This window comes from Ruegeria sp. BG11, from assembly GCF_056538565.1.
The window spans coordinates 115,343-170,579 of sequence record NZ_JBQFTH010000009.1 but is presented as its reverse complement, the minus strand read 5'-3'; the positions used below and the strand labels follow the sequence as shown (position 1 = coordinate 170,579).

Genomic DNA, 55,237 nt, shown 5'->3' with positions numbered 1-55,237 from the left:
GCTTCCGCTCGCAATGATATACTGGTGTCGGCCTGTATCGGCCCGCGCTATGATCCTTACGCCGACATCCCTCCGGTGACGGTCGAAGATGCACGCCAATACCACGCCGCACAAATGCACAGCCTGAAAGACACAAGCGTCGACCTGGTCACCGCTTATACGTTCAACCGTTCAAGTGAGGCTGCGGGATGCATCCTCGCCGCCGGAGACGCAGATCTGCCGATCATCATGTCTCTGGTTGTCGAAACGGACGGGTGTCTGGCGGACGGGACCAAACTTGTGGACGGAATTGATCAGATCGACGAGGCAACCGACTCGGCGGCGCTGTTTTTTATGGTCAACTGCGCTCATCCGACCCATTTCGCCGGAGCGCTTGGCAACCACCCCCGGCTGAGAGGCATGGTGGCGAACGCTTCGAGTTGCTCGCATGCGGAACTTGACGAAGCAGATGAGCTGGACGAAGGCGATCCAATTGAACTTGGTAAGCAGATTGCCGCGATTGCGAGGCAGAATCCGTCGATCCAAGTATTTGGAGGATGCTGCGGTACCGACATGCGCCATCTGAAGTCGATTGTCAGCGAATTGGCGTAGCCAACTTGGTACAATCTGAGCGATAGCACTGATATTTAAGGTGATACCGTGATTTTTTCCACAACTTGTTAGGAGACGGCCCAAAGCGGTCACTCAGCTGAGCACCTGGATACTGCGACCGCAGCCCTCTTTCCTGCCGTTCGCTGCGCGAGCGAAATTTGCAATTAACCAGATTTACGTCGAACAGGATACAATGAATCAACGAATTTTATTTGCTGGAGGCCGTGGACCATATCTTGGCTGAAATCCTGGATGGCAGGAGGTCCCTGAAGGAATGCCCTGGTCGCCACTCCACTTCGTGTATTTCATGAATGGTTTGGATATCCTCAACGGTCAGACGATCAAGCAGATTTACACCGGTAGAAGACTGGATCGCTTTCAGCACCGGTGCTTTGTGCGCAGGCGATTGCGCAACGACGTTGCCCAACTCGTCGTGATGCGCATCCATTGTGGGTTCGTAGAATTCATCTTCGATCATACCGCCAAACAAGCAGCTCGCGCCCTCGTGACGGTATGCACCAACGCCAAACTTTGGATTGAAAGCTTTTTTGTCCTGCGCTTCGAGGCGGGCAATGGCGGTGTCAAACAGGTCTGCAACACTCATGTTGGTTGATCCTCCTTCCATTGGGTAAGTTCGCAAAAACTACGTGTATGATGATATCAAGATCGGCAATGCAAGCCAGCGGGTCGAGGCACAATCTATGGCAAAAAGTTCAGCGCGATGAGTGGCTCAGACAAGCCAGCGGGTTCAACGGGGAAAAAGAACCGCGCGTACCTACTTTGGGGTGGCATTGCGGATTCCTTGTCCGATATTCTCGCCAGCCCGAGCATTGTGCTTCCATTTTTGTATCTGGCGCTTGGGGCTCCCCAATTTCTCGCGGGGCTGCTTCTTCCATGTGTAAAGGGTGCTCGTATTGTTGCTGAAGCCGTGATGTCTCCGTATGTGCGCGTGGGGGAACGCTCCAAAAAGGCGATGATCCTTCCCAACCTTGTCATTGCTTTGGTCCTAGTCGTTTTGGCGTTGTCGGGTGCGGCACTTCCCAATGGGGTCGTCATGGTGCTGTTTGTGCTGGTCGCCTTGGTAGTTGGCTGTTGCTACGGAATCTGGGCCTTGGGCAGTAACCACATCTACGGGTCGGAACTCGAAGACGAAGAACGAGGGCAGATCATCTTCACGCAACTGGCACTAAGTTGCATCATAGCGATAGTCCTCGTTTGGGCCACACGAGCGCTGATGACAGGAGAAACTCCGTTCGAGCGACATCGTGTTTTGCTTTGGTTGGGTGTGCTGGCACTTTTGGTTTCGTGCTTTTGCATGTTTCGACTTGTACTAACGAAATCGCCCGAAGAGGTTAGCAATCCGGAGGCTTCCGAGGAGAAAGAGACCTTTTTCAATCAGGTTTCGCGGGGTTGGTCCCTGGCGCTCCAATTTGCCTGGTTCCGCCGCTTCCTCGTCGCGCGACTTTTCTTTTTGTCAGTCGAACTGGCGACGCCATTCTACACAATTCATGCGGCTACATTTCACCTGTCTACTCCGCACATCCTGAGTATCTTCGTTACGGCAACAAGTGCTGGACGCGCACTTGGCGCGATCTTGTGGCGCCGGGTTGTTCGCAAGTCGATCCGCTACACAATCGCTGGCGCGTCTATGATCGCTTGCCTTTCGGCGCTTATGGCGATTGGATTCGACCTGTTCGGCCTGGCCAGCAACCCCTGGGTTTATGCCACAACGATCTTTTTTCTGTCCTTTGGAATCGGTGGGGAAACTGAAGGACGGTATTTGTATCTGCTTTCGATGTCCTCTGACACTAATCGCCCATATATGGTCGCGCTCGCAGACGCGGTGGCAGGTATAGGCGGGATCATTTTCGCTGCGGTGCTTGGACTGGTGGCGCAAATCCAAAGCGTCCTGTTTCCATTGATCGTTCTGGCCGGGCTTAATGCTATTTCTGTCTATCTTGCCCTGTCGCTGACCGAGAAACCGGAAAAAACGCCCTCAGGGTAATTCGTCCGTGCTGAGAGTTGAAATCTGTCGTCAGCTAAAGACAGGTTATTGCGACTGCAGTGCTTTGTTCGCTGCGGCGATGATGGCATCGGCAAGGGGGCCATAAAGGGTTCCGTGCAATCCACCCGGCACAATAACGAGTTCTGATCGAGGCAGGGCCCTATGCAGACGCCAAGGTGTCCACAAAGGAGCCGAGAGATCGAGCCGGCTGTGGATAAGATATGTCTTTAGATCAGCGAGTTTGGAGACTTGCTCTAATAATGGCGTGTCGAGCCAGGCAAGGTTGCGAAAGTAGTGGGTGACGACCCTTGCGAAACCAAGCCGAAAGCGTTCGTCATCGTAAGATAAATTGGGCTCTACGCGGGGGTCCAAGCTTACTACGGCGGCTTCCCATGTGCACCACGCGAGCGCGGCAGCGGACCTCAAGCTTGCGTCCTCACCCATCAGAAGATCGTTGTAACCGGCTGCAATTTCAATCCCGTCGTGAGCTTCGGGTACTAAAGCATGGAACTGTTCATGTGCCTCGGGCAAAAACCGACGGGCTCCAAAATAGAGAAAGTCGAGGTCTTCGCTGGATGTCATTGCCACCGCCGCAAGGATTAAACCGCTCACCCGGTCCAGATGTTCCAGCGCGTAGGCCACGGCAAGCGTGGTACCCCATGAAGAACCATAAATGTACCAGTTCGCCAGCCCCAAACTTGCGCGTAATCGTTCAAGATCATGGATCAGGTGTTTTGTCGTATTCGCCGTGAGGCCATCCACGCTGTCGCCCGCGTGCGGCTTGGAGCGCCCCGCCCCTCTTTGGTCAATTGTCACAATGTGCCAACGTTCCGGATCGAACAACTGAACCATTTGCGGACGCGTCCCACCGCCGGGCCCTCCGTGCAGCAGCACAATAGCTGGCGCATTTTCGTTACCGAATGTTTGCCAAAACACAGAGTGGCCATCTTCTTCTGGTAAAACACCAGAGAGCAGAGGCAGCGAAGGATGATAGAGAGCCATTACGCTGTCATACACTGCTTTAGGAAGCCTCGATAGCTCGATGCACCCCGTCGCCGTGAAGCTTCTTCTCAGCGCGACAAAGCTTGCCCATTTCTTACGTCTGCCGGCGTTTCTAACTGTATTCGTATTGATCGCGAGATTTGCGTGGTTTGCGATTGGCGTGATTTTACAAGGCGCCGCTTGAAACCTAGGATAGAGAGGACTGGCACCAAAGTATCCATACAGGAGAGTGTTGTTATGAGAATGCTATCGGTAGCTACAGCTTTTGCTTGTATGATGTTTCTTCCTGTGGCGGCGCTTTCGCAAGTAAGTATGAGTGTGTATTCGGATACGCCGTCCACGCATCCGAAATCTAAACTGCTGGCGTCCTTGGTGACCCAGATTCGGGACCGAACCAAGGGGCGGATCAAAGCCGAGTTCTTTAGTGCAGAATCGGGTTTGTTTCCGAATGAAGACACCGCACTGGACGCCTTGGTCAACAATCAAGTTCAGATGGTCTGGCCTCCGGTGGCGCGTCTTGAACGCTTTGCCCCCGAATTCATGCTGCTGACGCTTCCGTATAGCATCGACTTGTTTGCCATTCGCGATGCAAAAGGCCACGCGGCGCTAGTAGACGACCTTTCAAACCGGCTTCACAATGTGGGCCTGGACATTTTGGGTCTAGCCCCGGCCGGATACACTCTGTTTGTGAGTAAGAACCCTCTGACCAGTGTTGACCAGCTGCCGGGAAAGATCGTCCGCGTACCAGGGTCGCCAATGCTGACGGATTACCTGGAAGCGATTGGAGCGAAAGGCGTCAACTTTCCAGCGCCTGAGTTGCCAAAGATCCTAGGAGACAAGAGGGTAGATGTCGTTTTAACGTCTTTCGCCGGATGGAACCTGATTGGCCCAACCGATGGGGAATATGTATTGGTTGATCTTGACATGCGCGTCGGGTTTTACGGTGCCGTATTAAACGATGACTGGCTCGCTTCGCTCGGTGAACGCGACAGACAAATCGTGATTGAAGAAGTGTCAAACACCTTAGCCGCGCGTTGGTTGCAACTTGAAGATGAAAGAGTTGCATTCGAGGAGCAAATGCGCGCGGTCGGCACGACATACACAGAAATCTCAGGGGCAGATGCGGCGGTCCTCAAAACTGCGGCAGACGCTATCAGGAGTGACTACATTGAACAATCGCCGGAGTTCATTCAAAACTATTTGAAGTGAGTGACCCAAGGCGTGTGTCTCTGATCTTATCCTTGCAAGCGTCCAGCTTGTACTTACGCAAACCAAAGGTCTCGATTCCTCAGATCATCGAGTAAAGGCCATGGGTTCTGAGTCTAGCGCGCTGTGTAACTCCGATGACGAGCGATCTTCCGGTGTATCCGTCCTCTTTGCTGATGATCCAGCCCAAACTTCAATTATTTTTGGCGTTCACGAACGACCGGAGTTGATGCAGATATATATATTGGAATACCCGCTCGTATTTGGCTTGCCGAATAGTCAAACGACAAATCGCTTCCGGACCCACCTGCCAATCAAAGTGCCCCATAAAAACCCAGAGTTTTCGGTATCGAGACATGTGTTACTGAATCTAGTTGGTGAGCTTCTTCACAACTTTATCAATCAACTCAGTGTTTTCTTTGACATAGCGCTGGCCAGAGGCCCGAATCTGGTCGATATTTTCTTGTTTAGGATTGAACCCATTGACGCCTGTCACCGCGTCTGGTGACAGGAAATAGCTGTCTATATCAATGGACGACTCAAAATCCGCATGTCTTTGCAATGCGTGCGAACTGACCGTCGCTTCTCCGTTGAAAACCATATGCATCATAGGAAAGAACCACTTAATCAATCCGCCACCTTCGGCGGTCGCGGGTGATACAGGCTGTCGCAGCTTGCTTCCAAGCGCGACAACTACGAATTCCTGATGTTCTGGCAGGTTCGAGCGCGCGTGCAGATACGCGATTTCACCCGGAGCGTTCAAAATCATGGCAGCATCCCCAAGGAATTCCCCAGATGCATGTTCGCCCGAGAACGTAACCGCAGGAAAATAAACCGGAGCACTGGTCACCGCCGTTACAAGTGAATGTAGATAGATGTTGCCTTCTACAGTATCCCAGTTTCGGAACACTCTAAGTCCGTTCTCTTTCTGCGAATAAGACGGGAACATAGCCGGGCGCAGAAGGTCATTGAACCTAGTGTCACCAAATGCTTGTTCATACACTCTAAAGCGGCCCTCATTTGGGATGGCCGGGCCGAACAGACCATGGCCCGTCAGTATTTTATGATAAATAGGGATTCCCAGAATTTCTCTTGCATATTGCTCATAGTCCTCCAGCGCTTTTTCGGCCGTGATCGGTTGTCCGTTCTCCCCGCTGGGGCTGAACAACAGCGCGGCTATGATTGCTCCGGTCGATGATCCGGCTACAAAGTCAAAAAGTTCGTGTACAGGCTTGCCTGATTTCTCCTCAAGCGCCTTCAGAACTTCAAGCTCTGCCAGACCATATAAGGCGCCACCGTTCATCGCCAGTATGCGCACCCGCTTGGGATCGTCGGTACGCCATTCCAGCGGATCATCAAAGTCTTTTGTATCCGGCCAGCCTGGCAGTTCAGACTGGCTGTCGTAAAAGTACCTGCCATAGAAAAACACGCTTGCGGCGTAAATCAGCACAAGAGGGATCATACAGACCAGAACAGTTCCGACTATTTGAATGAGGCGCTTCATACGGTCCCTGTCTCGATTGAGAAGATAGTTCAGTCATAGCTGCCCCTGCCAATTCATCAACCGCGATCGGTGAAACGGTCAGGTAGGTTCACCAAGCGCGCGGTGTTCATTTCGCCATTCTCACTTTGTTCGGGTCGCAAGGCGCCAATGGAGGTCCGGCTGCCTGAATGATTGACTGACGGGCAAACCAATGCAACGCTCGCAACAGTTGTTTTCATACAAAGGTGGATTTGAGTTGATGCGAAGTGTTTGGTTCGTTCTGGCAACAGCTCTTTTGTTTGTTTCGGCGGCCGCTCATGCGCAGACTGATGCGACCCCACCAAGTGTGCTTGTCCTGAAGGCCCAAACCCAAAAATCAGGCTTGACAGATTCCTATGTGGGCCGTGTCGAGGCGATCAGCACGGTGGATATCATGGCGCGTGTCGAAGGCACGTTAGATGCGCGAAAGTTCGTCGAAGGTGGGCTGGTCAAAACAGGCGATATCCTGTTTGAGATCGAACGAGATTCCTACCAGGCGCTGGTCGATCAATCCGCTGCGACGGTCAACGGCGCAAAGTCGACCGCAAAAGGCGCTGAGGTGGACTACGAGCGTCAGCTGGCCCTGCTGCAGCGCGACGATGTTCCGCAATCCACGGTTGACTCGGCACAGGCAACGCTTGGCGCGGATCAGGCTGCGGTCAGTAAGGCCGAAGCGGAACTGGAACAGGCGAAAATCAATCTAAGCTATACAACGATCACCAGCCCAATCGACGGTCGCATATCGAAGTCAAACGTCGACGTTGGCAATCTTGTTAGCTCAAACTCCGGCGTGCTTGCGACCATCACCAGCGTCGATCCGATTTATGTCAGCCTCTACGTCAGCGAGCGTGATCTGATCCAAAAGCGGCAGCAAGGACTGATCGGACAAAATACATCGACGCTGGGTGTTCGGCTGGAACTGAGTAGCGGGGCGACCTATGCGCAAAGCGGGCAGGTTACCTACATCAGCAACGAAATCGAAGCGGCAACCGACACGATTGAAATCCGTGCCACATTCGAAAACTCTGACGGTCTGCTGATCCCCGGACAAGTGGTGACGGTCACCTTCGACGATCCTAATGCCAAAGAAGTGGTTGTGATCCCTCAGACCGCCATCCAATTGGACCAAAAGGGTCACTTCGTGTTTGTTGTGAACAGCGACAACGTCGCAAAACGGCAGGATGTTACCTTGGGGGCACAAACTGGTCTTGACTGGGTGGTCTCTTCGGGCCTGCAGGCCGGGGACTTGGTCATCGTTCAGGGTCTGCAACGGGTCCGGGAGGATGAAAAAGTCACCCCGACCGAGAACCAATCCTAAGCGGTAGTCCTTAATATGCTATCCAAATTCTTCATTGATCGTCCGAACTTTGCCATTGTTCTGGCTGTGATTATGGTTCTGCTGGGTGCCATCGCGACCCGATTGGTACCCATCGCCGAATTCCCGTCAATCGCTCCGCCACAGATCCAGGTCACAGCGAGCTATCCCGGCGCTAATGCTGCTCTGATCCGGGACGCTGTGGCAACACCTATCGAAGAAGAAGTGAACGGAGTTGAGGGCATGATCTACATGTCCTCCTCGTCGTCGAGCGAAGGTACATACAGTCTGACAATCACTTTCGATATTAACACCGACCCGGATATTGCCGCGGTAAATGTGCAAAACCGCGTCGCGCTGGCCACAGCGCTTCTGCCCGAGACGGTGACTCAGCAAGGGATTTCCACCTCGAAGCAGAACAGCAACATGCTGCAGGTGATTAACCTGGTATCGCCCAATAAAACCTACGATCAACTGTTTCTGAGCAACTATTCGGCGGATTTCCTGCAAGACCCTCTCAGCCGCATCGACGGAGTGGGTGCAACAACGCAGTTTGGTCAGTTGAACTATTCCATGCGGATCTGGCTGACCACGGATCAGATGGCGGCCCTTAACATTGATGCCACTGACGTGGAAGCCGCGATACAGGCACAAAATATCGAAGCCGCAGCAGGGCAGATTGGCGCGGCCCCGTTCGACGATGAAACGACTGCGTTTCAGTTCACTTTGGATGCTCAAGGCCTGTTGGACGATCCAAAACAGTTCGAGAACATCATTGTTCAAGCGCAGGATGACGGCTCATTTGTGCGTCTTAAGGACATTGCCCGCATCGAATTAGGCGCTGAGAACTATTCCGCCATCGCCTACTACAACGGTCAGCCTTCCGCGATCCTTGCGATTTTTCAGGAAAGCGGAGCCAACGCAATCGATGTCTCTACAGCCGTACAGACCGAGATCGAAAAACTGGCCCAACAATTCCCCGATGATGTAGAATACATCCTTGCCTATGACGTGACCGACGCGGTGCGTCAGTCGATCGAAGAGATAATCACAACACTGGCCATAACAGCCGCCATCGTTGTTGCCGTGACCTTTGTGTTCCTGCTGAGCATACGCGCCACGATCATCCCAGCGGTTGCCATCCCTGTGTCCCTTCTGGGGACGATTGCTCTCATCTACCTGATTGGGTTTAGCGCCAATATGATCACTCTTTTTGCTTTGGTACTGGCCATCACTCTGGTGATTGATGATGCGATCATCATCATCGAAAACACCGAACGGATCATGGAAGAAGACGGTCTGGAGCCGCGCGAGGCAACGCTCAAGGCCATGTCGCAGGTTACGCGACCGATCATCGCAACAACTTTTGTTCTGGCCGCCGTGTTCATACCGGTCTGCTTCTTTCCGGGCATTACCGGCCGCATCTACCTTCAATTCGCCCTGACAATCACCTTTGCCTTCACCCTTTCTGCAATAAACGCCCTCACGCTAGGCCCGGTACTGTGCGCTCAGTTTCTAAGTCGTAAAACCGGGCATCCCAAAGGGATTGCCCGCATCATACCCAAAGCGATCAACCGATGCCGGGATGTCTATGTGGCACTGGTCAGGCTCACGCTGAGGTTCAAGGCCCTGTGCCTGATCCTATACGCTGGCGTTGTGGCCGGAACCGTGTATCTGTTCCTGCACACACCCACCGGGTTTATCCCGCCCGAAGACAACGGCGTTCTCTTTGCCAGCATTACCCTGCCCGATGGTGCATCGCTTCAGCGCACCGAAGAGGTGTTGCTGGACATCGGCGAACAGGTCAAAGAGCACCCCGGAGTTGCTTCGGTGACGTCGGTTGCAGGGTTCAGCCTGATCGCCGGGGACAAGTCAAATGTAGGTATGTTGGTGATGCTTCTCGATCCATGGGACGAGAGGAAATCCAAGGAAACCCAGTGGTATAACATCATGTTCGCCTTGAACGATATTCTCGCGACAAGACCAGAGGCGACCTCGTTTGTTTTCCCACTACCTGCTATTTCCGGCGTCGGGCAGGCAGGCGGCCTGTCGGCACAACTGCTGGATCTGCAGTCCCATGACGTGCAGGAGTTTGATGCGGTTAAAAACGGCTTGCTTGCCGCATTGATGAAACAGCCTCAAGTGCAGCAGGCCTACAGCTCCATGTCAGCCAATGCACCCCAGTATTTCCTAGATATAGACCGAGACCGGGCCGAAGCGCTGCAAGTGGATGTTAGCAAGATTTTCACCGCTCTGCAGGCAAGTTTTGGGTCACTGTACGTGAACAATTTCGTGCGCGGCGGCCGGGTCTATTGGGTGGTCATGTCAGCAGATGCAAAACACCGGCAATCGTTGGATGAGATTGAAGGAGTGTATGTCAAGAATGCGTCAGGCACCGCGCTGCCGCTGCGGACATTCGTGACCGTCAAGCCGCAACTGGGGGCCGAGATCCTTTATCGCTACAACTTGTTCAATTCAGCGTCGATCAGTACCCAGCTGCAAACGGGGGTCAGCTCTGGCGAAGGCATCGCGCTGGTTGAGCAGGTCGCCGCGAGCACCCTGCCCGAAGGCTACATCCTAGAGTGGACGGACGTATCACTGCAGGAGGTCCAAACCGGTGACCTCGTTCTCATTATCCTGGCGCTTGCGGTGGTTTTTGCCTATTTGTTTATGGTCGCCCAATATGAAAGCTGGATTTTGCCCCTTGCGATCATGGCGTCCACTATCTTTGCGGTTCTGGGCGCGCTCATTCCGCTGCAATTCATCCCCAACATCAACAACAATATCTACGCACAGATTGGGATCGTTCTGTTGATCGGCCTCGCCGCAAAGAAGGCCATCATGGTTGTCGAATTTGCCCATAACATGCGGCGCAATGAAGGCATATCTATTGATGATGCGGCGATCAAGGCCGCCCACATGCGGTTCCGGCCGGTCACGATGACGGGCCTATGCTTTATCATGGGCGTGCTGCCGCTGATGCTGGCCAGCGGTGCGGGCGCGGCGGGCCGGGTGTCTATCGGCTATCCAGTCTTTGCAGGCATGATCATCGACAGCACCCTCGGCCTTCTTATGATACCGGTATTGTACGCAGTGTTCCAAAGTCTGTCAGAGCGTTTGCCGGGCAATCCGCGTACAGCATGTTCAAAGTGAAAGCAATTCGGCTCAGAGGAGCGTAAAGAACGATGGCCTGGAAACAGGGGTGTCCGACAACTGGCCCGAATACTTGGATGGGTGCTGTCAGACTAATTCGAACCAGTCTCAGTTTACTGCGGAAACCGCGAACCTATTCCGAACAAAGCTGACGCCACTCGCTAAGAGCGGCGGTGCGTGTCAGCTTGAAGGTGTCCCGGCTGGTGAGCGATCTTTCCTGGTTGAAGTGGTTGTGGACCGAGGAATGGACGGAGGCGAATTTCTGCAAACTTCGCATGCGCCTGAATCGTTGCATCGCGCGTTCGCGTCGTCGAAACGGCAGGTGCGAGTTCTCGACGCGGTTGTTGAGCCACCTTCCCGTCTTTTGCGTTTGGAGCGCGCCCAGCTCTCTGAGCGCGGCTCTGTATGAGGCGAAGCGATCCGTGACGACGTTTTCCGCTTTACCGTGCCGCTTCATCAATTTCCTGAGGAATTTCAATGCCGCCTGCTTGTTTCGGCGTTTGGTAACGATTGCTTCCAGCACTTCGCCCTCATGATCGACGGCCCGCCAGAGGTAGTGTCTCTTGCCATTCACCTTCACGAAAACCTCGTCCACGTGCCACTTCCATTTGGAGAACGCGCGCAGGTGCTGAACACGCTTTCTTCGGATTTCAGCAGCAAACATAGGGCCAAACCTGTTCCACCAATATCGGACAGTTTCGTGGCTCACGTCGATGCCTCGCTCGTGCAGCAGATCTTCGACATTCCGAAGCGAGAGTGGAAATCGGATGTACAGCATCACCGCAAGGCGGATGATCTCTGGGCTGGTTTTGAAGTACTTGAAAGAGGCAGGTCTGGTCATGGGAAAAAGCTACGCAACCGCCCTGCCCGCCTCAAGCCAAGTTCTTCTGACAAGACCGCGATGGCTGCATGGGCCGTTCCGGCGCAGGCACGACACTCCCAACCAGACGGCATTCTATCCGCCGCTACTCAGGTCAAAGATTGATCCGCAGCCTCAAGCCGAAAACGGTCGTGTCCTGATCGTTGAAGCCCGGGTTGATCATGTGCTGGACGTCCGCCGTCAGGGCGACATTGTCCGACAGGTCCAACCGATAGAAGGCCTCCATTGTGGTCTGGGTGTCGAGCGTTTCATCTACCGGGTCCGCAACGGTCGCGCCAAACCCAAAGAGGTCGTCATAGAGGCCCGGCCGCCATAGAAGTCCAGCGTTGGCTGCGCGTCGGGCGATCGGCGCCTCACCCTCCGACCAGCCGAGGCGTCCGTAGATCATGAATTCCTCGTTGATCGTGTGGTTGGCAGACAGGATCGCCCCGTAGCTCTCCGGCACGCCTGCCTCGGTGCGTTCATCGACGTGAAATACCCCGAGGTGAACGTTGGTTAGAAAGCGCTTCGAGCGTTCGGGCGTCCATCCGATCTCGGCGTATTTGTAGAACTCGGGGCCACCGGGAAACCACTCGACATCGGTCAGCGAGCCGTTTGCATCCGACAGGACACCGAGGGCATAGATCTGGTCGGTCAGGAAACCGCCCCCCGCAATGCCGAAGCCGGGATCGGGGATCGGCAGGACCGGGCTGAACAGGATCGAGAAATTGGAGAAAGTCGTGCGTGGGTTCACGTAGCCGAGGATGTCCGAGTAGTCTCCCGGATCGATCCGGCCGGCCACGAAACCGGCCTTCCCGCCAGCGAGCGTCTGGGACCAGTAGGCGACGGAGAGGGTCGTGTCGGTGTCACTGAATGTCGTTGCGGTGACGCCCGCATAGCCGATTTCCCCGGCAAGCCCGCTTGGCGCGATGTCCGTGCCGAGCAGATGGCGGTTCTCCAATGTGAAGACCAATTGCCCGGGATTTTCGCCGCCGCGATTGAGCAGCGTCCACTGGCCCAGAATGCGCGCCTGGCCCAAGGCGGCCTCGTCGATATCGGTCAGGCTCTCGGTCGCGGACTGGTAATAGGCCTGGTAGTCGAAGGAGAGGTTCAGGCCGGTGCGTTCGGCAAAGCGTTGCCGCGATGCCTCCAAGGGGTCCAATGCCGCATCCAGCCCCGGCCAGCGAGAGTCCTGCAACCGCCGCACTCGGTCTTGTTCCAGTTGGGCCTGCGTGGATGCCGGGCCACCGAGCGAGACCGCTGCGGCGGCCTCCAGGGCGGACGTTGGCCGGCTTTCCTGCGCCAAGGCTCCGGTTGATAACCAGAAGCCAGCGACGATGACCGTACCGAGAAGCCTTGCCTGTCCCATATGAGGTCTCTCTTGTTGCTCTTGATTCTTCTTCGGCCCGCTCATGCAAGTATCGCCAGTACGACATCCCGGCCCGTCCAGAGGACGAAGGCCGAAAGCGTAGCCGTGATCATGGCAGGCACACCGTCTTTCCAAGTGTCCCAGATCAGATGACAACCGATTGCGCCAAGCGACGTGCCCAGAAGGGCAGCGGCCCCGAGCGGCCCGAGCAAGCTGCCTTGAAACCAGATCGCCACCGCCCCGAAAAGCTCGACACCACCGACAAGCGCCATGATCTGACGGTTCAGCCCGTATTTGACGAACATCGCCAGTTGCGTTTCGAAGATGAGCTTCTGCCAGCCAAGGATCTTGATCGAACTGGCGAAGAGAAAGAAGGCGGACAGCAGGCCAATGGCAACTATTTGCATAATACGACTCCGCCGACACACACAGGGCTGAAGTTCATTTGATGTTCCCTTCTGGATCGTCCCGAGTGTGCAGTCCGGTTACTTGAGATCGTCCTGCGCCTTGATCTCCGGCACACGGGCGAGGGCTTCGGCCATGTCGGCGCTGCTCATCAACTCGATCATCTGGTAATCCTCCAGCAACCCGTCACCGAGACGGCTGACATAGAAGGCCTGGATGAAGGTGGGGTCGTCCGGCAGGGCGACGGTGATGTAGTTCTTCCCGTTCCCAAGCCCCCAATAGTAGCTCAAAAGCTCGCCGCCGAGCGCCTCGATCCCACCCTTCACCGAGGCCGCGCGGTCCCCGGGATTGGCGATCTGCATCTCCCAGGCGGCGCTGTTGGATGCGCCGATAAACAGGAAGGTGCGCATGTCTTTTGTGTCCTGCGCCGCTGCAACTGTCGCAGAGACGCAAAGGGCTGTCGAAAGAAGGATCCTGTTCATCTTGCCACCCGGAATTGCTTCGATGTTGTGGTCAGTACAGCATGGCTGCCCTGACCGTTCTTGTGGGTTCAATGCCCCGGAGCTCCGGGAATGGAGTGTTCCAGCTCGGCAGGGCGGAGCGGGAACTCGGAATGCTCATCCTCTGGCGTTTCGATGTCGGCGTGCCAGGTGAATTCCTTGTCCCCGAGGTCCAGATCGATCTCGCCCCCTTCGATGACCGGGTAACGGATCGGCTGCCCGGGCCGCAGGTCGATATTAGCGACACCGTCGTCGATAATGACCTGCCCGCTCACCAGAACGTAGGGGATTCCCTTGGTGAAGGAGCCGTTCATGCCCTTCTTCATCGATGATGTTTCGGTGATCGTGTCGGGGTCGAAGATCGTGATATCCGCGATCATGCCTTCCTGCATCCGGCCGCGTTCCTGCATCGCCTTCAGGCCCACCTTGGAAAAGTACTTCGCGGGAATGTAGGAGGCGTTGTTCACCATCTCCATCAGCGCGATGCCCTGTTCACGGGCCTCGCGGAACACGATGCCATAGGTGCCGGCATTGCGCGGGTGCCCCCCGTACTCCGTGAAATCGGCCTCGATCGGCAGCGGTTCGCCATCGACGGTGAAGCCGACGATGTCGTTGGCGATCGCAATATCCTTCATGTGGATCCAGCGCTCCAGGTCTGCTTCGGGGCGGACTGTGATGAAAATCGGCTTGCTCGGATCCTCCTTCTGCTGCCGGAAGAACTCCTCGTCGGACTCGTAGAGTTCGCCGGTGCTGGTATCGAAGATATCGCGGGTCGGAACGATATTGTTCGCCTCGATCTTGTCCGGCAGCAGTTGCGGTGTCGCGATGTTCGGATTGCCGGTGATGGCCGGGTAGTATTCCGCGAAGATGGTCATTCCGCGCATTTGCAGGCGGCGCGCAAGCTCGTAGATTTCTTCCCACCCCTGGTTCTGGATGTGGGAAAGGATCAGGGCCCCGTCGAGCGCAACGGCGTTTGCGATCACCTCGTTTGCGCCCAGGGAATAGTAGAGCGGCAGGCTCTCGGTCGGACCGAAACGGGTATGGGCGCCAAAGAAGCGGTCATACTTCTTCGCCATTTTCTGAAGCGCGAAAATCTCCTTCGGATAGGTGTTGTATCCCATGTATCCCACCGTCGTGTTGACGGTGATCGCCCCGGCGCGAAGACCCTTTTCATACATGGTCATGACTTCGACGAGCTGATCCGCAGTCGGAATATCCAGCGCCCAGCTGGCATGTCCGTCTTCTTCCTCGGCTGCACCGCGTGACTTGAGGATGTAGGTCGGATCGGATGCCAGCTCGACTGAAACCCCATCCATCACGACACGCCGGATCTCCTCGTGCCCCATCCCGGAACCGAAGTTGAGAAAGGAATTGCCCTCGTACTTGTCGTAGAACAGGTCGGCATCCGCCACGCCGCTCTCGGTATCGAGGATCGTCGTCGTGCCATCATGGGCCATCATCTTCTGATCGAAGCCGCCAAAGGAATGCGAATGGGTGTTGATGAATCCCGGCGCGACTACATGCCCGGAAACGTCGATCTCGCGCTTGCCCGTCAAGGCATCTTCGGTGATCGCGGTGATCCTGTCGCCGGTCACGCAGACATTGCGCACGGCATCAAGATTGGTTTCCGGGTCCATGACGCGGCCGTTGAGAAGCGCGACGTCGCACTCCTGAGCAACCGCCATCGAACTGCAGAGGGCCATGAGAGTGGCAAGAGTGAGGTGTTTCACGGTCAGTCCTTCCGGGATGATTGCGTCGGGCAAAAAAACGCGGGGCGGACGAGGGAGACCGCCCCGCGCTCTCCTCAGTCCAGCGTGTTCTTGTAGATCACGCCGTCCTTCATGATGACCTTCAGGTTGGGATCAGGATCGGCCAGAAGAAGGATGTCTTCGAGCGGGTTGCCATCGACCAGCAGGAGATCCGCGTAAGCGCCTTCCTCGACCACGCCGAGCGGGCCGTCTTGATACGGATTGTTCAAGCCCGTAAGCCGGTTCATGCGGGCGCCGTTCGATGTGGCCATGCGCAGAATGTCGAAGGGTTTGAACTTGGCCTCGTGCAGGTATTTGAACTCGTCGTTCATCTTCTTGTCCTGCTCAAGCGTCTGGTCCCAGTTGTTGATGAGATCGGTGCCCAGAGTGTAGAGGTCGATCATGCCCGGTGTCGTCTGGATCACCTCGATCATGTTGGCGGCGGCGTCACGGACACTCTTCCATTTGGCGAACGAGGCTGGCGTGTAGAAGGCTTCCGCCTGTTCGGTCGTCACCGAGTAGACCGGGGCTACCGCCGTCGCGAACATGATCTGCTTTTCGACCATGATCTCGGCGGCCTCCTTGGTCAGGAACGGGATGTGCTCAACGGTCTTTGCACCGTTGTCGATACAGTTGCGGATCGCCTGCTCGGTGAACACGTGGCAGGTGACGTAGGTGCCCCATTGCTCGGCGGTCTTGACCGCCATCTGGATCTCGTCCGCCTGGTACTGAAGCGAATGCAGCGGGTCGAACTCGGACGTGACCCCACCGCTGACCATGACCTTGATCTGGGTTGCCCCGCGCCGCAGGTTCTCGCGCACCGCCATGCGGATCTGCTCCGGGCCATCCGCGATGAAGCTCATGTCCGTGTCGACCCAATGCGATGGGCCTTGCCCCGACAGGGTTGGATGCCGGTCGTTCAGCTTGCGGAAATCGGCATGGCCCGATGTCTGCGTGATGAAGGCCTCCGAGGAATAGATCCTCGGGCCGGGGAACATACCGGTATCGATGATCCGCGCGATGGACTTTGCCGGTCCGCCGAGGTCACGAACCGTCGTGAACCCGTTCATCAGGATGCGCTCGGACCGGATCGTTGCAACGCCACCAAGATGGAAGGGCGTGATGTTCTGGCGCAACCCGTCACTGAGCGGGTTGAACACCAGCAAATGCACGTGCTGGTCATGCATCCCCGGCATGAGCGTGCGCCCGCCGCCGTCAATCATGGTTGCGTTGGGCGCTTCGATCCCGTCCGTCGAAATTTCCTTGATCAGGTTGCCTTCGACCAGAACGCTGGCGTTTTCGATCCGCGCCTCGTTCACGCCGTCAAAAACATGGACATTGGTGAACAGGGTCTGCGGCAGCGCTTCGTCCTGCGCAGAGGACATGCCGGCAGCGAGCGACACCACGCCCGCCAGTAATGTGGACTTGAAAAGATGCTTCATAAGTTTGCCCTTCCGCAATGTTGACGGCGGAGCCAGCGCCCCGCCGAAAGTTCAGTTCAACGTGTTCTTGTAGAACTTGCCGTCCTTCATGATGACGCGAATGCTCGGCACGTCCTGCCCGCGTGGCTCGGCATCGAACCATGTATCGACAGCGCCGATGGCAGTGATGTCTTCGAGCGGGTTTCCGTCAACGATGAGGATATCGGCATAGGCACCTTCCTCGATCACGCCGAGCTTGCCTTCGGGATAGGGGTTTCCGCGTCCCGTCAGTGCGGCCAGTTCGCCGCCATTCGAGGTCATCATCTGCAAGGCCCAGAGGTTGCCGAACTCACGCGCCATGAAAGCCTTGGTGAAGTCCATCGACTGCCGGTACGGCACACCGGTCAGCAGCACGTAGTCGGAATCGAACACCATCTTCGGCTTGTACTTCCGCACCAGATCAAACAACTGCTCGCTGTTTTTCCGCAACCAGAGGAACTTCGCCGTCGGCGGGAAGGTCGGGTCCTGGTGCATCGGATGCTCAAGCGCCTCGGGCGCCAACGCGGTCAGGTTGGGCGAGAAGAACGCTTCCTTCTCTACCAGCTTCTGCATCGTCGGTTCCGTTATGGTCAGGCCGTGATCCACCACTTTGACCCCGAGATCGAGCGCGCGCGACAGGTCGCTATCCATGAAGACATGCATGGCGACATAGGAATCCATGTCCCCGGCCACCTCGACGGCAGCGGCGATTTCTTCGTCTGTAAAGGCGGACTGGTAGATCGGGTCCTTGATGGAGGTCACACCACCACTGACCATGATCTTGAGGTAGTTGGCCCCAAGCGCAAAGTTCCGCCGCGCGCCGTGGAGCACTTCGGCAGGGCCGTCGACAAGCCGCGTGATCTCCAGCCGTTCAAGATTGCTTTCGTTCTTGCGTTGCCCGGCGATCCCCCAGTCGCCATGACCACCGGTCTGGCTGAGGCAGGCGCCGGACGAGTATATCCGCGGGCCCGGAAGCGAACCCTCGTCGATTACCGCACGAAGTCCACCATGTGCACCGCACATGTCGCGCACGGTTGTGAAGCCCATCGCCAGCATTTCCTGCGCAAAGGCCGCAGAACGTGCGCCGATCTCCTCCCATGTCGTGTCCTGAAGGCCCGGGATCGTGCCATCCTTGTACATATTCACATGCACATGGCTGTCGATCAGTCCCGGCATCAAGGTGCGTCCGCCGCCGTCGATCACATTGACCTCGACCTCTTTGGTCTCGATACCGCGTTCGGTCTGGATGGTGAAAGAATAGCCGTCGATACCGCCAACAGGATCGGGCAGGCGCTTGCTTCCGCCCGTTCGAACTTCGACTTCCCACGTGCCGGATTCGGGAATGTCCTCTGCAATCTTGTGAATCTTGTTCTTGACGACGAGCACGTCGACATCTTTCAAGCCGTCATTCACCCCGTCGAAGACCATCACGTTCTTGAACAGCGTGACCTCCGAGGGAATGTTGGGGATATCCTGCGCAATGGCAGGCGTCGTGAGCGCAATTGCCATTGACATGGCCGGCAGCAACGCCTTCAGGTTGAGTGTTGTCATTCGGTGTCCTCCCAGGGGTCGGTCTTCCTGCGGACCGATCCTCCCACTATGCACATGTGCCCCGAGATTCTTTTGACCCGCTGATCCCGTGGTGCATTTTTCTGACCTGATCCGGTCAATTTCAGCCAATTTCTGCTTGGCCGTCAGGCGCCCGCGCCCGTAGCGTGTCGGAGAGCGAAAGGGTGATGTGGATGCCGCAAGGAGAACAAAAGGACGGTTTGTCCCTCGTACGTGCTACGGTCCTCGGCCCCGTCGTAGCGATGATGCGGCGGCTCGATGCGGATCCGGCCTTTGCGCTCGGGCTGCATGGATTGAGCGAGGAACAGGTCCTGAACCCGGCCGAGTTCATCCCGCATGACACGGTCTATGCGGCGCTGGCCTCCATCGCCGACATCACCCGGCCGGATATCTGCGCCTTGGCGGGACAACAGACAGACCTGTTGAAGTTCCTGCCGCGTGGGGCGCTCCTCGGCCAGTCGGTGACCCTTGGCGATTTCTTCACCCGGTTCACCCAGATCGTCTCGAAGGAAAGCAACGCGGTGTCCTTCCGGCTCCTGATCGAGGAGGAACACGCCTACTTCACCACCAGTCGCAATTTCGAACCCGAGGTGTCGCCGGGCCATTCGGACGCCTTTCTCGTCGGGATCTGGATCTCCCTGCTGCACCGTGTTCTCGATTTCCGATGGGATCCAACCCAGGTTGTTCTGCGCCTCTGCGATCCGACCCTGCTGCCGGAGCAGTTTCATGGCGTGCGGGGCATCAAGTGCAACAACAGGGGATTCTCCATCCGCTTTCCGGCGGCCTGGCTGTCGCTTCCAATCAACCCCGAACTCCTCGTGAACCACGACAATGATATCGAAGAACCGGTTCAGGTCGATGTGCCCCTGGACTACCTCGAAGGCTTCGAAATTCTCGTGCGATCAAGGCTGTCCGATCCGGCGCTGACGGTGAGCGAGGCCGCCCGGATGTGCAGCATCACCACCAAGGTGCTGAACAAGCGCTTGTCCTCCTACGGAACAACGGCGTCCAAGGTGATCAACCGGCTGCGGATGGAAAAGGCCTCCGAACTGCTCACCACATCTGATCATTCGATCAAGGAGATCGCCCAATTGGTCGGCTTGTCCGAAACATCGGCACTCACCCGAGCCTTCACGCGGAACTTCGGCATATCCCCGAAAGATTGGCGCAATAAGGAGGCACAAGAGGCCCAAATTGCCGGAGCGCCTGCAGATTAGCCTGACCCCGCTGCGACTTCTCGACTACCGCAATCTCTTGGAACCTCGGTCGCCAATGGTAATGCCGAAGAGATGCATGAACCGGCGAGCCCTTCGCGGGGAGCAATCGATGGGAAAGGAGACCTCCATGCTATCCGCAGCGAACTCCCGCTTGCCGCCCATCTTGACCGCCTTGGTTTCTGCGAACTCTGACTTCTCGTGCCCGCAGCGAAGGTCCGTAAGGTCGGCATTCTGCCCGTTCGTGACAAAAGCTGCATCGGTCGGGAAGGGCTCAAAGCCGTCATCCGACGGCATTAGCGATTAGACCGGTTTGTGGTTGCGAGCGGTCATTGGGGCCGCTCTCAGGATTGGTCCGACATCGGCCCTCCCAGTACTATTCAACGAGTTTTCAAGCTCAACTCCGAGATCCTACCGTCGCCTGACCCTCTCTCGATTACGCTCCCGACGTTCGATGTTGATCCGGTGGTCGCGGCCCAATGCCCGGTAGAAGCCCGGTCCCTTGGACCAGTTCAGAAAGTGGGCAAAGCTGTCGACCTGATCGTCGTTGCGTCCGCGTGGAAAGGACTGAAGCTCCCGTTTGAATACCGGCAGCCAGGGTGCATCTGCAGGCAGATAAACCTTGCCCTCTTCGACAGGACCGCAAGCGGACTGGAACCGGGTTTCCTTGTCCTTGTCGGGTTTAATGCGTTCGTAGCGCCGACGGTCATCACGAAACAATTCGTCCAAAAGAGGTTTGCCGGAGGCCGCATCTTCGATCAGGACACGATCGGGATCCCAACGGCCGACAAGTTGCAGTGCCTTGGCTTTCAGGTCTGGGTAGTCTACCTGCCCGCGCCAGACGTCGATAAGATGCCACGCATTTTCGCGGAACCCCCAGGTTGTACAGACAGAGAAATCAGACCGGGGGTCTGCCGACATGCCCGTATCCCAGCTCTGAACCACCAGTTGGAACCAGCGGCGATCTTCGATGGTCTCGTAGGTGCCAAACCACTCCCAGCGCAAGGGCGACCCGTCGGGAGCAATGGGGTTCTGCTGATACTGGCAATTGAACACGGCCGCGCCCATTTCGCGACGCTTGGTATCCAGCGTTTGCTGATCCAAACGGGACGGGCACAGGAGATCACCAGGTTTGCGGCGCATGACCCTTCCATGCCCAAGAGGAACCACCTCATGGCCTTCTGCGATGGCAGGCAGATTCAGATGCCGGTAGGTCCCGCGTTCGAGCAGATAACCCGGCGGATCCATCTCGTGCAACCGTTGCGCAACCATAACCACACGCCCTTCGGCCGGATTGTCGAAGCGCGACAACAAGGTCCCCTCAATGAACTCCTGCGCCTTGACCAGCTCGGCTTCGGAGCCGGCATCTCCGGCTTTCAGCAGGTCATCGATGATGATGTAATCGGCGCCATGACCGGTGACAGAACTTCCAATGGAGACAGCCTTACGGCTGCCTCCCTTTGTGGTGCGGATTTCTTCTGAGGTGTTGCCCTTTTTAGCCAAGACCGTTTCAGGGAACATTTCCCGGTACCAGCGCGCAGACATGATCCGACGACAATCTTCGGAATGTTTGCGCGCCAGATCCAACCCATAGCTGGCAACGATGATCTTGGCGCTGGGGTTATGACCGAGAAGATAAGCGACATATGCAACGGCCACGGTGACCGATTTCAGGCAACGTGGCGGGATGTTGATGATCAGTCGCTTGTTTTCGCCTCGACGGACATTGTCCAACTCATGGCACATGGCCCGCACATGCCAGGCCGGATCAAAGCTGCGGTCAGTTCCCTGGTGCAGCGTGCCAAACACACGCCAAACGAAGGGAAAGAAATTGTCCCGGCAAACCTCGCGAGCGGCTTGCACGACGATTTTTGGATCAGGAGTCGTCATCTTCCGCCTCCTCGTTTTCCAGATCACCGTCACCGTCCAGTTGGCTGGAAAAGAAATCCCGGAGGATGTCGTAGTCGACAGCGTCGGGCTCAACCGTACGGACGCTTTCTTGCGCGTCCAATTCACTTGCGTTGAACAGATCTGTGTCCAGCTTAAGCAGCGCCATCAACAATTTCGTGTCGCCCTTCAACGCGCCTGCTGTGAACCGCTTGGCAATTGCCTCAGCCTTGGAAATCCGGATTTCGTGGCTGCCTTCGCGAACCGTAATCTTGGTTTCCAATTCACGTTTCAAGCTGGCATTCACCCCCTTGGCACCTTTCGGCCGCCCTTTCGGATTGCCGGATCGGCCTTTTTTGAATTGGGTCGCTTTGGGCGGTTTGCCGTAGCCGACCTCATACTCTTTCGTATCGTCAGACATGACCCACCTCCTGTTCTGAAGTGGTATCGTTGGCCGCAAAACGCGCATCGAACGTCTGGCCTGTTACCGCGTGCACGGCGCTATCACCGGTCATCTCCTGCCAACGGCGGATGGCCACATCGACATAAGCCGGGTCGAGCTCAATAAGCCGCGCTTGGCGCCCGGTTTTCTCAGCTGCCAGCAGAGTCGCGCCGGACCCGCCAAAGGCGTCCAGCACGACATCGCCGCGGTGGCTCACATCCATGATGGCATCTGCAACCAGAGCTGTCGGCTTCACCGTGGGATGATCCGCGAGATCCGCCTCGCGCCCTGCCCCAAAGCTGTTCACACCGGCGTAATCCCAGACGTTGGTCCGGTTGCGCCCGTGTTTGCCCAGCTCGACGTTGTTGATGTGCGGCGCACCAGGCTTCTTGAAAATGCAAATCAGCTCATGCTTTGAGCGATAAAGGCTGCCCATGCCTCCGTTCGTCTTGTTCCAGACGCAGAGATTGATGAGGTCCAATCCAGCTGCTTTGCCCGCCGTAATCAGTTCTTCGATATGACGCCAGTCCATGCAGATCATCGCGATGCCTCCGTTCGGCAGGCAGTCAAACAACTGCGTGATCGCGCCTGAAAGAAAGCCGCGGAACTCGCTATCCGTCATTTCTCCCGACGCCATGGCAAACTCGCGGTGTTCGGCGCTATTGCCGGACCGCACATGCCCATTGACAGGCACGTTGTAAGGCGGATCGGTGAAGACTATCTGCGGGGTCTCGCCTTCCAGCAAGGTGTCGTAGCTCTGGGCTTGAAGGGCGTCCCCGCAGAAAATGCGATGATCTCCGAGAACCCAGAGGTCGCCCGGCTCCGTGACTACGGGTGCCGCAGGGTCCGGCGTCTCAACAGTTTCCGCTACAGATACCGTCACCTCACCGACGCTGTCGATAATGATGTCGATCTCCGGTGTTTCGAACCCTGTGATGTCCAGATCAAAGTTCAACTCGCCATCAAGGCTGAGGTCCATCAGCTCGGCAAATTCGATCTGCAACGCCGCTTCATTCCAGTCCGACAATTCCGCCAGCTTATTGTCCGCAATGCGCAGAGCGCGCACTTCCGCTTCTGACAAATGATCCGCGACAACAGTCGGTACGGAATTCAACCCCAGGGCCTTAGCGGCCTCATAGCGGCCATGACCCGCGATGATTGTGCCCGAACCATCCAACAGGATCGGAGTGACAAAGCCAAACTGGGCCACCGATGCTTTCAGTTTGTCGACATTCTTGGCCGCGTGCACGCGGTTGTTGTTGGCGTAGGGCTTGATCTGGCTGATCTGGGATTGGATAACTTTTTCGGCCATCCAGATAGGCGTATTGGACGCCCGAACGTCGCTGTGTGTGTTTTTGGCAGGCATAACCGCCTCCTTTTGCGTGACGCCGCGCGGACGTCGAGATGGAGGGATCGCGCTGGAAAATCGGAGAGAGCACAAATCGCAACTCCCCGGACCAATCGATCCGAGACGTTGCTCCTTTGAATGCTCTCTGCGGAAACCTGTGTTTCCAATGAGTGCTGCCTGCGGGAGCAGTTTCCCGCCCTGATAGTCCGGGCGATTAGGTCGAATGTAGGTGCCATCAATACGAGACGCAACCCCCCAAACTAAAAGTAACCAATTAAGATTGTTGACGAATAATCGGGGGTACGCCAGCAACGCCCTTCAAAACACACGCCTCAAGTAATCGCTTCAGAAAGAGCTGGACTGTTGCCGTCAACCACGCATCACTGAACCCACGCCCGAGCCATTCGGGCGCTCCTCGGTACCGGGGTTCGGCATCTAGCCAGCCCCAAATCAGAGGAGACAATACATGTCCAAGCGGAAGCAAACCAAAATTGACAAAGTGCAACACTTGTTGCGCCGCCCGAGCGGCGCCAGCCTTGAGGCGCTCTGCAAAGCAACGGGATGGCAGCCTCATTCGGTCCGAGCAGCTCTAAGCGGTCTGCGGAAAAAAGGCGTCACAATTGAACGGCGGACATCCGACAAACCAAATGGACCATCCACATATCATCTGGCGGCGGGAACTGGAGAAGCGTCATGACCAAGACGAGCGATGTCGCCGATCTCGCCGCCATGGGTCGATCGGATCTGGTCACGCTTTGGCAGCAACTGTTTGATCAACCCGCCCCCGCCATGCTCAGCCAACCCTTTCTGCGCCGCTTTATCGCCTTTGAGATGCAGTCCCGCCGTCATGGCAGGCTACCCCGCCAGGTCAAAGCCACGCTGGAAAAGGGCTCTGGGAAGAAACCCCGGCCTACATGCCCTGCCCTAAAACCCGGCGGGCGCCTGCTACGCGAGTGGAATAGTGTGACCCATGTAGTCGACGTTACAGAAGACGGCTTCACTTGGAACGGTCGGTCCTATCGCTCACTCTCGGCCATCGCCCGAGAGATTACCGGCGCGCATTGGTCAGGGCCGCGTTTCTTTGGGCTCACCGGCAAGGCGGCCAAATGAGCCCGCGCCGTAAAATCCGATGCGCCATCTACACGCGCAAGTCCTCAGAAGATGGTCTGGATCAGGACTTCAATTCGCTGGATGCGCAATATGAGGCCTGCGCGGCCTATGTCGCAAGCCAGCGACATGAAGGCTGGACCCTGTTGTCCGGGCGCTACGATGACGGTGGCCTGTCGGGCGGCACCCTAGAGCGACCCGCCCTTCAGCGCCTTCTTGAATAGATCGATGCCGGGCGTATTGACATGGTGGTGGTCTACAAGATTGACCGGCTGACCCGGTCGCTTGCCGACTTCTCTAAGCTGGTCGACCGGCTGGAACAGGCAAACTGTTCTTTTGTGTCCGTCACGCAGGCCTTCAATACCTCATCTTCCATGGGCCGGTTAACGCTGAATGTGCTGTTGTCCTTTGCTCAGTTTGAACGGGAAGTCACCGCCGAACGTATTCGCGACAAGATTGCAGCGTCGAAGAAGAAGGGGCTTTGGATGGGTGGCAACCTGCCTCTGGGCTATGATCGCCACCCCGATCCGAAGGCAAGAACGCTGGTGGTGAATGAAGAGGAGGCCAGAACGGTCCGGCATCTCTTTGGGCTTTATGACGAGCTTGGTTGCCTGCGCAAAGTAGAAGAACGGGCAACGGCAGAAGACCTGCGGTCAAAACGGGTTGTTCGGACAGATGGCAGTGTGAAGGGGGATTGTCCGCTGTCACGGGGTCAAATCTATTACCTGCTGCGCAATCCGGTCTATCTCGGAAAAATCCGCCACAAGGATAAGATCTGGGACGGACAACATCCGGCGATCATCGATCAGGACATCTGGGACCGGGTGCAGGAAAAAATGCGACAGGCCTCCAACCGCTCGCGGGCACGCGGCGACTCCGATGCGCGCCAACACTCCACTGACCCCGGGGCCTGGCTCACCGGTCTGCTGTATGACGAAACTGGTGATCGGTTGACGCCGACCCACACCACGCGCAAAGGCCGACGGTTGCGCTACTATATCTCCAATCGACTGATCTCAGGCGGCAAGGATATCTCTGGCTGGCGACTGCCCGGCCCAGCGCTGGAACACGCCGTCATGGATGTCATCGTCAGACATTTGCAAGACGCCGCCGCGGCGCACCAAGTACTGGCGCAGCCGGAGGCCGGGTCAGCCGAGGCAGTTCAGACTTCAGTTGCGGATTTAGTAACCCGGCTTCTAGGCCATGGCTGTCAGATCGGCGCTGCTCTTCTGGCCAAAGCCAAACTTGCACGAGGACAGATCGACCTCGAATTTAACCCCAAAACTCTGGCAAGCGCACTTGGCATCGCGGCCGATCATCTGCACCCGGATCTCACCCACGTCACCGCATCTTTCGATCTGTGCCGCCGCGGCGTCGAGGCCAAGGTCATCGCCGGAGACATGGCACCCCAACCTGACCCCCACCTCCGGTCCATGCTGATCCGCGCCCATGGCTGGGCCCGTGATCTGAAGGCCGGAGTTCAACTGATGGAGATTGCCCGCCGCGAAAGCGTCCCTGACGCCTTCATCCGCACCCGTGCTCAGCTCGCCTTTCTCTCACCAAAGATTCAAACGGCGATTCTCGACGGGAGCCAGCCGCCCGAACTCACACTCAAGCGTCTGGTCAGCGTGACCCACCCACTTGAATGGTCCGAACAGGAACGCCTGTTCGGCTTCTGACATCTCCAGCTCCTGCGTCCCTGATACAGACTTCGCCCTCCCTGATCCGGCGGAACAATTCCCTGTTCGCACGAGGAAATTCCCTGTTCCACCTTTTAGGGAATTTGCAACATAAACCTCTGAGAAACATACAGTTCTGATAGAAGAAATGACGGAAGTCAGTCCCGGTTTGCGAAAATTCCCTGTAAATTACAGGTTATCAGGGAAATCCAGCCCAAAGCGACCCCGCTAAAATGCGACACTGAGACTCGCGCCTGAATTGTCCTCTGAATGTACGGTTTGCTTCGTCTCTGATTGAAAGCGCATGCGCCAACGCGCGGGAATTGCGTAACAATTCCGGATCAGAAAATACAACTGAAGTGAGACAGGTATGAGTGGCGGGGAGACAGGGATTCGAACCCTGGGGACGCTCTCACGCCCAACGGTTTTCAAGACCGCCGCATTCGACCACTCTGCCACCTCCCCGTCGAAAGCAGGGTCTAAGGCCAACTGAAATCAGAGGCAAGTCGAAATCGGGAAATCTTGCCGAAGCCCAACCAGTGGACTTTCCATAGAACCACACCCACGTTATGATCCGCATGAAAGACCGCAGCAGACTGGCGCGAAGAACCGGCCGGCTGACGGTGGGGCTCGGGGAACGAGGCCCCTTCAGGCAAGGGATGACAAAATGAAGCGAGCGACTGAGATCCGCCCAGAGCCAAAACGGCTGGCGTGCTTGGCTGTAGCCTTGGTGGTGTTGTCGGGTTGCGAGGAAACGCTGGCAACCGCAGAAAAACCCGACGAAAACACGAGCAAAAACGAACTTTTCCCTCAAACCTCCGGCGACACACAGCGCGATGTCGAAGCACCGGACGTGTTCCAATTGACCGAGGCCGGATTGTGGGACGGCCGCCCATCGCTGGGCGGGATCTGGGTGGCTCACCCTGATGTGACTCAGCCCGAGCGGGTGATCATAAAAAACGCCTCGAACAATAAATCCGTGACCGGCGCCTTATTCCGGCGGGAACGCAATCTGCCCGGCCCGGCCTTACAAGTATCTTCTGCAGCAGCGGAGCAACTGGGTATCCTTGCTGGCGCGCCGACCAAGATCAACGTGGTGGCCTTGCGGCGCGAAACCGTAGAGGTCGCTCCCGAGCCCGAGGTCGCTGAGGCCGAGACCGCGCCCGAAGCAAGCACCGAGACCGCCGCCGCCAGTGACGTGGCCGAGGTTGATGCGTCCGAGGCCACCTCTGAGACGGAAAAACCGGCCAAGCGCAAATGGTGGCAGAAAAAAGCCCCTGCCGCAGCGGCGACTGCAGGCGTTGTGGGCGCAGCCGCTGTTGCCACGGACGCAGCCGAGGATGGGGCCGAGGCCGCCGTAGCTAGTGACGTGGCCGAAGTTGATGCGCCCGAAGCCACCTCTGAGACGGAAAAACCGGCCAAGCGCAAATGGTGGCAGAAGAAAGAGCCCGCCGCAGCGGCGACCGCAGGCGCTGTAGGCGCAGCCGCTGTTGCCTCGGACGCAGCCGTGGATGGGGCCGAGGCCGCCGTCGAGGCCACCGCAGAGATATCGGCGGCCAGCACGGCTCCGGCTTTGACCGATGCACCGGTGGTTGCGCCTGCGGAAAAACCGACCAAGCGCAAGTGGTGGCAGAAAAAAGATCCCAACGCGATAACCGAAACCACGCTTGACCCGATCGAAGGGGCCGCAGCCGCTATCGACGCCGCAGAGCCGACGCCTGTTGCCGCGACGGCCGCCACGACATCCTCTCTTTCGAAACCCTTTGTTCAGGTTGGTACGTTTGGTGTTCAGTCCAATGCAAACAGCGCCGCCGCCAAGATCCGCAGAAACGGCATGTCGGCCGAGGTGCGAGAGTTAAAGACCGAAGACAACACCGTCTGGCGCGTGCTGGTCGGACCCGCCGCCACCCGCGCCGAGCGCAAGGCCATCCAGAACGACGTGAAAGATCTGGGCTTTGGCGACGCGTTCACCGTGGCCAACTGAGAACAGGAGGCACCTTATGCTATCCGCATTGCGAACATCCGTTTTCACCCTCGGGATGGCTGTTCTGGCCCTGCCCGCCCACGCGTTCGACACCTCGGCGCGCGCGGCATATGTAATGGATCAGACCACAGGTACCGTGCTTCTTTCCAAAGACGCCGATCAGCCGCTTCCGCCCGCATCCATGTCCAAGCTCATGACGCTTTATGTCGCGTTCGAAGCCCTACGTGATGGGCGTTTGACGCTGCAGGAGACATTGCCTGTCTCGGAACATGCCATGAGCTATGGCGGCTCAACCATGTTCCTGAACACGCAGGACCGTGTGTCTGTCGAGGATCTGATACGGGGCATTATCGTGCTGTCTGGCAATGACGCTTGCGTGGTGATCGCCGAGGCGCTCAGCCCCGATGGGACCGAGGCCGGATTTGCCCGCTATATGACCCAGCGCGCGCAGCAGATGGGGATGAACAACTCAAACTTTGCCAACTCTAACGGCTGGCCTGCTGCCGGGCATATGATGTCCGTGCATGATCTCGCCGTCCTCGCAGATCGGCTGATCACGGATTTCCCCGAATATTACCCGCTGTTCGCTGAAGAAGAATTCGAGTTTGACGGGCGCGCGCCTTCGAACAAGCGCAACCGCAACCCGCTGCTACGGCTGAACATTGGGGCCGACGGCCTGAAAACCGGCCACACGCAAGAGGCCGGCTACGGCCTTGTCGGATCGGCCAAACAAGGCGATCGCCGGGTGATCTTCGTTCTCACTGGCCTAGACAGTACCGCTCAGCGGGCAGAGGAGGCTGAGTCCGTGGTTAACTGGTCGTTTCGAAATTTTGTCGAGAGGACAGTTGCCACCGAAGAAGCGCCGATAGCCGAAGCCAAGCTTTGGATGGGTGAGAAAAAGACCGTGGGTCTGGTGCCCGACGGCGACCTGAATGTTTTGTTCCCGGTTCTGGGCACCCAGAATATCGAAGCTGAGGTTGTCTATGACGGCCCCATCAACGCACCTGTTGCCAAAGGCCAGCAACTGGCCGAGCTCGTGATCAAGCCCGAAGGTCTGCCCGAAATCCGTCGCCCTCTGTTCGCGGCCGAGGATGTCCCACTGGGCGGTTTCATGGTGCGCATGATGACGGTCGGCGGCATTGTCCTGAAAGACGTAATCAATAACCCGCTGGAGTCGATGTGACGCAACGCGGGTTATTCCTGACCTTTGAAGGCATAGACGGATCAGGCAAATCAACTCAGGCCCGGATGCTGGCCGAGTCCCTCTGCAATGCGGGCCATCAGGTCGTACTGACGCGCGAACCCGGAGGGTCTCCGGGGGCCGAAGAAATCCGCAGCCTCGTGCTGGAAGGCGACCCTGACCGGTGGTCGGCGGAAACCGAGTTGTTACTGTTCACCGCAGCCCGCCGCGATCATCTGGAGCGGACAATCGCACCGGCCTTGGATGCGGGAAAGGTGGTGATCTGTGATCGCTTTGCCGACAGTACAAGGATGTATCAGGGCCTGTCCCGCGGGAACCTGCGGGCGGTGGTCGATCAGCTACATGACCTGGTGATCGGACGCGAGCCAGACATGACCCTGCTGATCGACATGGATCCGGACACAGGCTTGTCCCGCGCCAAAGGGCGACAGGGCACCGAGGAGCGGTTCGAAGATTTCGGCCCTGCCCTACAAAAACAGATGCGCGCTGGGTTTCTGGCGCTGGCCGATGAGTTTTCCGACCGGTTTCGCGTCATCGATGGCAATCGCGACATGGACAGTGTCGCCCACGATGTGAGAGATATCGTCGAGGCAGCCTTGCGATAGACGATGAGCGACGACACCCCAACCCCAGATCAAGCGCCCGGAGCGCCGCATCCGCGTGAGACCGCGCAGCTGTTCGGGCAGGACACGGCCGAGCAAGCGTTTCTGAGCGCCTACAACTCGGACCGGCTTCACCATGGTTGGCTTCTGACCGGCCCGCGCGGCGTCGGCAAAGCCACGCTGGCATGGCGGATCGCGCAGTTTCTGCTCGCCACCCCTCCGTTGGATGACCGAGGGCTGTTTGGCGCGCCTCCGCCCCCGGAGACTCTAGAGATCGACCCGGACCACCCGGTGTCGCATCGCATAACTGCTGGCGCTGAACCGGGGCTGGCGGCGATCACCCGGTCGTTGAACGATCAGGGGCGTCTCCGGAATGAGATCGTGGTGGATGACATCCGCAAGCTGGGCAAGTTCTTCGGCCTATCCTCGGCAGATGGCGGGCGGCGTGTGGTCATTGTGGACGCGGCTGATGAGATGAATGTCAGTGCTGCGAATGCCCTTCTGAAAATGCTGGAGGAGCCACCGGCGCGCACCACGTTGCTGCTGATCTCGCACCAACCCTCGCGCCTGTTGCCGACCATCCGGTCCCGTTGCCGCACCTTGCGTCTCTCACCGTTGGGCCCTGAGGATATGCAGGCCGCTTTGGCGCAGACCGGGGCGGAGGTTCCCAGCCAAACCGATCACCTTGCCGCTCTGGCCGCTGGGTCGGTGGGCGATGCGGTCCGTCTCATCAATCTGGGCGGGCTTGAAATCTATGCCGAGTTGATCGCCATTCTGGGCACCTTGCCCCGAATGGACCGTCAGCGTGCCCTCAAGCTGGCCGAAGCCGCCGCCCAGCGCGGCGCAGCCGAACGTTTCGAGCTGTTGCTGACCCTGATCGACGTGGCACTATCTCGTCTGGCAATGACCGGCGCGACAGGCGCAGCCCCCTTACCGGAAGCCGCCCCCAACGAGGCGGAAACTCTGACCCGGCTTTCGGCCTCACCCCATCAGGCCCGCAACTGGGCCGAGGTGGCGGCAACGATCACCGCCCGGGCACGTCATGGTCAGGCGGTGAACCTTGACCCTGCCGCGTTGGTCCTAGATACGATGTTCAAGATACAAGAAACCTCCGGTCAGAGCAGATGAGCAACACCCCCCAGATCACCGATAGCCATTGCCATCTGGACTTCCCCGATTTCGAAGGGCAGTTGGACCAGATCATCGCCAATGCAGCCGAGGCCGGTGTGACCCGCATGGTCACCATTTGCACCCGCCTGCGCAATGAACCCAACGTTCGCGCCATCGCCGAGGCTCATGCGCCGGTGTTCTATGCCGCCGGTACCCACCCGATGAGCGCGGCGGACGAGCCAATGGCGACGGTCGATGAACTGGTCGCACTGGCGCAGCACCCCAAGTTCGTGGGCATCGGTGAGACCGGGCTGGACTATCACTACACTGCCGACAGCGCCGAGGTGCAAAAGCAATCCCTGCGCATTCATATCGAGGCGGCCCAACGCACCGGCCTACCTCTGATTATTCACGCCCGCGCAGCCGATGACGATATGGCGCGCATTCTGACTGAGGAATACCGCAACGCGCCCTATTCCTGCGTGATGCACTGTTTCTCATCATCGGCCGAGCTGGCAAAGGCTGCCTTGGACCTTGGGTTCTATCTGTCGATGTCCGGGATCGCTGCATTCCCCAAAAGTCAGGAGCTGCGCGATATCTTCGCGACCGCTCCGGCAGATCGCATTCTGGTCGAAACCGACGCCCCCTATCTTGCACCGCCCCCATACCGCGGTAAACGCAATGAACCCGCCTATACCGCGCACACCGCCCGCAAAGGGGCCGAGGTATTCGGCATTGACTACGCAGATTTCGCCGCCCAGACACAGGTGAACTTCGACCGCCTGTTCTCAAAAGTGGCACAGTATAAGGCCGCCGCATGACACAGCTGCGCTGCACCATTCTCGGCTGCGGGTCCTCGGGCGGCGTACCGCGCCTTGGTGGGCATTGGGGCGCTTGCGACCCCGAGAACCCAAAAAATATCCGCCGCCGCTGCTCGATGCTGGTCGAAAGAGACGGGCCAGAGGGCACGACCTCGGTCCTGATCGACACCTCGCCAGATATGCGCAGCCAGCTTCTGGATACCGGAACCGGGCGGCTCGATGGGGTGGTGTATACTCATTCTCACGCCGATCATGTGCACGGCCTTGATGATCTGAGAATGATCGTCTTCAACATGAAGACCCGTGTGCCGGTCTGGGCGGATGGCGACACCCAGAATGCCCTGCTCGGACGGTTCGGATATGCGTTCATCCAGCCCGAGGGCTCTCCGTACCCACCGATTCTGGAGCTGAAATCTATTGACGGCCCTTTCGAGATCGACGGTCCTGGAGGTCCGATCCCCCTGCGCCCGTTCCGCGTGAACCATGGTTCAATCGACTCGCTGGGGTTTCGGATGGGCAAGCTAGCCTATCTGCCAGACGTCGCCGAAATCTATGACGATGCATGGACCGAGATGGAAGGGCTGGATTGTCTGGTCATCGACGCCCTGCGCCGCGCGCCGCATCCTACCCATGCGCATCTGGAAAAAACCCTGGGGTGGATTGAGAAACTGGAACCCAAACGCGCCGTCCTGACCAATATGCATATCGACCTGGACTATGCGACGGTCGAGGCTGAAACCGCCGATCACATCACCCCCGCCTATGACGGGATGGTGATCGAGCAAGCGCTGTAAGGCCCTGCCGTTTGCGGCACACATATCGCCAGAACCGGGGGCGATATGCTTCAAAGCCTGATTGACGTTATCCTGCCGGTCTTTCTGGTGATTGGCGCAGGCTATGCTGCGACCCGTTCGGGCTATTTCAAAGAGGTGCATGTCGACGGGTTGATGCGCTTCACGCAGGGCTTTGCAATTCCCTGCCTTCTGTTTTTAGCTATCGCTCATCTAGATCTCAGCGCCAGTTTCGACCCTCGACTTCTGGTCAGTTTCTATTCCGCAGCCGCGCTTTGTTTCACTGCAGGGCTATTCGGGGCACGGCTGATCTTTGGCCGCGATTGGGAAGACTGCGTCGCCATCGGCTTTTGCTGCCTGTTCTCGAACTCGGTCCTTCTGGGCCTGCCCATTACCGAACGCGCCTATGGACCAGAAAGCCTGACGGGCAACTACGCGATCATCGCCTTCCACTCACCGTTCTGCTACGGCGTTGGGATCACGGTTATGGAGATCGTGCGCAATCGCGGCCATGGCGGTACAAAGATGGTGCGCTCGGTTCTGTCTGCGATGTTCAAGAACGCGTTGATCCTTGGCATCGCGCTGGGCTTTGTCGTCAATCTCTCTGGGTTGGTTATTCCACAGGTGGTGGATGAGGCGCTGGAACTGGTAACTCGTGCTGCCCTGCCCGGAGCCTTGTTCGCGCTGGGCGGCGTGCTGGTGAAATACAAACCCGAAGGCGATCTGCGCACGATCGCATATGTTTGCGGGATTTCTCTGATGTTGCACCCAAGCCTCGTGTGGCTTTTCGGAACATCCACAGGGCTGCCGCAAGACCTGTTCCGCTCCGGAGTGCTGAACGCAGCGATGGCCCCGGGTTTCAACGCCTATATTTTCGCCAACATGTACGGGCGCGCCAAACGGGTCGCGGCCTCGTCGGTGCTGATCGGAACCGCCGCCTCAATCATGACCGTCTGGCTTTGGCTGACAGTTTTGGGCTAACACGCGCCTTGACATAGAGAACCGGCGACACACTTACCGCTCAGGAACAGGAGCCCGGAATGCCGCACGCCATCATCGTTGCCCATGGTCAGCCCTCAGATCCGGAACCAGCTGAGGCATCGCTGGCCACGTTCGCCGCTGAGGTGAACGCCCTCGCGGCCGAAGCGTCGGTCCATTCTGCAACGCTGGCAAATCCCGGCGCACTTGAAGAGGTGATGGACAGCCTGCCACACGACACGGTGATTTACCCCCTGTTCATGGCCAAGGGCTGGTTTGTTACCAGCGCCTTGCCAAGACGTATCGGGGATCGCAACTTGCGAATTCTGGACCCGTTGGGCACCGACCCCATGCTTCCCGATCTTGTCAGCGACGTGTTGAAATCGGCCCTGAAGGAAAACGACTGGAGCGCGGCTGCTTCCGATCTGATCATCGCCGCGCATGGCTCAGGCCGCAGTAGAAACCCTTCGACCGTTGCAAAAGACTTTGCCGAGCAACTGTCGCAGAGAATGACGTTCCGCTCGATCCGCGTCGGATTTGTCGAGGAACCTCCGTCGATTTCCGATGCCGCCAATGGGGCATCAGAGCAGTCAATCTGCCTGCCGTTCTTCGCCTGTCGCGGAGGTCACGTTCTGGAAGATGTCCCAGAAGAGTTGGACAAGGCGCATTTCCGCGGCACAGTTCTGCCAGTGATCGGCGAATTACCCCCGATACAGCGCCAAATCGCAGACACTCTTCAAGCGGCGTTTTCTACTGCCTGATCTCAGGATTGCGCCTTGAGCAACGTGGAATACAGACGGTGGCAGGATCGACCCTCTCGCTTGGCCTGATACAGCGCCAGGTCCGAGGCCTGCAAAACATCTTCGGCCCTCGGATTGTCAAAATGCGAGGATAAGGCCGTGCCGATACTTGCGGAAATACAGCAATCCTTGTCCTGAAAGCTCATCGGTTGGTTCAGTCTTTCGATCAACCGGTCTGCGATAGTTGAAAGCCGGTCGGTATTGGACAGGCCTTGGAAGATGATGACGAACTCGTCCCCACCGATTCGCGCTACCGTGTCGCCGTCTCGGGTTTCTTCGATCATGATTAGGGCGGCCTGTTGCAAGACAAAATCCCCTGCAGCATGTCCCAGCCGGTCGTTCACAGATTTGAAGTAGTCCAGATCGATTTGCATCACTGCGAATGACGAGTTCGACGCGGTCATCTGCCCTAGATGGCTGTCCATTGCGCGCCGGTTTTTTACACCGGTCAGGGTGTCGGTATAAGCCTGCTCCTCTGCCGCAAGCATTGCGCCCTGCAGCCTGAGGTTCAATGATCGCGACGCATCCATTGCGGCCGATTTTGCCTCAACCAGATAGAGAAGTTCGATCGCCAGATCAGTGCCGGAAAAATCAGCGCTGGTCAGGGCATAGTCCCGCACCGCGTCGAGGATCGAGATACCGAAGGACAAGTTGATAACCGCCCCTTCCCCGCCCGGAAGCGGTGCAACCAGCCCCTTGAGGGCCGTACGCGGCTCATCGTGAAACCTGAGGTGCAGATTCGCCCCGGCCATGGCCATGAGCGCAGGTTTGGTTGTCACCGTACGGGGGCGAACCATCTCAAAAACATCTAGGAAACTTTGCCTCTCCATGAGGCAATCCGGGCGCAGCTTCTGCAATGTAGGGCCGACGCGCAGGATGCGACCTTTCTGGTCAACCAGCAAAAACATCGGACACAGGGATTTCAGCAACTCTGCCAGATCATCCATCCGCGTCATGCGCCCCGCGCCCCCAAATCGAATTGCCGCCCCTCAGCAAATGCACTTTCGACAAGTAAGATCGAGATCACCTCAGCCTCGCCCTGCTGACCTTCATACGACAACATCACCAAAGCGCCGTAATCGTCTGCCATCGCACGCAAAACCCCGACCATTGCGCTGGCATATCCGGGCAGTCCAGGCCCGCAGGTAAGCTGGAATTCAGTCTGCGAAAGCTCTTGTAATTCAAGGGCCGGAAGAGACAGGTCGGACACGGCCAGTCGGACCCGATCCGCCAGATCATCAAGGGAATGGAGGAATTCTACATAAGTCACACCGCCAAATCGCAATAGACGACGCAGTGCTTCGGTATTGGGATGCGAGACCAGATAGGTTCCCACGTCTTCCAGAATCTCGGGGCGCGGCCGGGCGAGTTCCGTACTCAGCGCATCCAGCAGAGAGGCCGTTATCGCGTCGTCGTAGGTCAACATGGCCTCAAACTCGGAAAACCCCAATCCGGCCGAATCTGTTACGCGCTGCCAGCACGGCCGCCCGTAGGTTGCGCATACAAACGACTGTATCGCCCGATTGATCAGACCATGCATCAGATGCCTCAGATTGGTTGCACCCGTACTGTGGCCTGACAATCCTTAACAAATAGCCAAGAACCGCTGCTGATCAGCGGAAAGACCTCTTAGTATCATAGCGATATCAAAAATCCGTCGGTGCCCCGCCTTCGGCTTTACGGCGGGTGACGAACTCGGCCAACTCCTCGCGAATACCCTCGTCCAGAGCCGGGGCCTCAAAGCTTCCGATGATCTCTTTGAACATGTGATGCGCGCGTTCCGCGGTCCAAATACCTCCTGCGATCTCCCAGCCTTCGTAATTCTTCCAGTCGCTCAGAAACGGTTGATAGAAGGCGGTCGTGTAGCGGTCCTGAGTGTGCTGAATGCCAAAGAAATGCCCGTCATTCCCGACCGCACGGATCGCGTCCAGGGCGATCTCATCCGGGCCGGTCGCGGTGAGATCAGGATTCATATACCTCTGAATTTGCTGAAGGATTTCGCAATCCATGATGAACTTTTCAGGACTTGCGATCAACCCGCCCTCAAGCCATCCCGCCGCGTGATAGACCATGTTGGTCCCCGACTGCACCGACGCCCAGAGCGAGTTTGACGTCTCCCACACCGATTGCCCATCCGGCACATTCGCCGCACAGACGCCTGACGATCGCATCGGCAGACCATAGAAGCGCGCCATCTGGCCCGTCATCTGAGTGGCCCGCATATACTCTGGCGTCCCAAAAGCCGGGGCCCCGGATTTCATATCCACGTTCGAGGTAAAGGTTCCAATCACGCAGGGAATCCCCGGGCGCACATACTGGAATAGAGCGATAGCACAGAGCGCTTCGGCCAGAGATTGCGCCACCGCACCAGCGATGGTGACGGGGGCCATCGCTCCGGCCAAGGTAAACGGTGTGACCACAATCGCCTGACGACGCCGCGCCAGACGCAAGCAGCCGTCAATCATCGGGTGGTCGTGCTTCAGCGGTGAGGTCGAATTGATGTTGGTGTACATCCGCGGCGTGGCCTCGAACTCTTCATGACTCAACCCGCCCGCGATGCGGACCATCTCCATCACGTCTTCCACCCGCTCTTTACCCAGAGAATAGGCGTGCATCGCCTTATCCGTCAGGGTCAGCTTGTCATAGAGCACGTCCAGATGGCGGATGCTGGCGTGAATATCAACTGGCTCGACCGGGTAGCCACCGGCAAAATGGATGCAGTTGAAATACTGTGTCAGCTTCAGCAGGTTACGGCACATCTCGCGGTTGCCGGGCACCTTGGTTCCGATTTCCATATCCCAGTAATTCGGAGGCGAGGAGACGTTGCCAAACAGGATGTTCCGCCCACCAATCTCGATCTTTCGGTCGGGATTGCGCGGCGTGATCGTGAAACGGCTGGGGGCTTTTGCCACCATCTCCATCACGAAATCGCGGCCCATCCGCACGTTGTCACCGTTTATCGTACAGCCCGCCTCACGCAGGATGCCGATCGCTTCTTCGTTATAGAACTCGACCCCGATCTCTTCGAGAATTCGCATGGCACCGTCGTGGATTGCCTCGATCCCGTCCTGATCCAGAGGCTCGGTAGGCGCATCGATATTGACTGGAGGGTTCCACGGCATCTGATCAATAGCCGCACTTCCCCTGCGCTCGGCAGCGCCCGCGCGCCCTCCACTACGACGTCTGCGCGATTTGGTTCCGGCCATGTTCGTCTCCCTGCCAGTTGCCTGCTCTCATGCAAGCCCGGGAAAGCGGGAACAGGCCGTTCCATCTGCGACAGATTTTGTCGTTTACAAGCTTTGAACCGCCGGAAACGGATTCTGCAGATCTAGTTATCCGCCAACCAAGCCGGAATATGACCAATATCGGGCAAGACCACATCCGCCATCGGGGCCAGAACGTCGGCTTTGGCGAGACCGGTGAGGACGCCGATCGTAGTCATCCCTGCCGCCCGCCCGGCCTGCAGGTCGTGCAGGCTGTCGCCAACCATGGCGATGCGATCAGGCTGCACGCCGATATGCGCGGCGAAGGCCAGCAATTGGCCTGGGCCGGGTTTGAACCCATGACCACTGTCATAACCGGCAATGAAATCGAAATGGTCTTTGACGCCCACCGACTCCAGATGCTGAAACGCCGGGTACTCGCTGTCATTTGTGGCGACCCCCAGCTTGAGGCCGGCCTGTTTCAACGCCTCCAGAAACGGCCCCAACGGCACCGCCTGCGCTTGCGGCGCGGCTGCGGCCTCGGCATTCATCAACTCAATCAAGGCGTTGCGCGGCATGCCATCGACATGCGGCAATAGGGCTTCTGCGATTTCCTCAACGGTTCCCGCAATCACGACGCTATCAGGAGAATAGGTTTCACTCTCAAGGTCGAAGCCGATGATCCGACCCAGTTCCGCCGCACGGTCCCCGTCATTCTCGGCCAAGCGCAACAACATGGTCCGTCCGAACGTGCCCCAAGTGTTGGCGAAGTCAAACAGCGTGCCGTCCTTGTCGAACACGATCGCATCTATTGGCATGAAAAGCTCCTGCAGAGTCAGGTCCAGTGAACGTCGGAACCACCCGACAACACCGCTTGCGCCTGAGCGGGTTGGTCATACGGCACCGCCGCCGCGTCACAAAATGCCATGATCCACGAATCGTCAAGCATCAGGAAATCCAGAACCGAGGCTAGAAAATCGGGCTCACCTGCCCTGTCGCGCAGATCATTCGCTGCGGCGCCGGTCGAGCCCAGAAAAATGGGCAAAAGCTCCTCATTCCCGACTATCCATCCGAGGGCATTCAGGGCAAGAGTTTGGGCGGAATCTTCGGAAATCGACATAAACTGGCCTTAGTTCCCTGTCTTGGAAAGGGTTTGTTAACCAGACTCATAAACACTTTGTTCACGCATGCAATCAATGGTGAGCGACTATGTCCGTGCAGGGAACCATCCTTGTTTTAGATGGGGTATCCACAAACCGCATCATGCTGAAGGTTCAGCTGACGGCGGCGTGGTACCACGTGGTGCAAGGTGAGAAATTGGAAGGCCTCGCCGCGCTCTTGCGGCGAGTGCGGCCTGATCTAATACTGACCGCGCAAACGCTGCCCGACGGCACAGCGGCGGACGTCAAAAGCCTGATTACGGAAAATCCGGCCTTAGGCGACGTGCCCGTGGTGGCCCTGACCGCACAGAATGACAAGCAAGCTCGATTGCGAGTTTTGGCGGATGGTCTGGATGATGTTTTGACCCACCCGTTCAAGGATACACTGCTGCTCGCCCGTATCCGTAACCTATTGCGCGCACGAGCTGACACGCAGGACCTGCAATTCCGCGAGGACCCCCAGTCTCTTGGCCTGGCCGAGCCGGAGACCCCACACGTTGCAGCCCCCAAACGGGCCCGCGTTGCGGTTCTTGCACAAACGCCGCGCAACGGCGCGCTTTGGCAAAAAGCCCTTTCCGTCCAGTCCCGCTACGCTCTGAACTCGCACAACCAATCAGACCTTCAGGCCTTGCTCTCTGGCCCGGTCCCGGATGCAATCGTGGTCGAGCTGGATGCAGACCGATCCGCGCTGAACATCCTCGCCGACCTCAGATCACGCGGGGCTACACGTCATACGGTTCTGATCGGGGTGCTGAGCGACAACAACGCCACCCGCGCGTCCGAGGCGCTGGACCGGGGGGCAGATGCCGTCTGTCTCGGCGGGTTCTGCGCAGATGAGATCGTCTTGCGGCTGGGCAACCAGATTGCCCGCAAAAGTCGAATGGACCAGATGCGGGATTCGCTGAAGAAAGGGATCGCGGAATCGTGGATTGACCCTCTGACCGGGTTGCAGAACCGCCGCTATGCCATGAGAGCCATCCATCAGATTGCACAGCAATCGGCACAGACCGGGCGGGGTTTTTCCCTGATGCTGGCCGATCTGGATCATTTCAAGGCGATCAACGACGAATACGGTCACGCCAGTGGTGATTTAGTGCTGACTCAAGCAGCGGCACGGATGCAACAGGTCGTCGGTAAGGCCGGATTCGTCGCACGTATCGGCGGGGAAGAGTTCATGATTGCCATCCCCAACATCTCGCGCGCCAAGGCGCTGACAATGGCCAGCACCCTGTGCGAGGCGATCTGTGCAGTACCTTTCCGCCTGCCCGATCAGCGCACACCGATTTCCGTAACCATAAGTGTGGGACTGAAAATGTCTGCTCCTGCCTACCTTTCACGCGACGAGGCCGAACCTGTCGAGCAGTTGATCAAATCCGCAGACAAAGCGCTCTACGCGGCTAAGCAAGCCGGGCGCAACCAAGTGCAGATCAGGCAAAGCGCGGCCTGATCGCCTCAGTGCTTTTTCTTGTGACCGCGTGGGCCGCGTTTGACGACTTCTTCCAGACGAGTCGCATAGGTCTGACGCTCCTCGTCGCTCATCTGCGTAACCAGAACCAACCATTTTTCTTGAAGTGCGGCCTGCAAGTCCGCGGTCGCCTGCGCCTGCTGCTGCAGCAATAGTGTGACGGTTTCGGGATCAAAGGGAACAGCCCGCAACGCTTCAGTCACGGCCATGAAGTCCTGCGATCGCCCCTTGGCCCCTTTGCCGTGCAGGCCTGACAGCTCTCCCCTCAAGGATTTGCGGTCCTCTTTCGGCAAAGCACGGTACAATGCGGGTCCAAAACCCGGCGGTGCCTTGGCGTGATCGCTATTCTTCAGCCGCAATACGCTGCCGACCGCCACCCCTATGATCAACAGGTTAATCGCCAGGGAGAGGGTCAGAAAGATCGGCATCCAACGACGTTTCGGTTTTGGATCAGTGTTCATTCCGTACTCTCCAGAAAACTGGTGTCAAATCCAAGGTCGGCCGCCAGAACGCTGCCATCCGTTGCGCCGAACAGGCCGACCGTATCCGGCAGAACGGCAGGCGCAAAAAAACCAATGAAAATCCCGGTGACACTAGCAGCGGCCAAGCCGCTGAAGCCCTGCCATCCACCGATATTGTCCAGAAGGCGTGACCACAGGGACCGTTCAGGGCGCGTGTGTTTCGCCAACCGCCCTAGCCGAGTGGTTTCGGCGTCTGTCTGGATACGCACGGCAAGATCATCCGGCAACTCGGGTCGGTCATTGCGCGCCTGAGCAAACAGGTTTTCCAGTTCCATGTCGTCATCAGCCATCGTCATACCCCAGTTCTTCCCGCCGTCCGGCCAATATGGCCGACAAAGCCCGCTTTCCACGTGCGGTCAAGCTCTCGACCGCTTCTATCGATAGGCCCATGACCCCGGCAATATCGGGGTTGGACAGTTCCTCAATATGCCTCAAAACGACGGCCTGTCGCTGTCGGTCGGGCAATTGCATAAGCGCGACCTGCAACGCATCATGGCGCGCCGTATCCTGCATTTTCTCAACCACGCTGGCCGCGTTGTCGGGCGGCTCAGCTTCTTCGGGTAGCTGCTCAGGCGTCTTTTTGCGCTTGCGGTCCAGACACAGGTTCAGCGTCACCCGATAAAGCCAGGTTGACACTTTGGCCGTGCCAGGCACCCATTTAGGGGCCATCTGCCACAGCCGCATCATGGCATCCTGCGTCACATCCTCGGCCTCGGCCCGATTCCCCAGCATGCGCAGAGAAACCGAGTAGCAACGCGGGCCCAGTCGGTCCGTCAGGATCCGCGCAGCGCCAGCGTCGCCATCGGCAAACATCCTCAGCAACCTATCGTCACCAAGGTCGCCCGCGGTGCAACTCGCACCGCGAACGTCTTGAGGGTGGGAGGTCAGATCCTCCATCCTGCATCAGCTATCGTCAGCGTCCGATTTCTGGCGCTTTTTGTGATGCTTGCCCATCTTGTCTTTTGCATCTGCAAATTCCTGTTCCGAGATACCGCCGCTGCTATCCGCGTCGATCCGATCAAACATCTTGTCAGCCCGGCGCGGTTTGGGCAACTCATCGGTGCTGAGAACCCCATCGCCATTCGCGTCATGCTTCTCGAACATCTTGGTCACGCGATCATTGACTTTCTGTTGGGCCGCGGCCTGCATCTCCTCAAAGCTTATCTGTCCGTCACCGTCAGTATCCGCCTTTGTGAAGCGCTGCGCGCGATGGGCCTGCATCTCTTCCTTCGTGATCTGGCCGTCCGCATTGGCGTCCAGTTCCTGAAACGAGACAGGCTCACGATCCTTTGGGCCTGCTGCCAGTGCCGACGTACCTGTGATCGCCACTGCCGACAGAACGATTGCCGGGATGAATTTCGAGTTCTTCATATCGGTTTCCCCATATTGGCGCGACCTGATTGCCGCTGCTCATACCCATTCAAACGCGGCACCAGCGTGTTTCCGTCGAAAAAAGTTTACCGAAGGATCAGCGGGTCACAAACGCTTGTCCGGACCGGGCGATGCAAAGCGACGCACCCCCCTTTTCTATTACGGCAAACAGGCCCATTATCCGCCAAAGATAGATGCGCGAGTTACATTATCATGGATCAGACGATCACCCCCGCAGTGGAAGAAGAGCGCGAAACATGGCCTGCTTTGGTCAAAGGCTTTCGTTGCAAATGCCCGAAATGTGGCGAAGGCAAGCTGTTGCATAGCTACCTGAAGGTCAACGACAGCTGCTCAAATTGCGGGCAAGAGCTGTTTCACCACCGCGCAGATGACGGCCCCGCCTATCTGACGATTCTGCTGGTGGGACACCTGCTTGCCCCTGCGCTTCACGTGTCATACGTGCATTGGCGACCGGACCCGTGGACCATGGCCATCGGGTTTTCCGTCGGCTGCATAGCGCTGTCGCTGTTCCTGCTGCCTCGCCTGAAAGGGGCGGTCGTAGCCTATCAATGGGCGCGGCGCATGCATGGGTTCGAGAAAGCCGCGTGACCGCAGCGGGCACCAGCATGAGCGTCGACAAGACCGCCATCCGCAACGCCGCCACCGTCATCGTATTGCGGGACCGTTTCACCGCGCCGTCGATCCTGATGGGGCAACGCGGCGCCAAAGCCGCGTTCATGCCCAACAAATTCGTGTTTCCAGGCGGCGCGGTCGACCCCGAGGATGCAAGCATCCCACTGGCCGCCCAACTGCCCCAACTCTGCTATGATCGCTTGGCCGAGCAGGCCGAGGCTGACCTGCAGCAGGCGCTTGCCGTCGCAGCCATTCGAGAGTTGTGGGAGGAAACCGGGATGGTCCTTGGCCAACCCGGTGAATGGGATAGCGATGCTCCGTCGGATTGGGTCAGCTTTGCAGCTTTGGGCTACAAACCCTCGGCCGAGGCGCTTCAGTTCGTGTTCCGGGCCGTTACCCCTCCGGGTCGGCCCAGACGGTTTGATGCGCGGTTCTTTCTGGTCGATGCACAGGCGATTCACGGCGATCTGGACGATTTCAGCCGCGCCTCGGATGAGCTGTCGCACCTGCAATGGGTCAAACTGGACGAGGTTCGAGACTTCGACCTGCCCTTCATCACCGAGGTCGTGCTGGCCGAGATCACAGCCCGGGTCACCGACCCGACACCGCCAACCTCTGTTCCGTTTTTTCTAAACAATGATGAGGCCAGCCTGTTCCAAAGGCTCAGGGGGTACCCCATGCCCGAGGTTGACTGACCCCAACCTTATTTCATGCGACTGATCACAACCGTGACTTCGGGCTTTTTACCGATCTCTGCCTTGGCCGTCTGACGCACGATCCGGCGCATGGCCTCTTCCAGCTTGTCATCGTCGCGCAGGGTCTTGGCCTCGGCCCGCATCAAGAACTGGTTCAGGTCTTCCTCAAGCACCTCAACCAGTGCAGCGCGAGAGGTTCCGATCTCCGGCAGCCCCATCGTATCACACCATGGCTCACCCAGAGGCTCGTCCTCTTCATCCAGAATGACGGTCACTGTCACGTGGCCGTTCAGCGCCATGCGGATACGGTCGCGCACAACCCCGTCCAACGCTCCGACCTTGACCGTGCCATCCAGATAGGTCCGCCCGGTCTCAACGTAGTCGACAACCTTGGGGGCATTGCCGGTCAGATCCAGCATGGTGCCGTTAACGGCCAAAACACCCGTGCGTCCGCCGGCCTCGGCCAGTTTGGCATGTTCGCGCAGGTGGCGATGTTCGCCATGCATCGGGATCACCATCTGCGGGTCGATCAACCCATGGACTTTCTCAAGATCAGGCCGGTTGGCATGGCCCGATACGTGATAAAGGCCCGAGCTGTCATCCACCACATCCACGCCCTTTTCGCTGAGCTGGTTGATGATGAAAATCACGCCGCGCTCGTTGCCGGGAATGGTTTTCGAAGAGAACAGGAACAGGTCGCCTTCTTTCAACTCGATGCCGCGGTATTTACCACGAGCCAGCTGCGCGCTGGCGGCACGGCGTTCGCCCTGACTGCCGGTCACAATCAGCATCAGGTTCTGACGCGGAAGCTCTACGGCCTCTTCGGCGCTGATCACTTTGGGGAAATCCGACAGGATGCCGGTTTCCGTTGCAGCCTCGATCATCCGGCGCATGGCCCGGCCCAACAGCACGACCGAGCGCCCGGCCCTTTGGCCAGCTTCGGCCAGGGTCTTCACCCGAGCGACGTTCGAGGCGAATGTGGTCGCCACAACCATACCTTCAGCGCTTTCAACCAGCTTTGTGATCTCGGGTCCGACCTCGGACTCTGAACGTCCGGGGTGGCTTGAGAACACATTGGTGCTGTCACAGACCAGTGCCTTCACGCCGGTTTTGGCGACCTCGGCCCAAAGGTCGGGATCAAACGGTTCGCCCACCACCGGGTTTGTATCCAGTTTGAAATCCCCCGAATGCACGATCCGCCCTTCGGGCGTGTCGATCACCAGTGCGGCGCTTTCGGGGATCGAGTGCGATACTGGCAGGAAGCCAACGGTGAAAGGCCCGGCCGAGACCTGCTCGGGCCAAGCCGAGGCAGTGAGCACAGCATCTTCAGGGTGGCCGTGTTCTTCCATCTTCCGACGGGCGATATTGGCGGTGAAAGCGCGCGCATAGATCGGCGCCCCCAGCGCCTCATAACAATGCGCAACGGCGCCCACGTGGTCTTCGTGCGCGTGGGTGACAAAAACCGCCTCAAGCCGGTCGGCGCGTTCCTTTAGCCATGAGATATCGGCATGGATCAGGTCCACCCCCGGCGTGGTATCCATGTCAGGGAAGGTCACACCCAGATCGACGAGGATCAGGCGTTCCTTGCCCGGCGCGCCGTAGCCATACACATAGGCATTCATGCCGATTTCACCGGCCCCGCCCAACGGCAGGTAGATCAGTCTTTCGCTGCTCATGTTGAGCCATTTTCCTTGTTATAGCGATGGATCACGGTCAGCCCGTGCATCGTCAGATCATCTTCGATTGCGTCGAACCCCACGTCGGCCTGATCGAACAAGGGTGCGAGCCCTCCGGTTCCAACGACTTTCATCGGCATTCCGTATTCGGTCTTGATGCGGGCGATCAGCCCTTCAATCAGACCGGAATAGCCCCAATACACGCCGGATTGGATACAGCCAACCGTATTCGTACCAATCACCTTTTCCGGGCGGGTAATGTCGATATGTGGCAGGGCGGCGGCCCCTTGGTGCAGTGCCTCAAGGCTCAGGTTTACGCCCGGCGCGATGATGCCTCCGACATAGGCCCCATCAGAGGCGACGACGTCAAAGTTGGTCGCGGTTCCGAAATCGACAACCACAACGTCCCCGCCATGACGGTCAAACGCCCCCACCGCATTGGCGAGGCGATCAGGCCCCGGCACCGTGCCTTCGTCAATGCGTGGGGCGACAGGCAAAAGGCAATCCGGTTTGCCCACAACTAGCGGACGGCAACCAAAGAACCGATCCGCAAAGATGCGCAGATTGAAAACCACGCGCGGTACGGTCGAGGCGATGACAACATCGGTAATGTCAGCCTCGATACCGTAGTGTTTCACCAGTGTAGAATACCAGGTGAAATAGGCATCCGCCGTGCGTGAGTGATGGGTCGAGGTGCGCAGGGTACACAGGAAACTCTCACCATCCCAGATCGAGAAAACGGTATTTGTATTGCCGCAGTCGATGGCCAGAAGCATCTGAGCCCCCTTCAGAAAAACACGTCCGCCGCAGGAATGTTCACACGGCCTTTGGCGGTGTTTAGGACAAGGTTGCCCCCCGCGTCTACCGTTTCGAAGGTACCAACCGTTTCCGACGTGGCGGTACGGGCGGTAATGACCTCTCCCAGCCGCGCTGCGCGGGCCAACCATGCGGTGCGGATCGGTTCAAAACCGTAAGTGACAAACTGTGTTTCATAGCCGGCATAGGCGATGGCAAGTTCGGTCAGAAAATCCTCAGGCGTAACATGCGCACCGGTCTCCGACAGCAAGGAGACTGGGCGAACCGCGCCCGGCTCAACCGCGTCTGCGCCAGGGGCTTCCGTCAAATTGACGCCGATCCCGATCGACAGATGTGAAACTCCGCGCCCCTGCCCCGTGCTTTCCAGCAATATCCCCGCGAGCTTGCCGCCGTTCAGCAACACATCATTGGGCCATTTTAGCGACAAACCTGACGTTCTGCCCGTCACGGCGACGCAGGCATCGAACAAGGCCAAGGCCGCTACGAAGCTGCGCAGAGCCGCACTCTCCGGATCACCCTGAGGGCGCATCAGAAGGGTCGAGGCCAAATTGCCCTTGGGATTGGCCCAAGCCCGCCCTCGCCTGCCGCGCGCTGCCGTCTGGCGATGCGCCATGATCCACACGGGGCCTTGCGCCGTGGGTGCAAGACGCGCGGCTTCGTTAAGCGTGCTGTCCACCTCTTGCAAGATGTGCAAGCCGTACCCGTGGGGCCAACTGCTCATGTCAGAAAGGCCCGCTTGCGGGGTTGAGCAGGTGCATCGTGTTGGCGGCTTTCATCAATTGACAAGCGTGGCTGCGGCAGCTGCTGCTGCGCCCTCGACACCGAACTGGTAAAACACGCCGATCAGCATCAATGCCGCCGATCCCATCAAGGCCACCCACAATACAGGGTTTGAGCGAGTTTCGATGGGTTCTTCGTTCTCGGCGCCGAAATACATGTAGAAGACGATCCGCAGATAGTAGAACGCACCGATTACCGAGGCGATGGCCGATACGATCACCAACCCGGTCAGACCCGCGCTGACACCCGCCTGCCAAACGCCGAACTTGGCAAAGAACCCAAGCATGGGCGGTACACCCGCCAAGCTAAACATCAGGATCAGAACGGCCAGAGCCTTTCCCGGATCGCGCTTGGAATACTGCCGCAAGGCGTCGATGTCGGTGACCGGTTTGCCGTCGCGCCCCATCATCAGGATGAAGGCGAAGGTGCCGATATTCATCGTCACGTAGATCACCAGATACATCAGCATGGCTTTCACGCCCAGCTCGGTTCCCGCAGCCAGACCGATCAGCGCATAGCCCATATGGGCAATCGAGGAAAACGCCATCAGACGTTTGATGTCACGCTGGCCAATGGCGGCAACCGCGCCCAACAGCATGGACAGAACCGACAGCAACACGATCACCTGCTGCCAATCCTTAACGATGCCTCCAAACGCATCGTGCAGAAGTCGTGCAAACAACGCCATCGCAGCCACTTTCGGAGCAGTCGCAAAGAAGGCTGTGATCGGGGTCGGAGACCCTTCGTACACATCCGGGGTCCACATGTGGAAGGGCACGGCCGAAACCTTGAAGGCCAGGCCCGAGATCAGGAAGATCAGACCAAAGAGCAGACCGATCGAGACGTCTCCGGCTTGAACAGTGGCGATGATGCCCGAGAATAGCGTGGTGCCGGTGAACCCGTAAACCAGCGACGCGCCATAGAGCAGCAGGCCAGAGCTAAGCGCACCCAGAACAAAATACTTCAGCCCCGCTTCGGTGGATTTCGCACTGTCCCGCCGCAGCGCCGCCACGACATAGAGCGACAAGGATTGAAGCTCCAACCCCATGTAAAGCGACATCAGATCGCCCGCACTGACCATCATCATCATCCCGACTGCAGCCAATGCGACCAGCACAGGGTATTCAAACCGCAGCAGGTTGCGGCGGGCCATGTAGTCCTGGCTCATGACCAGAACGGCAGCGGCAGAAAGCAGGATGGCAACCTTGGAGAACCGCGCAAAGCCGTCATCCACGAACATGCCATTGAACGCCACATTGGTCCCGTCACCGTTGCTTGAGATCCAAATCGCTAGAAGCGCCATTAGACCTGCCGTGGACCAGACCAATGCCGGAGCCAGCTCGTCCTTCTTTGTGTAAACGGCCCCGATCAGAGCAGCCATCGCATATACGGCCAGAACGATCTCTGGCAGGATTATTGTCAGATCAGCTTGGATCATGTCTCCAAAGCTCCCTTAATGCGAAGCGGCTGTCTGGGTCGCAGCCTCAGCCGCGGCCAGAGCCGTGTCATAGTTCGAAATCAATGCAGCGGTCGAGTTGCCGATCACATCGGTCACCAGCGACGGATAGACGCCCAGCAAGATGGTCATCACGATAAGCGGCGCGAAGATCAGCCGCTCACGCGAGCTCATGTCGGTCATCGCCTTGAGGCTTTCCTTGATCAGATCGCCGAACACAACCCGGCGGTAGAGCCACAGTGCATAGCCTGCCGAGAAGATCACGCCGGTCGCTGCCACGGCCGTCACCCAGGTGTTGACCTGGAATGCGCCCATCAGGGTCAGGAATTCACCGATGAAGCCCGAGGTGCCCGGCAAGCCGACATTCGCCATGGTGAACAGCATGAAGACCAGCGCATAGGCGGGCATCCGGATCACCAGCCCCCCATACGCGTCGATATCGCGTGTGTGCATCCGGTCGTAGATCACGCCAACGCACAGGAACAGAGCGGCCGAGATAAACCCGTGGCTGAGCATCTGGAAGATCGCGCCATCGATACCCTGCTGGTTCGCTGCGAAAATCCCCATTGTCACAAAGCCCATATGCGCGACCGAGGAGTATGCGATCAGCTTCTTCATGTCCTCCTGGACCAGCGCCACGAGAGAGGTGTAGACAACGGCGATGGCTGACATCCACAGAACCAGATCGGTCATCACCGCCGAGCCAACCGGGAACATCGGCAGGCTGAACCGCAGGAAACCATAGCCGCCCATTTTCAACAGGATCGCCGCCAGCACAACCGAGCCCGCCGTCGGGGCCTGAACGTGTGCATCTGGTAGCCAGGTGTGCACCGGCCACATCGGCATTTTCACAGCGAAGGACGCAAAGAAGGCCAAGAACATCAGCGTCTGCATCCCGCCGACGACGTAGATGCCCAGAACACTGAAGCTCTCGGAAGAGAACTGATGGGTCATCAGCGCCTCGATATCCGTAGTGCCAGCATCCGCGTACATCGCAACCATCGCCACCAGCATCAGTACCGAGCCGAGGAAGGTATAGAGGAAGAACTTGAAGCTCGCGTAGATGCGATCCTTGCCGCCCCAAATGCCGATGATGAGGAACATTGGGATCAGACCTGCCTCGAAGAACAGGTAGAACAGCACCAGATCCAGCGCCATGAACACGCCCAGCATCAGCGTTTCCAGCAGAAGGAAGGCGATCATGTATTCCTTGACCCTTTCGGTCACATTCCAGCTGGCCAGAATGGTCAGCGGCATGATGAAGGTGGTCAGCAATACAAACAGCACGCTGATGCCATCCACGCCCATCTTGTATTTCAGGCCCATCAGCCACTCACCCTCTTCGACCATCTGGAAGCTGGTGTTCGAAGGATCAAAGCCCGTGTAGATGCCAATCGACACAAGGAAGGTAACAGTGGTCGCAAGCAGAGCCACCCATTTGGCATTCCGCTGCGCCGCCGCATCATTTCCATGCAGGAACAGCGCCAAGATGCCTGCAGCAATGGCCGGGATGAAGGTCACGATCGAGAGGATATTGTCCATTACTGTGCCCCTCCGCCGATCGACATCCAGGTCACAAGCGCCGCTATGCCCAGCACCATCCAGAAGGCGTAGGTAAAGATGTACCCGGTCTGCGCCTTGCCTGCGAGGCGGGTGAAGAAGGGAACAACGCCCATTGCTACTCCGTTCAGGAAGCCATCAATTGTGTTGCCATCGCCGCGCTTCCACAGGAGGCGGCCAAGGGCCAGAGTGGGTTTTACGAAGATCGCGTTATAGATCTCGTCAAAGTACCATTTGTTCAGCAGGAACAGGTAAAGCGGACGCTGGTTGGCAGCCAGACGCGCGGGCAGCGTCGTGTTCACGATGTAGAACCAATAGGCCACGACAAACCCCAGCAGCATCGCCAAGAAAGGCGAGACCTTGACCCATTTCGGGACGGCATGGGCGTCATCCAACACGGTATTGTCAGGCGCGATGTACAAAGCGCCCTTACCCGGTTCGCCCGCGAAGACATAGTGATGATCTCCGTGGGCGTCTTTCTTGCCGTGCGCCTCATCTGCATGGTCATCCCCGTGCGCCTCATCCGAATGGGCATCGGCATGATCGTCACCGTGATGCTCTTCGGCGGTACCATCGGCGACATGCTCGGCATGGGTCGCCTCGTCATGAGTTTCACCATGCGCCGAAGCCTCGGCCACCGGGATCCCGTAGAACTTGCCGACCTTGTCCGTGTGACCGAAGAAGTTGCCGTACCAGATCATCCCCGCAAAAACCGCGCCCAGAGACAGAACACCCAGAGGGATCAACATCACCTTCGGGCTTTCATGCGCGTGTTCATGCGTATGCTTGTCACCGCGCGGCTCGCCATAGAAGGTCAGGAAGATCAGACGCCAGCTGTAGAACGAGGTGAACACAGCCGCAATCACCAGCATCCAGAAGGCATAGCCCGTGCCACCCGCAAAGGCGCTTTCAATGATCGCATCCTTTGACAAGAACCCGGCAAAGCCGAAGGTGGTCAGCGGGATACCGACACCCGTGATGGCCAGCGTTCCGATCATCATCGCCCAGAACGTATAGGGGATCTTCTTCCGCAGCCCGCCATATTCGGTCATTTCCTGCTCGTGATGCATCGCATGGATCACCGAACCGGCCCCAAGGAACAGAAGCGCCTTGAAGAAAGCGTGCGTCAGCAGGTGGAACATCGCCGCCGAATACATGCCAACGCCCGCGGCCACGAACATGTAGCCCAGCTGCGAACAGGTTGAATAGGCGATGACGCGCTTGATGTCGGTCTGAACCAATCCCACGGTCGCCGCAAAAAACGCGGTAGAGGCCCCAAGGAAGGTGATGAACCCGGTCGCCCCAGGCGCGAACTCCATCAGCGGCGACATGCGGCAGACAAGGAACACACCCGCCGTTACCATTGTCGCGGCATGGATCAGGGCCGACACAGGGGTCGGGCCTTCCATCGCGTCAGGCAACCATGTGTGCAAGATCAACTGCGCCGATTTACCCATCGCGCCGATAAACAGAAGGACACAGATCACCTCAACCGCGTTCCACTCACCCCAGAGGAAGCTGAGTTGCATTTCCGACAGGTCAGAGGCCGAGGCAAAGATATCCGAGAAGTTAATGCTGTCAGTCAGGAAGAAAATCGCGAAAATCCCCAGCGCAAAACCGAAATCGCCAACCCGGTTGACGATAAACGCCTTCATAGCCGCCGCATTGGCGCTGGACTTGCGATAATAGAAACCGATCAGCAGGTATGAGGCGACGCCCACGCCTTCCCAGCCGAAGAACATCTGCACGAGGTTGTCGGCTGTCACCAGCATAAGCATCGCGAAGGTGAAGAAAGAGAGATAGGCAAAGAAGCGCGGCTTATAGCTTTCGCCCTCGCGCCATTGCGGGTCGTGATCCATGTAGCCGAAGGAATAGAGGTGCACGAGCGCCGAGACAGTCGTCACCACGATCAGCATGATCGCGGTCAGGCGGTCCAGACGAATGGCCCAGCTTGTTGAAAGCGAGCCGCTCTCGATCCAGCGCAGGATTTCGATCTGTTGGGTCTGACCATCGAAAGCCAGGAACACGATCCACGACAGCAGACAGGCCAGAAACAGCAGGCCCGTCGCGGTCCACATGGCGGCTTTCTCACCGATGAACCGCCAGCCGAACCCGCAGATCAGAGCGCCCACGAGTGGGGCAAAGAGGATGGTGGTTTCCATAGTTCTCTTAGCCCTTCATCATATTGACGTCTTCAACCGCGATGGTGCCGCGGTTGCGGAAGAAGCAGACCAGAATGGCCAGACCAATCGCCGCCTCCGCCGCCGCAACGGTCAGCACGAACAGCGTGAACACCTGCCCGACCAGATCGCCGAGGAAGCTGGAAAAAGCCACGAGGTTGATATTCACCGCCAACAACATCAACTCGATGCTCATCAGCAGGATGATGACGTTCTTGCGGTTCAGGAAGAGACCGAAGATGCCGATGACGAACAGCGTCGCCGCGACCGTAAGATAGTGTTCAAGTCCGATCATCTTCTCAAAGTCCCTGCCCCGGTTTCACGTCCTTCAACTCCATCGCCTTGGCCGGGTCGCGCATCATCTGGCCGACGATGTCCTGACGCTTGATGTCTTGACGGTGGCGCAGAGTCAGTACAATGGCACCGATCATGGCCACCAGCAGGATCAGGCCCGCCAGTTGGAACAGAAGGAAGTATTGATCGTAAAGAATGACACCCAGCGCCTCGGTGTTGTGGCGATCTGCCGGAACCGGCTGCGCCAGATTGGCCTCAACGCCTTGCGCGCTGTCCCACGCTCCGAACGCCATGATGAACTGCATCAGGATCACCAGACCAATCAACAGAGCCAGCGGCATGTACCGCGCCATCTCGGCCTTTAACTCGGCAAAGTCCACGTCCAGCATCATCACCACGAACAGGAACAGCACCGCGACCGCGCCGACATAGACGATGATCAGCAGCATCGCCACAAACTCGGCCCCCAGCAGCACGAACAGCGCAGCCGAGGACAGGAAGGACAGGATCAGCCACAGCACCGAATGCACCGGCTGGCGGCTGATCACCGTGAACAGCCCGCCGGTGATGGTGCTGATGGCAAACAGGTAGAAGGCAAAGACGGTCATTGATCCTCATCCTCGTTATTGCCCATGACCTCTTGCGCCAGATCCAGCGCGCGGGTCATGGCCGGGATGCCAGCAAAGACCGACATCTGACCGATCGTTTCAACGATCTCTTGTTTCTTTGCGCCCGCCTCAAGCGCATGGCGCACGGTCTGCCGTACGGCCGAATCCGCCTGAGCGCCCTGACAGGTCAACCCAGCCAGCGTCAGCAGTAGACGCGTCTTGGCATCCAGCCCGTCCTTGTTGACGGTGTTGCCGAACATCATCTCCATGACCTCTTTGGGCATGGTCGGCCACAAGTTCTCGAACCCTTTAGGCGAGAAATTCTCCATCGCCGGGTTCATCGCCTTGGCCATGTCCTGCGCCTGCTTCATCATCAGCTCAAACGGATTTGTCGGCGTGTCACTCATCTGTACGGCGCATCCATTTCCAGATTACGGGCGATTTCGGCTTCCCAGCGTTCACCGTTGTCGAGCAGCTTTTCCTTGTCGTAGAACAGCTCCTCGCGGGTTTCCGTTGCGAATTCGAAGTTCGGTCCTTCGACAATTGCGTCGACCGGGCAGGCCTCCTGGCAGAAGCCGCAATAGATGCATTTGGTCATGTCGATGTCGTAGCGCGTGGTGCGACGGCTGCCGTCTTCGCGCGGTTCGGCGTCGATGGTAATGGCCTGCGCGGGGCAAATCGCTTCGCAGAGCTTACAAGCGATGCAGCGTTCCTCGCCATTTGGATATCGGCGCAGAGCGTGTTCGCCGCGGAACCGAGGCGACAGAGGGCCTTTTTCGTGGGGATAGTTCACGGTGGCCTTGGGCGCGAAGAAATACTTCAGCCCCAGCTTCATGCCGACCCAGAAGTCTTGAAGCAGGAAGTACTTGGCAGCGCGGGTGTAGTCGATTTGAGTCATATCAGCCTCCTACGCTCCAACGCGCGAATGCGCCCCAGAACCATTCGAATTTTGCAGCAAAGGCCACGAAGACCACCCAAGCCAGAGAGAACGGAAGGAATACCTTCCAACCCAGACGCATCAACTGGTCATAGCGGTAGCGGGGCGTGATCGCTTTGACCATCGCGAAGAGGAAGAAGAAGAACGCCATCTTTGCGACCATCCATAGCACACCGTCAGGCAGGCCCGGGATCGGCGACAGCCAGCCGCCGAAGAACAGCAGCGTTGTCAGCGCGCACATTAGGAAGATGGCGATGTACTCGCCCGCCATGAACAGCAGGAAGGGCGTGGCCGAGTATTCGACCTGATAGCCTGCGACCAGTTCTGATTCCGCCTCGGGCAAATCGAACGGTGGACGGTTAGTTTCCGCAAGCGCCGAAATGAAGAACAGGAAGACCATTGGGAAATGCGGCAGCCAGTACCAGCTGAAGAAGCCGAAGCGACCGTCCTGCGCCTCGACGATGTTGCCGAAGTTCATCGAACCGGTCGAAATGATCACGCCAATGATGATCAGACCGATGGACACTTCATAGGAGATCATCTGTGCCGCAGAGCGCAACGAGCCGAGGAATGGGTACTTTGAGTTCGACGCCCAACCGCCCATAATCACGCCATAAACCTCAAGCGAGGATACGGCGAAGACATAGAGGATCGCCACATTCAGATCTGACAGCACCCAGCCGTCGTTGAACGGGATCACGGCCCAGGCGATCATTGCCAGTACGAAAGAGGTCAGCGGAGCAAGGATGAACACGGTGCGGTCCGCGCCTGCCGGGATGACGACCTCTTTGACCACATATTTCAACGCGTCAGCGACTGTTTGCAACAGACCGTAAGCGCCCACCACATTGGGGCCCCGGCGCATCTGAACAGCCGCCCAGATCTTGCGGTCACCATAGACAAGGAACAACAACGAGATCATCACAAAGGCCACAACGGCAAGCACCTGCGCCAGGACGATCAGGGCGATGCCGCCCGGTGTGTTAAAGAAATCAGCCATTGGTCCTCACACCGTGGGTCGTCGGGGATATCTCTGCGGGACGGATCATTCTGCGGCCATCCTGTCTGTGTTTTTCGCCTGCGCCGACAGCTCGGCCATCAGTTGCGAGGCGCGCGCGATCGGGTTGGTCAGGTAGAAATCCTTGACCGCATTGCGGAAACTCGCCTTGCCCAGTGTACCAGCCTCAAGCGGTTGCACCTCGTTCGCGATCACT

Annotated in this window: 55 protein-coding genes, 1 tRNA gene and 1 pseudogene (2 of these 57 cut by a window edge); 22 read left to right on the top strand and 35 right to left on the bottom strand. The window is 57.9% G+C overall.

The window, feature by feature from the left end; all coding sequences use genetic code 11:
• Positions 1 to 591 carry the 3' portion of a homocysteine S-methyltransferase family protein gene (locus ACR0JF_RS15750; protein ID WP_480561245.1) on the top strand. It extends 321 nt beyond the left edge of the window, so only the last 591 of its 912 coding nucleotides appear in the window; its start codon lies beyond the left edge, outside the window; it ends in the stop codon at positions 589 to 591.
• A 208-nt stretch (positions 592 to 799) separates the two neighbouring features.
• Here ACR0JF_RS15750 and ACR0JF_RS15745 read toward each other — a convergent pair whose 3' ends face one another.
• Positions 800 to 1,195 (bottom strand): hypothetical protein, encoded by a 396-nt coding sequence (locus ACR0JF_RS15745; RefSeq protein WP_170660738.1) that lies wholly within the window; start codon positions 1,193 to 1,195, stop codon positions 800 to 802.
• 327 nt (positions 1,196 to 1,522) lie between these two features.
• Here ACR0JF_RS15745 and ACR0JF_RS15740 point away from each other — a divergent pair, with 327 nt between their 5' ends.
• On the top strand, positions 1,523 to 2,596 hold the full coding sequence (locus ACR0JF_RS15740) for an MFS transporter (protein ID WP_170660737.1): 1,074 nt from the start codon (positions 1,523 to 1,525) through the stop codon (positions 2,594 to 2,596).
• A gap of 45 nt (positions 2,597 to 2,641) precedes the next feature.
• Here ACR0JF_RS15740 and pip read toward each other — a convergent pair whose 3' ends face one another.
• On the bottom strand, positions 2,642 to 3,598 hold the full coding sequence (gene pip, locus ACR0JF_RS15735; RefSeq protein ID WP_170660736.1) for a prolyl aminopeptidase: 957 nt from the start codon (positions 3,596 to 3,598) through the stop codon (positions 2,642 to 2,644).
• A 237-nt stretch (positions 3,599 to 3,835) separates the two neighbouring features.
• Between pip and ACR0JF_RS15730 the strand changes: the two genes are divergently transcribed.
• Entirely contained in the window at positions 3,836 to 4,807 is a 972-nt protein-coding gene (locus tag ACR0JF_RS15730) for a TRAP transporter substrate-binding protein DctP (protein ID WP_170660735.1), read from the top strand.
• Between the two features lie 367 nt (positions 4,808 to 5,174).
• Here ACR0JF_RS15730 and ACR0JF_RS15725 read toward each other — a convergent pair whose 3' ends face one another.
• Entirely contained in the window at positions 5,175 to 6,308 is a 1,134-nt protein-coding gene (locus ACR0JF_RS15725; protein ID WP_170660734.1) for a patatin-like phospholipase family protein, read from the bottom strand.
• A gap of 190 nt (positions 6,309 to 6,498) precedes the next feature.
• Here ACR0JF_RS15725 and ACR0JF_RS15720 point away from each other — a divergent pair, with 190 nt between their 5' ends.
• Together ACR0JF_RS15720 and ACR0JF_RS15715 are read left to right on the top strand one after the other, a co-directional pair.
• Complete coding sequence (locus tag ACR0JF_RS15720; protein WP_480669536.1) at positions 6,499 to 7,644, top strand: efflux RND transporter periplasmic adaptor subunit; 1,146 nt, start codon at positions 6,499 to 6,501, stop codon at positions 7,642 to 7,644.
• A 15-nt stretch (positions 7,645 to 7,659) separates the two neighbouring features.
• A complete protein-coding gene (locus ACR0JF_RS15715) occupies positions 7,660 to 10,794 on the top strand; it encodes an efflux RND transporter permease subunit (RefSeq protein ID WP_170660732.1) in 3,135 nt (1,044 codons plus the stop codon).
• 133 nt (positions 10,795 to 10,927) lie between these two features.
• Here the strand turns inward: ACR0JF_RS15715 and ACR0JF_RS15710 are convergent, their stop codons facing one another.
• Positions 10,928 to 11,572 (bottom strand): IS6 family transposase, encoded by a 645-nt coding sequence (locus ACR0JF_RS15710; RefSeq protein ID WP_480669546.1) that lies wholly within the window; start codon positions 11,570 to 11,572, stop codon positions 10,928 to 10,930.
• Between ACR0JF_RS15710 and ACR0JF_RS15705 the strand changes: the two genes are divergently transcribed.
• Positions 11,495 to 11,779, top strand: a complete 285-nt coding sequence (locus tag ACR0JF_RS15705; protein WP_480669547.1) for a hypothetical protein — start codon at positions 11,495 to 11,497, stop codon at positions 11,777 to 11,779. The two genes, ACR0JF_RS15710 and ACR0JF_RS15705, sit on opposite strands and share 78 nt — an antisense overlap.
• Here ACR0JF_RS15705 and ACR0JF_RS15700 read toward each other — a convergent pair.
• The 6 genes from ACR0JF_RS15700 to ACR0JF_RS15675 form a co-directional block, all read right to left on the bottom strand.
• Complete coding sequence (locus ACR0JF_RS15700) at positions 11,769 to 13,022, bottom strand: carbohydrate porin (RefSeq protein WP_170365936.1); 1,254 nt, start codon at positions 13,020 to 13,022, stop codon at positions 11,769 to 11,771. The genes ACR0JF_RS15705 and ACR0JF_RS15700 overlap by 11 nt on opposite strands.
• A 41-nt stretch (positions 13,023 to 13,063) precedes the next feature.
• Positions 13,064 to 13,429 carry a DoxX family protein gene (locus ACR0JF_RS15695; RefSeq protein WP_170342826.1) on the bottom strand — a complete coding sequence of 122 codons (366 nt, stop codon included), beginning with the start codon at positions 13,427 to 13,429 and terminating at the stop codon, positions 13,064 to 13,066.
• 78 nt (positions 13,430 to 13,507) lie between these two features.
• Positions 13,508 to 13,909 carry a hypothetical protein gene (locus ACR0JF_RS15690; protein ID WP_170364433.1) on the bottom strand — a complete coding sequence of 134 codons (402 nt, stop codon included), beginning with the start codon at positions 13,907 to 13,909 and terminating at the stop codon, positions 13,508 to 13,510.
• A 68-nt stretch (positions 13,910 to 13,977) separates the two neighbouring features.
• Positions 13,978 to 15,657, bottom strand: coding sequence for an amidohydrolase family protein (locus tag ACR0JF_RS15685; RefSeq protein ID WP_170392031.1), 1,680 nt, complete (start codon positions 15,655 to 15,657; stop codon positions 13,978 to 13,980).
• 74 nt (positions 15,658 to 15,731) lie between these two features.
• Entirely contained in the window at positions 15,732 to 17,117 is a 1,386-nt protein-coding gene (locus tag ACR0JF_RS15680) for a metal-dependent hydrolase family protein (RefSeq protein WP_170342821.1), read from the bottom strand.
• 51 nt (positions 17,118 to 17,168) lie between these two features.
• The gene (locus ACR0JF_RS15675; protein WP_170343540.1) at positions 17,169 to 18,686 is read right to left on the bottom strand and encodes a metal-dependent hydrolase family protein; all 1,518 of its coding nucleotides are present in this window, start codon (positions 18,684 to 18,686) and stop codon (positions 17,169 to 17,171) included.
• Between the two features lie 191 nt (positions 18,687 to 18,877).
• Between ACR0JF_RS15675 and ACR0JF_RS15670 the strand changes: the two genes are divergently transcribed.
• Complete coding sequence (locus ACR0JF_RS15670) at positions 18,878 to 19,921, top strand: helix-turn-helix domain-containing protein (protein ID WP_170357385.1); 1,044 nt, start codon at positions 18,878 to 18,880, stop codon at positions 19,919 to 19,921.
• 408 nt (positions 19,922 to 20,329) lie between these two features.
• On the opposite strand, the gene terL is transcribed toward ACR0JF_RS15670, so the two are convergent.
• From terL to ACR0JF_RS15655, 3 genes are read right to left on the bottom strand one after another with little or no spacing between them, the layout of a single operon-like run.
• On the bottom strand, positions 20,330 to 21,808 hold the full coding sequence (gene terL, locus ACR0JF_RS15665; protein WP_170660730.1) for a phage terminase large subunit: 1,479 nt from the start codon (positions 21,806 to 21,808) through the stop codon (positions 20,330 to 20,332).
• Positions 21,795 to 22,226 carry a DUF5681 domain-containing protein gene (locus ACR0JF_RS15660; protein WP_093964947.1) on the bottom strand — a complete coding sequence of 144 codons (432 nt, stop codon included), beginning with the start codon at positions 22,224 to 22,226 and terminating at the stop codon, positions 21,795 to 21,797. Before ACR0JF_RS15660 ends, terL begins: the two co-directional genes overlap by 14 nt.
• Entirely contained in the window at positions 22,219 to 23,613 is a 1,395-nt protein-coding gene (locus tag ACR0JF_RS15655) for a site-specific DNA-methyltransferase (RefSeq protein ID WP_245223230.1), read from the bottom strand. The genes ACR0JF_RS15660 and ACR0JF_RS15655 overlap by 8 nt, the downstream gene beginning before the upstream one ends.
• Positions 23,614 to 24,061: 448 nt before the next feature.
• Here ACR0JF_RS15655 and ACR0JF_RS15650 point away from each other — a divergent pair, with 448 nt between their 5' ends.
• From ACR0JF_RS15650 to ACR0JF_RS15635, 4 genes and pseudogenes are all read left to right on the top strand, one after another.
• Positions 24,062 to 24,292 carry a DUF3489 domain-containing protein gene (locus ACR0JF_RS15650; protein ID WP_093964945.1) on the top strand — a complete coding sequence of 77 codons (231 nt, stop codon included), beginning with the start codon at positions 24,062 to 24,064 and terminating at the stop codon, positions 24,290 to 24,292.
• Positions 24,289 to 24,705, top strand: coding sequence for a DUF2924 domain-containing protein (locus ACR0JF_RS15645; RefSeq protein WP_093964944.1), 417 nt, complete (start codon positions 24,289 to 24,291; stop codon positions 24,703 to 24,705). The genes ACR0JF_RS15650 and ACR0JF_RS15645 overlap by 4 nt, the downstream gene beginning before the upstream one ends.
• Positions 24,702 to 25,172: pseudogene (locus tag ACR0JF_RS15640) on the top strand (recombinase family protein); the annotation flags it as partial. The gene ACR0JF_RS15645 and the pseudogene ACR0JF_RS15640, both read left to right, overlap by 4 nt.
• A gap of 15 nt (positions 25,173 to 25,187) precedes the next feature.
• Positions 25,188 to 26,381, top strand: a complete 1,194-nt coding sequence (locus ACR0JF_RS15635) for a recombinase family protein (protein WP_480669545.1) — start codon at positions 25,188 to 25,190, stop codon at positions 26,379 to 26,381.
• A gap of 375 nt (positions 26,382 to 26,756) precedes the next feature.
• On the opposite strand, the gene ACR0JF_RS15630 is transcribed toward ACR0JF_RS15635, so the two are convergent.
• Positions 26,757 to 26,846 (bottom strand) — tRNA-Ser (locus ACR0JF_RS15630).
• A 202-nt stretch (positions 26,847 to 27,048) separates the two neighbouring features.
• On the opposite strand from ACR0JF_RS15630, the gene ACR0JF_RS15625 reads away from it, so the two are divergent.
• From ACR0JF_RS15625 to ACR0JF_RS15590, 8 genes are read left to right on the top strand one after another with little or no spacing between them, the layout of a single operon-like run.
• Positions 27,049 to 28,365, top strand: a complete 1,317-nt coding sequence (locus tag ACR0JF_RS15625) for an SPOR domain-containing protein (RefSeq protein WP_170660729.1) — start codon at positions 27,049 to 27,051, stop codon at positions 28,363 to 28,365.
• A 16-nt stretch (positions 28,366 to 28,381) separates the two neighbouring features.
• The gene (locus ACR0JF_RS15620; RefSeq protein ID WP_170375197.1) at positions 28,382 to 29,548 is read left to right on the top strand and encodes a D-alanyl-D-alanine carboxypeptidase family protein; all 1,167 of its coding nucleotides are present in this window, start codon (positions 28,382 to 28,384) and stop codon (positions 29,546 to 29,548) included.
• Complete coding sequence (gene tmk, locus ACR0JF_RS15615) at positions 29,545 to 30,171, top strand: dTMP kinase (protein WP_170660728.1); 627 nt, start codon at positions 29,545 to 29,547, stop codon at positions 30,169 to 30,171. The genes ACR0JF_RS15620 and tmk overlap by 4 nt, the downstream gene beginning before the upstream one ends.
• A 3-nt stretch (positions 30,172 to 30,174) precedes the next feature.
• The gene (locus ACR0JF_RS15610; RefSeq protein ID WP_170660727.1) at positions 30,175 to 31,296 is read left to right on the top strand and encodes a DNA polymerase III subunit delta'; all 1,122 of its coding nucleotides are present in this window, start codon (positions 30,175 to 30,177) and stop codon (positions 31,294 to 31,296) included.
• Positions 31,293 to 32,099, top strand: coding sequence for a TatD family hydrolase (locus tag ACR0JF_RS15605; RefSeq protein ID WP_170660726.1), 807 nt, complete (start codon positions 31,293 to 31,295; stop codon positions 32,097 to 32,099). The genes ACR0JF_RS15610 and ACR0JF_RS15605 overlap by 4 nt, the downstream gene beginning before the upstream one ends.
• On the top strand, positions 32,096 to 32,893 hold the full coding sequence (locus tag ACR0JF_RS15600; RefSeq protein ID WP_170660725.1) for an MBL fold metallo-hydrolase: 798 nt from the start codon (positions 32,096 to 32,098) through the stop codon (positions 32,891 to 32,893). Before ACR0JF_RS15605 ends, ACR0JF_RS15600 begins: the two co-directional genes overlap by 4 nt.
• 45 nt (positions 32,894 to 32,938) lie before the next feature.
• On the top strand, positions 32,939 to 33,871 hold the full coding sequence (locus ACR0JF_RS15595) for an AEC family transporter (protein WP_170660724.1): 933 nt from the start codon (positions 32,939 to 32,941) through the stop codon (positions 33,869 to 33,871).
• A 59-nt stretch (positions 33,872 to 33,930) separates the two neighbouring features.
• Entirely contained in the window at positions 33,931 to 34,629 is a 699-nt protein-coding gene (locus tag ACR0JF_RS15590; protein WP_170660723.1) for a CbiX/SirB N-terminal domain-containing protein, read from the top strand.
• Between the two features lie 2 nt (positions 34,630 to 34,631).
• On the opposite strand, the gene ACR0JF_RS15585 is transcribed toward ACR0JF_RS15590, so the two are convergent.
• From ACR0JF_RS15585 to ACR0JF_RS15565, 5 genes are all read right to left on the bottom strand, one after another.
• A complete protein-coding gene (locus ACR0JF_RS15585) occupies positions 34,632 to 35,624 on the bottom strand; it encodes a GGDEF domain-containing protein (protein ID WP_170660722.1) in 993 nt (330 codons plus the stop codon).
• On the bottom strand, positions 35,621 to 36,208 hold the full coding sequence (locus ACR0JF_RS15580) for a heme NO-binding domain-containing protein (RefSeq protein ID WP_170467842.1): 588 nt from the start codon (positions 36,206 to 36,208) through the stop codon (positions 35,621 to 35,623). Before ACR0JF_RS15580 ends, ACR0JF_RS15585 begins: the two co-directional genes overlap by 4 nt.
• A gap of 106 nt (positions 36,209 to 36,314) precedes the next feature.
• A complete protein-coding gene (locus ACR0JF_RS15575) occupies positions 36,315 to 37,874 on the bottom strand; it encodes a trimethylamine methyltransferase family protein (protein WP_170660721.1) in 1,560 nt (519 codons plus the stop codon).
• A 122-nt stretch (positions 37,875 to 37,996) separates the two neighbouring features.
• Entirely contained in the window at positions 37,997 to 38,689 is a 693-nt protein-coding gene (locus ACR0JF_RS15570; protein WP_170660720.1) for an HAD family hydrolase, read from the bottom strand.
• A 17-nt stretch (positions 38,690 to 38,706) separates the two neighbouring features.
• Positions 38,707 to 38,991, bottom strand: a complete 285-nt coding sequence (locus ACR0JF_RS15565; RefSeq protein ID WP_170660719.1) for a DUF3572 domain-containing protein — start codon at positions 38,989 to 38,991, stop codon at positions 38,707 to 38,709.
• 89 nt (positions 38,992 to 39,080) lie between these two features.
• Here ACR0JF_RS15565 and ACR0JF_RS15560 point away from each other — a divergent pair, with 89 nt between their 5' ends.
• Positions 39,081 to 40,478 (top strand): diguanylate cyclase, encoded by a 1,398-nt coding sequence (locus ACR0JF_RS15560; RefSeq protein ID WP_170660718.1) that lies wholly within the window; start codon positions 39,081 to 39,083, stop codon positions 40,476 to 40,478.
• Positions 40,479 to 40,483: 5 nt separating this feature from the next.
• On the opposite strand, the gene ACR0JF_RS15555 is transcribed toward ACR0JF_RS15560, so the two are convergent.
• The 4 genes from ACR0JF_RS15555 to ACR0JF_RS15540 are packed head-to-tail and all read right to left on the bottom strand — an operon-like array spanning position 40,484 to position 42,388.
• Positions 40,484 to 40,957: a periplasmic heavy metal sensor gene (locus ACR0JF_RS15555; RefSeq protein WP_170660717.1), complete on the bottom strand. Its 474-nt coding sequence runs from the start codon at positions 40,955 to 40,957 to the stop codon at positions 40,484 to 40,486.
• Entirely contained in the window at positions 40,954 to 41,307 is a 354-nt protein-coding gene (locus tag ACR0JF_RS15550) for a hypothetical protein (protein WP_170660716.1), read from the bottom strand. Before ACR0JF_RS15550 ends, ACR0JF_RS15555 begins: the two co-directional genes overlap by 4 nt.
• Positions 41,300 to 41,914, bottom strand: coding sequence for an RNA polymerase sigma factor (locus ACR0JF_RS15545; protein ID WP_170660715.1), 615 nt, complete (start codon positions 41,912 to 41,914; stop codon positions 41,300 to 41,302). Before ACR0JF_RS15545 ends, ACR0JF_RS15550 begins: the two co-directional genes overlap by 8 nt.
• Positions 41,915 to 41,920: 6 nt before the next feature.
• Complete coding sequence (locus ACR0JF_RS15540; protein WP_170660714.1) at positions 41,921 to 42,388, bottom strand: EF-hand domain-containing protein; 468 nt, start codon at positions 42,386 to 42,388, stop codon at positions 41,921 to 41,923.
• Positions 42,389 to 42,601: 213 nt separating this feature from the next.
• Between ACR0JF_RS15540 and ACR0JF_RS15535 the strand changes: the two genes are divergently transcribed.
• Entirely contained in the window at positions 42,602 to 42,997 is a 396-nt protein-coding gene (locus ACR0JF_RS15535; protein ID WP_170467859.1) for a DUF983 domain-containing protein, read from the top strand.
• Between the two features lie 17 nt (positions 42,998 to 43,014).
• Positions 43,015 to 43,716: an NUDIX hydrolase gene (locus tag ACR0JF_RS15530; RefSeq protein ID WP_170660713.1), complete on the top strand. Its 702-nt coding sequence runs from the start codon at positions 43,015 to 43,017 to the stop codon at positions 43,714 to 43,716.
• 8 nt (positions 43,717 to 43,724) lie between these two features.
• On the opposite strand, the gene ACR0JF_RS15525 is transcribed toward ACR0JF_RS15530, so the two are convergent.
• The 12 genes in view from ACR0JF_RS15525 to nuoG are tightly spaced (at most 54 nt apart) and all read right to left on the bottom strand, a layout consistent with a single transcriptional unit that may run on beyond the window.
• Complete coding sequence (locus ACR0JF_RS15525; RefSeq protein ID WP_170660712.1) at positions 43,725 to 45,392, bottom strand: ribonuclease J; 1,668 nt, start codon at positions 45,390 to 45,392, stop codon at positions 43,725 to 43,727.
• Entirely contained in the window at positions 45,389 to 46,168 is a 780-nt protein-coding gene (locus ACR0JF_RS15520; protein WP_170660711.1) for a type III pantothenate kinase, read from the bottom strand. Before ACR0JF_RS15520 ends, ACR0JF_RS15525 begins: the two co-directional genes overlap by 4 nt.
• 11 nt (positions 46,169 to 46,179) lie before the next feature.
• Positions 46,180 to 46,929 carry a biotin--[acetyl-CoA-carboxylase] ligase gene (locus tag ACR0JF_RS15515; RefSeq protein ID WP_170660710.1) on the bottom strand — a complete coding sequence of 250 codons (750 nt, stop codon included), beginning with the start codon at positions 46,927 to 46,929 and terminating at the stop codon, positions 46,180 to 46,182.
• Positions 46,930 to 46,983: 54 nt separating this feature from the next.
• Positions 46,984 to 48,426, bottom strand: coding sequence for an NADH-quinone oxidoreductase subunit NuoN (nuoN, locus tag ACR0JF_RS15510; protein ID WP_170660709.1), 1,443 nt, complete (start codon positions 48,424 to 48,426; stop codon positions 46,984 to 46,986).
• Between the two features lie 15 nt (positions 48,427 to 48,441).
• Complete coding sequence (locus tag ACR0JF_RS15505; protein ID WP_170660708.1) at positions 48,442 to 49,986, bottom strand: NADH-quinone oxidoreductase subunit M; 1,545 nt, start codon at positions 49,984 to 49,986, stop codon at positions 48,442 to 48,444.
• On the bottom strand, positions 49,986 to 52,166 hold the full coding sequence (gene nuoL, locus ACR0JF_RS15500; protein ID WP_170660707.1) for an NADH-quinone oxidoreductase subunit L: 2,181 nt from the start codon (positions 52,164 to 52,166) through the stop codon (positions 49,986 to 49,988). The genes ACR0JF_RS15505 and nuoL overlap by 1 nt, the downstream gene beginning before the upstream one ends.
• 7 nt (positions 52,167 to 52,173) lie before the next feature.
• Positions 52,174 to 52,479: an NADH-quinone oxidoreductase subunit NuoK gene (gene nuoK / locus ACR0JF_RS15495; RefSeq protein ID WP_005984024.1), complete on the bottom strand. Its 306-nt coding sequence runs from the start codon at positions 52,477 to 52,479 to the stop codon at positions 52,174 to 52,176.
• A gap of 4 nt (positions 52,480 to 52,483) precedes the next feature.
• A complete protein-coding gene (locus tag ACR0JF_RS15490) occupies positions 52,484 to 53,086 on the bottom strand; it encodes an NADH-quinone oxidoreductase subunit J (protein WP_170660706.1) in 603 nt (200 codons plus the stop codon).
• Complete coding sequence (locus tag ACR0JF_RS15485; protein ID WP_170660705.1) at positions 53,083 to 53,493, bottom strand: carboxymuconolactone decarboxylase family protein; 411 nt, start codon at positions 53,491 to 53,493, stop codon at positions 53,083 to 53,085. The genes ACR0JF_RS15490 and ACR0JF_RS15485 overlap by 4 nt, the downstream gene beginning before the upstream one ends.
• Complete coding sequence (gene nuoI, locus ACR0JF_RS15480) at positions 53,490 to 53,984, bottom strand: NADH-quinone oxidoreductase subunit NuoI (protein WP_039524264.1); 495 nt, start codon at positions 53,982 to 53,984, stop codon at positions 53,490 to 53,492. The genes ACR0JF_RS15485 and nuoI overlap by 4 nt, the downstream gene beginning before the upstream one ends.
• Before the next feature lies 1 nt (position 53,985).
• Positions 53,986 to 55,023: an NADH-quinone oxidoreductase subunit NuoH gene (gene nuoH / locus ACR0JF_RS15475; RefSeq protein ID WP_170375145.1), complete on the bottom strand. Its 1,038-nt coding sequence runs from the start codon at positions 55,021 to 55,023 to the stop codon at positions 53,986 to 53,988.
• A gap of 45 nt (positions 55,024 to 55,068) precedes the next feature.
• On the bottom strand, positions 55,069 to 55,237 hold the final stretch of the coding sequence (gene nuoG / locus ACR0JF_RS15470; RefSeq protein WP_170660704.1) for an NADH-quinone oxidoreductase subunit NuoG. Its footprint extends 1,847 nt past the window's final position; 169 of the gene's 2,016 nt are visible here — the last part of the coding sequence; its start codon lies off the right edge, out of view; the stop codon is at positions 55,069 to 55,071.

Excerpts from the sequence above, each read along its gene's own strand:
- ACR0JF_RS15745 (WP_170660738.1), bottom strand. The coding sequence starts at position 1,195 with ATGAGTGTTGCAGACCTGTTTGACACCGCCATTGCCCGCCTCGAAGCG.
- ACR0JF_RS15740 (WP_170660737.1), top strand. The coding sequence starts at position 1,523 with ATGTCTCCGTATGTGCGCGTGGGGGAACGCTCCAAAAAGGCGATGATC.
- pip (WP_170660736.1), bottom strand. The coding sequence starts at position 3,598 with ATGGCTCTCTATCATCCTTCGCTGCCTCTGCTCTCTGGTGTTTTACCA.
- ACR0JF_RS15730 (WP_170660735.1), top strand. The coding sequence starts at position 3,836 with ATGAGAATGCTATCGGTAGCTACAGCTTTTGCTTGTATGATGTTTCTT.
- ACR0JF_RS15725 (WP_170660734.1), bottom strand. The coding sequence starts at position 6,308 with ATGAAGCGCCTCATTCAAATAGTCGGAACTGTTCTGGTCTGTATGATC.
- ACR0JF_RS15720 (WP_480669536.1), top strand. The coding sequence starts at position 6,499 with ATGCAACGCTCGCAACAGTTGTTTTCATACAAAGGTGGATTTGAGTTG.
- ACR0JF_RS15715 (WP_170660732.1), top strand. The coding sequence starts at position 7,660 with ATGCTATCCAAATTCTTCATTGATCGTCCGAACTTTGCCATTGTTCTG.
- ACR0JF_RS15710 (WP_480669546.1), bottom strand. The coding sequence starts at position 11,572 with ATGCTGTACATCCGATTTCCACTCTCGCTTCGGAATGTCGAAGATCTG.
- ACR0JF_RS15700 (WP_170365936.1), bottom strand. The coding sequence starts at position 13,022 with ATGGGACAGGCAAGGCTTCTCGGTACGGTCATCGTCGCTGGCTTCTGG.
- ACR0JF_RS15695 (WP_170342826.1), bottom strand. The coding sequence starts at position 13,429 with ATGCAAATAGTTGCCATTGGCCTGCTGTCCGCCTTCTTTCTCTTCGCC.
- ACR0JF_RS15690 (WP_170364433.1), bottom strand. The coding sequence starts at position 13,909 with ATGAACAGGATCCTTCTTTCGACAGCCCTTTGCGTCTCTGCGACAGTT.
- ACR0JF_RS15680 (WP_170342821.1), bottom strand. The coding sequence starts at position 17,117 with ATGAAGCATCTTTTCAAGTCCACATTACTGGCGGGCGTGGTGTCGCTC.
- ACR0JF_RS15675 (WP_170343540.1), bottom strand. The coding sequence starts at position 18,686 with ATGACAACACTCAACCTGAAGGCGTTGCTGCCGGCCATGTCAATGGCA.
- ACR0JF_RS15670 (WP_170357385.1), top strand. The coding sequence starts at position 18,878 with ATGCCGCAAGGAGAACAAAAGGACGGTTTGTCCCTCGTACGTGCTACG.
- terL (WP_170660730.1), bottom strand. The coding sequence starts at position 21,808 with ATGACGACTCCTGATCCAAAAATCGTCGTGCAAGCCGCTCGCGAGGTT.
- ACR0JF_RS15660 (WP_093964947.1), bottom strand. The coding sequence starts at position 22,226 with ATGTCTGACGATACGAAAGAGTATGAGGTCGGCTACGGCAAACCGCCC.
- ACR0JF_RS15655 (WP_245223230.1), bottom strand. The coding sequence starts at position 23,613 with ATGCCTGCCAAAAACACACACAGCGACGTTCGGGCGTCCAATACGCCT.
- ACR0JF_RS15650 (WP_093964945.1), top strand. The coding sequence starts at position 24,062 with ATGTCCAAGCGGAAGCAAACCAAAATTGACAAAGTGCAACACTTGTTG.
- ACR0JF_RS15645 (WP_093964944.1), top strand. The coding sequence starts at position 24,289 with ATGACCAAGACGAGCGATGTCGCCGATCTCGCCGCCATGGGTCGATCG.
- ACR0JF_RS15635 (WP_480669545.1), top strand. The coding sequence starts at position 25,188 with ATGGGTGGCAACCTGCCTCTGGGCTATGATCGCCACCCCGATCCGAAG.
- ACR0JF_RS15625 (WP_170660729.1), top strand. The coding sequence starts at position 27,049 with ATGAAGCGAGCGACTGAGATCCGCCCAGAGCCAAAACGGCTGGCGTGC.
- ACR0JF_RS15620 (WP_170375197.1), top strand. The coding sequence starts at position 28,382 with ATGCTATCCGCATTGCGAACATCCGTTTTCACCCTCGGGATGGCTGTT.
- ACR0JF_RS15610 (WP_170660727.1), top strand. The coding sequence starts at position 30,175 with ATGAGCGACGACACCCCAACCCCAGATCAAGCGCCCGGAGCGCCGCAT.
- ACR0JF_RS15605 (WP_170660726.1), top strand. The coding sequence starts at position 31,293 with ATGAGCAACACCCCCCAGATCACCGATAGCCATTGCCATCTGGACTTC.
- ACR0JF_RS15600 (WP_170660725.1), top strand. The coding sequence starts at position 32,096 with ATGACACAGCTGCGCTGCACCATTCTCGGCTGCGGGTCCTCGGGCGGC.
- ACR0JF_RS15595 (WP_170660724.1), top strand. The coding sequence starts at position 32,939 with ATGCTTCAAAGCCTGATTGACGTTATCCTGCCGGTCTTTCTGGTGATT.
- ACR0JF_RS15590 (WP_170660723.1), top strand. The coding sequence starts at position 33,931 with ATGCCGCACGCCATCATCGTTGCCCATGGTCAGCCCTCAGATCCGGAA.
- ACR0JF_RS15585 (WP_170660722.1), bottom strand. The coding sequence starts at position 35,624 with ATGACGCGGATGGATGATCTGGCAGAGTTGCTGAAATCCCTGTGTCCG.
- ACR0JF_RS15580 (WP_170467842.1), bottom strand. The coding sequence starts at position 36,208 with ATGCATGGTCTGATCAATCGGGCGATACAGTCGTTTGTATGCGCAACC.
- ACR0JF_RS15575 (WP_170660721.1), bottom strand. The coding sequence starts at position 37,874 with ATGGCCGGAACCAAATCGCGCAGACGTCGTAGTGGAGGGCGCGCGGGC.
- ACR0JF_RS15570 (WP_170660720.1), bottom strand. The coding sequence starts at position 38,689 with ATGCCAATAGATGCGATCGTGTTCGACAAGGACGGCACGCTGTTTGAC.
- ACR0JF_RS15565 (WP_170660719.1), bottom strand. The coding sequence starts at position 38,991 with ATGTCGATTTCCGAAGATTCCGCCCAAACTCTTGCCCTGAATGCCCTC.
- ACR0JF_RS15560 (WP_170660718.1), top strand. The coding sequence starts at position 39,081 with ATGTCCGTGCAGGGAACCATCCTTGTTTTAGATGGGGTATCCACAAAC.
- ACR0JF_RS15555 (WP_170660717.1), bottom strand. The coding sequence starts at position 40,957 with ATGAACACTGATCCAAAACCGAAACGTCGTTGGATGCCGATCTTTCTG.
- ACR0JF_RS15550 (WP_170660716.1), bottom strand. The coding sequence starts at position 41,307 with ATGGCTGATGACGACATGGAACTGGAAAACCTGTTTGCTCAGGCGCGC.
- ACR0JF_RS15545 (WP_170660715.1), bottom strand. The coding sequence starts at position 41,914 with ATGGAGGATCTGACCTCCCACCCTCAAGACGTTCGCGGTGCGAGTTGC.
- ACR0JF_RS15540 (WP_170660714.1), bottom strand. The coding sequence starts at position 42,388 with ATGAAGAACTCGAAATTCATCCCGGCAATCGTTCTGTCGGCAGTGGCG.
- ACR0JF_RS15535 (WP_170467859.1), top strand. The coding sequence starts at position 42,602 with ATGGATCAGACGATCACCCCCGCAGTGGAAGAAGAGCGCGAAACATGG.
- ACR0JF_RS15530 (WP_170660713.1), top strand. The coding sequence starts at position 43,015 with ATGAGCGTCGACAAGACCGCCATCCGCAACGCCGCCACCGTCATCGTA.
- ACR0JF_RS15525 (WP_170660712.1), bottom strand. The coding sequence starts at position 45,392 with ATGAGCAGCGAAAGACTGATCTACCTGCCGTTGGGCGGGGCCGGTGAA.
- ACR0JF_RS15520 (WP_170660711.1), bottom strand. The coding sequence starts at position 46,168 with ATGCTTCTGGCCATCGACTGCGGCAATACAAATACCGTTTTCTCGATC.
- ACR0JF_RS15515 (WP_170660710.1), bottom strand. The coding sequence starts at position 46,929 with ATGAGCAGTTGGCCCCACGGGTACGGCTTGCACATCTTGCAAGAGGTG.
- nuoN (WP_170660709.1), bottom strand. The coding sequence starts at position 48,426 with ATGATCCAAGCTGATCTGACAATAATCCTGCCAGAGATCGTTCTGGCC.
- ACR0JF_RS15505 (WP_170660708.1), bottom strand. The coding sequence starts at position 49,986 with ATGGACAATATCCTCTCGATCGTGACCTTCATCCCGGCCATTGCTGCA.
- nuoL (WP_170660707.1), bottom strand. The coding sequence starts at position 52,166 with ATGGAAACCACCATCCTCTTTGCCCCACTCGTGGGCGCTCTGATCTGC.
- nuoK (WP_005984024.1), bottom strand. The coding sequence starts at position 52,479 with ATGATCGGACTTGAACACTATCTTACGGTCGCGGCGACGCTGTTCGTC.
- ACR0JF_RS15490 (WP_170660706.1), bottom strand. The coding sequence starts at position 53,086 with ATGACCGTCTTTGCCTTCTACCTGTTTGCCATCAGCACCATCACCGGC.
- ACR0JF_RS15485 (WP_170660705.1), bottom strand. The coding sequence starts at position 53,493 with ATGAGTGACACGCCGACAAATCCGTTTGAGCTGATGATGAAGCAGGCG.
- nuoI (WP_039524264.1), bottom strand. The coding sequence starts at position 53,984 with ATGACTCAAATCGACTACACCCGCGCTGCCAAGTACTTCCTGCTTCAA.
- nuoH (WP_170375145.1), bottom strand. The coding sequence starts at position 55,023 with ATGGCTGATTTCTTTAACACACCGGGCGGCATCGCCCTGATCGTCCTG.